General features: G+C 63.8%; 43 protein-coding genes (1 of these 43 only partly in view). 22 read left to right on the plus strand and 21 right to left on the minus strand.

Features of this window, described 5'->3' with window-relative positions:
• Positions 1-1,020, plus strand: the 3' end of a protein-coding gene (locus tag AC07SI_RS13825) for an FdhF/YdeP family oxidoreductase (protein ID WP_495005887.1). Its footprint begins 1,281 nt before the window's first position; only the last 1,020 of its 2,301 coding nucleotides appear in the window; the start codon falls outside the window, past its left edge; the stop codon is at positions 1,018-1,020.
• Here the strand turns inward: AC07SI_RS13825 and AC07SI_RS13830 are convergent, their stop codons facing one another.
• On the minus strand, positions 1,021-1,542 hold the full coding sequence (locus AC07SI_RS13830) for an ANTAR domain-containing protein (RefSeq protein ID WP_065904195.1): 522 nt from the start codon (positions 1,540-1,542) through the stop codon (positions 1,021-1,023).
• Positions 1,543-1,745: 203 nt separating this feature from the next.
• On the opposite strand from AC07SI_RS13830, the gene AC07SI_RS13835 reads away from it, so the two are divergent.
• From AC07SI_RS13835 to AC07SI_RS13875, 9 genes are all read left to right on the plus strand, one after another.
• A complete protein-coding gene (locus tag AC07SI_RS13835; protein ID WP_495005888.1) occupies positions 1,746-2,432 on the plus strand; it encodes a fimbrial biogenesis chaperone in 687 nt (228 codons plus the stop codon).
• A 23-nt stretch (positions 2,433-2,455) separates the two neighbouring features.
• On the plus strand, positions 2,456-3,439 hold the full coding sequence (locus tag AC07SI_RS13840) for a fimbrial protein (protein ID WP_106803271.1): 984 nt from the start codon (positions 2,456-2,458) through the stop codon (positions 3,437-3,439).
• A gap of 57 nt (positions 3,440-3,496) precedes the next feature.
• Positions 3,497-6,295, plus strand: a complete 2,799-nt coding sequence (locus AC07SI_RS13845; protein ID WP_495005952.1) for an ATP-binding protein — start codon at positions 3,497-3,499, stop codon at positions 6,293-6,295.
• Positions 6,282-7,475, plus strand: coding sequence for a response regulator cyclic di-GMP phosphodiesterase PvrR (gene pvrR, locus AC07SI_RS13850; protein WP_065904201.1), 1,194 nt, complete (start codon positions 6,282-6,284; stop codon positions 7,473-7,475). Before AC07SI_RS13845 ends, pvrR begins: the two co-directional genes overlap by 14 nt.
• An 83-nt stretch (positions 7,476-7,558) precedes the next feature.
• On the plus strand, positions 7,559-10,729 hold the full coding sequence (locus AC07SI_RS13855; protein WP_495005889.1) for a hybrid sensor histidine kinase/response regulator: 3,171 nt from the start codon (positions 7,559-7,561) through the stop codon (positions 10,727-10,729).
• A 23-nt stretch (positions 10,730-10,752) separates the two neighbouring features.
• A complete protein-coding gene (locus AC07SI_RS13860; protein WP_065904208.1) occupies positions 10,753-11,400 on the plus strand; it encodes a response regulator in 648 nt (215 codons plus the stop codon).
• Between the two features lie 191 nt (positions 11,401-11,591).
• Positions 11,592-12,194: a fimbrial protein gene (locus AC07SI_RS13865; protein WP_065904210.1), complete on the plus strand. Its 603-nt coding sequence runs from the start codon at positions 11,592-11,594 to the stop codon at positions 12,192-12,194.
• Between the two features lie 75 nt (positions 12,195-12,269).
• Positions 12,270-13,010 (plus strand): fimbrial biogenesis chaperone, encoded by a 741-nt coding sequence (locus tag AC07SI_RS13870; protein WP_495005890.1) that lies wholly within the window; start codon positions 12,270-12,272, stop codon positions 13,008-13,010.
• An 85-nt stretch (positions 13,011-13,095) separates the two neighbouring features.
• Positions 13,096-15,606: a fimbria/pilus outer membrane usher protein gene (locus AC07SI_RS13875; RefSeq protein ID WP_495005891.1), complete on the plus strand. Its 2,511-nt coding sequence runs from the start codon at positions 13,096-13,098 to the stop codon at positions 15,604-15,606.
• A gap of 214 nt (positions 15,607-15,820) precedes the next feature.
• On the opposite strand, the gene AC07SI_RS13880 is transcribed toward AC07SI_RS13875, so the two are convergent.
• The 5 genes from AC07SI_RS13880 to AC07SI_RS13900 form a co-directional block, all read right to left on the minus strand.
• Entirely contained in the window at positions 15,821-16,684 is an 864-nt protein-coding gene (locus AC07SI_RS13880) for an alpha/beta hydrolase (RefSeq protein ID WP_495005892.1), read from the minus strand.
• Positions 16,684-18,906 (minus strand): TonB-dependent siderophore receptor, encoded by a 2,223-nt coding sequence (locus AC07SI_RS13885; RefSeq protein ID WP_262133308.1) that lies wholly within the window; start codon positions 18,904-18,906, stop codon positions 16,684-16,686. The genes AC07SI_RS13880 and AC07SI_RS13885 overlap by 1 nt, the downstream gene beginning before the upstream one ends.
• A gap of 96 nt (positions 18,907-19,002) precedes the next feature.
• Positions 19,003-20,346 (minus strand): HAMP domain-containing sensor histidine kinase, encoded by a 1,344-nt coding sequence (locus AC07SI_RS13890; RefSeq protein ID WP_495005893.1) that lies wholly within the window; start codon positions 20,344-20,346, stop codon positions 19,003-19,005.
• Positions 20,346-21,077 (minus strand): response regulator transcription factor, encoded by a 732-nt coding sequence (locus AC07SI_RS13895; protein WP_495005894.1) that lies wholly within the window; start codon positions 21,075-21,077, stop codon positions 20,346-20,348. Before AC07SI_RS13895 ends, AC07SI_RS13890 begins: the two co-directional genes overlap by 1 nt.
• Before the next feature lie 41 nt (positions 21,078-21,118).
• Entirely contained in the window at positions 21,119-21,268 is a 150-nt protein-coding gene (locus AC07SI_RS13900) for a hypothetical protein (RefSeq protein WP_495005895.1), read from the minus strand.
• Between the two features lie 512 nt (positions 21,269-21,780).
• On the opposite strand from AC07SI_RS13900, the gene AC07SI_RS13905 reads away from it, so the two are divergent.
• The 12 genes from AC07SI_RS13905 (at position 21,781) to AC07SI_RS13960 (ending at position 36,536) form a co-directional block, all read left to right on the plus strand.
• Positions 21,781-22,701 carry an ABC transporter substrate-binding protein gene (locus tag AC07SI_RS13905; protein ID WP_495005896.1) on the plus strand — a complete coding sequence of 307 codons (921 nt, stop codon included), beginning with the start codon at positions 21,781-21,783 and terminating at the stop codon, positions 22,699-22,701.
• Positions 22,698-23,801 carry a phosphotransferase enzyme family protein gene (locus AC07SI_RS13910; protein WP_495005897.1) on the plus strand — a complete coding sequence of 368 codons (1,104 nt, stop codon included), beginning with the start codon at positions 22,698-22,700 and terminating at the stop codon, positions 23,799-23,801. The genes AC07SI_RS13905 and AC07SI_RS13910 overlap by 4 nt, the downstream gene beginning before the upstream one ends.
• Before the next feature lie 2 nt (positions 23,802-23,803).
• A complete protein-coding gene (locus AC07SI_RS13915) occupies positions 23,804-24,670 on the plus strand; it encodes a sulfurtransferase (protein ID WP_495005898.1) in 867 nt (288 codons plus the stop codon).
• 127 nt (positions 24,671-24,797) lie between these two features.
• A complete protein-coding gene (locus tag AC07SI_RS13920; RefSeq protein ID WP_106803239.1) occupies positions 24,798-26,945 on the plus strand; it encodes a TonB-dependent siderophore receptor in 2,148 nt (715 codons plus the stop codon).
• A gap of 12 nt (positions 26,946-26,957) precedes the next feature.
• A complete protein-coding gene (locus tag AC07SI_RS13925; RefSeq protein WP_120449135.1) occupies positions 26,958-27,794 on the plus strand; it encodes a 5'-nucleotidase, lipoprotein e(P4) family in 837 nt (278 codons plus the stop codon).
• A gap of 15 nt (positions 27,795-27,809) precedes the next feature.
• Positions 27,810-28,403, plus strand: a complete 594-nt coding sequence (pnuC, locus tag AC07SI_RS13930) for a nicotinamide riboside transporter PnuC (protein ID WP_065904251.1) — start codon at positions 27,810-27,812, stop codon at positions 28,401-28,403.
• Positions 28,404-28,465: 62 nt separating this feature from the next.
• On the plus strand, positions 28,466-29,284 hold the full coding sequence (locus tag AC07SI_RS13935) for a transporter substrate-binding domain-containing protein (RefSeq protein ID WP_495005899.1): 819 nt from the start codon (positions 28,466-28,468) through the stop codon (positions 29,282-29,284).
• A complete protein-coding gene (locus AC07SI_RS13940; RefSeq protein WP_495005900.1) occupies positions 29,281-30,111 on the plus strand; it encodes an amino acid ABC transporter permease in 831 nt (276 codons plus the stop codon). The genes AC07SI_RS13935 and AC07SI_RS13940 overlap by 4 nt, the downstream gene beginning before the upstream one ends.
• 36 nt (positions 30,112-30,147) lie before the next feature.
• A complete protein-coding gene (locus AC07SI_RS13945; RefSeq protein WP_495005901.1) occupies positions 30,148-31,521 on the plus strand; it encodes an LLM class flavin-dependent oxidoreductase in 1,374 nt (457 codons plus the stop codon).
• A gap of 81 nt (positions 31,522-31,602) precedes the next feature.
• Entirely contained in the window at positions 31,603-32,337 is a 735-nt protein-coding gene (locus AC07SI_RS13950; protein WP_495005902.1) for a UTRA domain-containing protein, read from the plus strand.
• 344 nt (positions 32,338-32,681) lie between these two features.
• A complete protein-coding gene (locus AC07SI_RS13955) occupies positions 32,682-34,952 on the plus strand; it encodes a TonB-dependent receptor (protein ID WP_213551079.1) in 2,271 nt (756 codons plus the stop codon).
• A 9-nt stretch (positions 34,953-34,961) separates the two neighbouring features.
• The gene (locus AC07SI_RS13960; protein ID WP_106803233.1) at positions 34,962-36,536 is read left to right on the plus strand and encodes an alkaline phosphatase D family protein; all 1,575 of its coding nucleotides are present in this window, start codon (positions 34,962-34,964) and stop codon (positions 36,534-36,536) included.
• On the opposite strand, the gene AC07SI_RS13965 is transcribed toward AC07SI_RS13960, so the two are convergent.
• From AC07SI_RS13965 to AC07SI_RS14035, 15 genes are all read right to left on the minus strand, one after another.
• Complete coding sequence (locus tag AC07SI_RS13965) at positions 36,533-38,239, minus strand: dipeptide ABC transporter ATP-binding protein (protein ID WP_495005903.1); 1,707 nt, start codon at positions 38,237-38,239, stop codon at positions 36,533-36,535. The two genes, AC07SI_RS13960 and AC07SI_RS13965, sit on opposite strands and share 4 nt — an antisense overlap.
• A complete protein-coding gene (locus AC07SI_RS13970; RefSeq protein WP_120449140.1) occupies positions 38,236-39,090 on the minus strand; it encodes an ABC transporter permease in 855 nt (284 codons plus the stop codon). The genes AC07SI_RS13965 and AC07SI_RS13970 overlap by 4 nt, the downstream gene beginning before the upstream one ends.
• The gene (locus tag AC07SI_RS13975) at positions 39,087-40,037 is read right to left on the minus strand and encodes an ABC transporter permease (RefSeq protein WP_495005904.1); all 951 of its coding nucleotides are present in this window, start codon (positions 40,035-40,037) and stop codon (positions 39,087-39,089) included. The genes AC07SI_RS13970 and AC07SI_RS13975 overlap by 4 nt, the downstream gene beginning before the upstream one ends.
• Complete coding sequence (locus AC07SI_RS13980; protein WP_495005905.1) at positions 40,034-41,608, minus strand: ABC transporter substrate-binding protein; 1,575 nt, start codon at positions 41,606-41,608, stop codon at positions 40,034-40,036. Before AC07SI_RS13980 ends, AC07SI_RS13975 begins: the two co-directional genes overlap by 4 nt.
• On the minus strand, positions 41,605-42,948 hold the full coding sequence (locus AC07SI_RS13985) for an LLM class flavin-dependent oxidoreductase (RefSeq protein ID WP_495005906.1): 1,344 nt from the start codon (positions 42,946-42,948) through the stop codon (positions 41,605-41,607). The genes AC07SI_RS13980 and AC07SI_RS13985 overlap by 4 nt, the downstream gene beginning before the upstream one ends.
• Before the next feature lie 13 nt (positions 42,949-42,961).
• Positions 42,962-45,406 (minus strand): TonB-dependent receptor plug domain-containing protein, encoded by a 2,445-nt coding sequence (locus tag AC07SI_RS13990; protein WP_120449141.1) that lies wholly within the window; start codon positions 45,404-45,406, stop codon positions 42,962-42,964.
• Positions 45,407-45,412: 6 nt separating this feature from the next.
• On the minus strand, positions 45,413-46,369 hold the full coding sequence (locus tag AC07SI_RS13995; RefSeq protein WP_065904267.1) for an ABC transporter substrate-binding protein: 957 nt from the start codon (positions 46,367-46,369) through the stop codon (positions 45,413-45,415).
• 10 nt (positions 46,370-46,379) lie between these two features.
• Positions 46,380-47,213: a class II aldolase/adducin family protein gene (locus AC07SI_RS14000; protein WP_495005907.1), complete on the minus strand. Its 834-nt coding sequence runs from the start codon at positions 47,211-47,213 to the stop codon at positions 46,380-46,382.
• A 1,432-nt stretch (positions 47,214-48,645) separates the two neighbouring features.
• Positions 48,646-50,001 carry an LLM class flavin-dependent oxidoreductase gene (locus tag AC07SI_RS14005; protein WP_495005908.1) on the minus strand — a complete coding sequence of 452 codons (1,356 nt, stop codon included), beginning with the start codon at positions 49,999-50,001 and terminating at the stop codon, positions 48,646-48,648.
• Between the two features lie 20 nt (positions 50,002-50,021).
• Positions 50,022-50,456: a RidA family protein gene (locus AC07SI_RS14010; protein WP_106803223.1), complete on the minus strand. Its 435-nt coding sequence runs from the start codon at positions 50,454-50,456 to the stop codon at positions 50,022-50,024.
• Positions 50,457-50,467: 11 nt separating this feature from the next.
• Positions 50,468-52,051, minus strand: a complete 1,584-nt coding sequence (locus AC07SI_RS14015) for a flavin monoamine oxidase family protein (RefSeq protein ID WP_065903546.1) — start codon at positions 52,049-52,051, stop codon at positions 50,468-50,470.
• A gap of 12 nt (positions 52,052-52,063) precedes the next feature.
• On the minus strand, positions 52,064-52,987 hold the full coding sequence (locus tag AC07SI_RS14020; RefSeq protein WP_065903548.1) for an ABC transporter substrate-binding protein: 924 nt from the start codon (positions 52,985-52,987) through the stop codon (positions 52,064-52,066).
• Between the two features lie 18 nt (positions 52,988-53,005).
• A complete protein-coding gene (locus AC07SI_RS14025; RefSeq protein WP_065903551.1) occupies positions 53,006-53,779 on the minus strand; it encodes an amino acid ABC transporter ATP-binding protein in 774 nt (257 codons plus the stop codon).
• On the minus strand, positions 53,772-54,743 hold the full coding sequence (locus AC07SI_RS14030; RefSeq protein ID WP_065903553.1) for an amino acid ABC transporter permease: 972 nt from the start codon (positions 54,741-54,743) through the stop codon (positions 53,772-53,774). Before AC07SI_RS14030 ends, AC07SI_RS14025 begins: the two co-directional genes overlap by 8 nt.
• A 16-nt stretch (positions 54,744-54,759) precedes the next feature.
• Complete coding sequence (locus AC07SI_RS14035; RefSeq protein WP_495005909.1) at positions 54,760-57,153, minus strand: TonB-dependent receptor plug domain-containing protein; 2,394 nt, start codon at positions 57,151-57,153, stop codon at positions 54,760-54,762.
• Positions 57,154-57,671: the final 518 nt, after the last annotated feature.

Here is a 57,671-nt window from a genome sequence, read left to right on the forward strand (position 1 = left end):
GTCGAATTGATCGAACAGCACTTCGGCTTCAAGGTGCCCGAGCAGATGGGCCTGTGCACCGTGGACGCCTGCGAAGGCATCCTCGCCGGGCGCGTGCGCGGTTTTATCGGGCTGGGCGGCAACTTCCTGCGCGCGATCCCGGACACCTCGCGCATGGAGCCGGCCTGGCAAACGCTGCAACTCAACGTGCAGATCGCGACCAAGCTCAACCGCACGCACTTGTTGCCTGCAGCCCACCAATGGCTGCTGCCGTGCCTGGGGCGCATCGAGATCGACCGGCAGAACGGCGTCGCCCAGACCTGGGCCACCGAGGACAGCACCGGTTGCATCCACGGCTGGCGCGGCAGCGCGGAACCGGTCGGCCCGCAGGTGCGAGCCGAGGCCAGCATCGTCGCCGGCCTGGCCCTGGCGACCTTGCCGGCCGGTAGCAAGATTGACTGGCAAGGCTGGAGCGCCGACTACTCGCAGGTGCGCACCGCCATTGGCGCAATCTACCCGCAGATCTTCCACGACATGGAAACCCGCATGGCCGAACCGGGTGGTTTCCACCGCCCCATCGCGGTCGCCCGGCGTGAGTGGCTGACCCACAGCGGCAAGGCACAATTCGTGCTGCCCAGCACCCTCAACGAAGATGACGACGTCAATCCCGAGGTGCTGCCACGCGATGTGCTGCAGTTGATGACGCTGCGCAGCAACGATCAATTCAACACCACCATTTATGGCTACGAGGATCGCTTTCGCGGTATCAGCGGCACGCGCGAGGTGATTTTCATGCACCGCAACGATATCGCGCGGCTGGGCTTCGAGAATGGCCAGGGCGTGATGCTGACTACCGCCATAGAGCCGCAGGTCAAGCGCCAGGTGGGGCCGCTGGAGATCGTCGCCTATGACATTCCCGAAGGCTGCGCCGCGGCGTATTACCCTGAATGCAACCCGCTGGTGCCGCTCTGGCACCATGCCGAACGCAGCAAGGTGCCGGCGGCCAAATCGGTGCCGATCCGCCTGAGCCTGGCGGGTTGATCAGCGCTTGGGCGACAGCCCGACCGCGCACGCCACCACCGCCGAATCCTGCGGATAGTGAGCGCGCGGGGTCATCGTGGGCGACAGCAGCCGACCGTCGACGGCGCGCAACATCGGCCGCTCGACGGCTGGCGCGCAATGCTGCGGGTCGATAATTTCCATGCAGCGGCGCAACGAGTTGAAGTCCGGCGACTGCGACAGCGACAAATGCAACGTCTGGCTCACCGACACCGACACCACCGACCCCTGCACGCATTGCCCGTCATAGATCAGCGCGTGGCGGATCAGCGGGTTGTCATGGCAGTACTTCAGCAGGTTGAATGGCCGCGCGCACACCAGCGCCGTGTTGATGATCAACAGGTCGAACGCCACCGTGCCCGAGCGCGTCAAGGCCTGCAGCTCGTCGAACGTGCTCAGCGGGGCGATGCGGTAATAGCCCAGCTGGTTGAGCATTTTCTCGATCTTGATCCGTTGCAGCAGGTCTGCATCGGCAATCAGAAGGCGTAACGCTTTATTGGACATAGGTAAACCTGACAGTTGGGCATCCGCGTCGATCATTCAACGCTGAATACGTTAACCGTCAGCCAGCAAACCTGACTTTAAGGCGATTCTGAAACGGTAGCCGCTCCACCCACGCACTTTTAAGAATCGCCTCAAAGCCCTCGCACTGCCCTGCCCCTACCATGGGCCGCGTCCCTCACGCTCCCCTGGATTCGCCCGTGCTCATGTTTCTACTCAGAATGGTGTTTTTAGCCTGCGCCTTGCTGGCCCTCGCATCACGTCCCGTCAATGCGGCGTTGAAGATCGAGGGCACGCGCCTGATCTATTTCGGCCAGGACAGGGAAGCCACCCTCGGCGTGGTCAACCAGGCGCCGCGTGAAGTAGTGGTGCAGACCTGGATCACCGGCGAGGACGACGCAAGCGGGCGCACCGTGCCGTTCGCCGCCACCGAGCCGCTGGTACAACTGGGCGCCGGCGAGCACCACCGGCTGCGCATCCTGTATGCCGGCGAAGGATTGCCGACCGATCGCGAGTCGCTGCTCTGGCTCAACGTCATGGAAATTCCGCTCAAGCCGCAGGACTCCAACAGCGTGCAGTTTGCAATCCGCCAACGGCTCAAGCTGTTGTATCGCCCGCCCGCGCTCAAGGGGGGATCGAGCGAGGCGGTGCAGCAGTTGGTCTGGAGCCGCAACGACGGGGGCAGCGTGACGGTCAGCAATCCCAGCGCATTTCACCTGTCGCTGGTGGACGTGCAGACCGACAGCCAGGCGCTCAGCGACTACCTGTTGCTCAAGCCCTACGAGCGCAAAAACCTGGACACGCCGAGCCCGCTGGCCGCCGGCACCACCCTCCACTTTACCGAAATCAACGATATCGGCCTGCAGGCGCGCCGTAGCGCGCTGCTCAAATGACCGATCGCGGGGTACTTGCACCTATGTCACCGACCAAACGTTTCCTGCCCCTGCTGCTGTGGGCCTGCGCCGTGTTGCCCGCCACCAGCCATGCGCTGGCCTGCCGCGAGGACGGCACCAACTCGATCATCACCGAGGAGGCGCTGGGCACCGCGCTGGCGGTGGCTGCCGATGCCCCCAACGGCAGCATCATCTGGGAATCCGGCCCGCGCTCGACCAATGTGATCTGCAAGGACGACTACAACCATGGCCGCGAGGAAGTGTATTTCTACGTCAACCCGGCCAACGTGAGCATCGGCACCGGTATCCGCGTGGGCATTCGTTACAACAACCAGCCGATTACCCAAAGCAGCGGCAAAGTCGGCACCGGGTTCTATTCCGACCGTGGCTGCAACCTGGCCAACTGCGTGGGCTGGGACAAGGCGCGCTTCACCCTCAACTTCAGCGTGTTCATCGAAAAATACGACCCTACCCCACCGAGTGGCCAGGCCAGTACCCTGACCTCTTACCGGGTGTTCCAGCTGGACGGCGTACGCGGTCTCAACTCGCGGCCCAACAGCAACTTCAACTATGTGGTCACCGGCATGAACGGCATCCGCTTCGTGCCCTGCACGCCCGAGCTGACCATCACCCCCAGCGTGGTCAACTTCCCGACACCGTCGCGCAAAGCCTCGATCGGCGAAGTCGCCAGCAGCGCCAACTTCAGCCTGAACCTGCGCAAGGGCTGCGACACGCCCTACACCGTCAGTGCGCGCTTCGCGACCACGGCGGGCGGCGGCAGCGTGAGCAACGGCTTGCTGGTGCCGGACAACAACAATTCGGTGGGCATTTCGTTGTCGCGCGCCGAGAGCCAGCAGCAACTGCCGTTCAACGCGTGGTTCACCCTGCAGGAACTGATGGGCCTGGGCCAGAGCCACGATGAATTTCGCGCCGACCTGAAATGGCGCACCCTGCCGCTCCCCGGCGCCTTCGACGCCGCCGTGGTGGTAGATATGTATTACAAGTAGGCGAATTTTAAGGATCGTCTTATGCCCTTGGCGCACGCGGGTCTCTACAGTGCGCCAATGCGATTGAAAAGTTACCTGCTGCAGATCAACCCCGTCCTCTCCCGACCCGAAGCAGCCAGAAGGCTGCTGCGTATTTTTGCGACCGTGCTGCTTATCGGCATCTTCAGCGGGGTGTATACCTTTCTGCTGTCGACCTTCAACAACGACATCTCCCAGCGCCGCGGCTACATGAGCAGCGCCATCGCCGAAGCCCACACTTTTTTCACCAACCGCGAGGCCTTGCTCGAAAGCCTCAGCCTCTCGGCAGTGCGCAAGCAGGCGCGGCTCTACCCCTCCTCCGAAGAAGAACAACACCTGCAACTGGGTGACACGCCGGGCAACCAGTGGAGCATCTGGCTGACCGCGCGGATGCGCGACTACCTCAAGGCCAAGCAGGTCAACCTGCTCTATGTGAACACCGGCCCCGAGCCGCAGGTGACGCGCCTGTACGACTCGACCGCGCAAGTGCTGCCGATTTCCAAGTGCCTGCTCAATCGCCTCAAGGCCCTGCAACGCAGCGACCCGTCGACGCTCAAAGAGCTGTGGCTCAGCGACAAGACCGAGCACCACTCGCACCTCTATCTCTTCATCCGCCTGGACGAGCGCGACCCGCGCTCCGGCTGGCTGGGCCTGGAGATGGAAAGCCGCGAGGTGTCCCAGACCCTCAGCGAACAGAGCGCCGGCGAGTTCATGATGCTCAATTCCCAGGGCATGCTGGTGTTCACCAACAGCGACGATGCGCAGTGGAGCCAGCAACGCCTCAAGCCCCAGGAAGAGAGTTTTTTCGGCTTTGTCGGCAACGGCTGGCTGCCCGATCACCTGGTGATTCGCAAGCACCTGAAGTCTTCGGACTGGCAACTGATGTACTCCATCGACCTGCACGCCGTGGTCTCCGGGCTGTGGAAGCAGCTGCTCGGTTCGCTGCTGTTCTGCCTGCTCAGCGTGACGCTGATCTGGCTGGTGATGCGCCGTGTCGACCAGCGTTTCATCATCCCCTCGATCCACCGTATCCAGGCGCTGATCGAAAGCGAGGCGTTCGGCCGCGATGTGATCCAGACCGCGCCCGTCGCCCTCTGCGTGCTGCGCCGCACCGACGGCCAGGTGGTGCTGGAAAACACCCTGGCCCAGCAATGGCTGGGCCATGGCCCGGAGCGTGAGGCATTGCGCGCAGGCTGGATCGAGCAGGCGTTTGCCGATGACGCCCACGAACACTGCGATTACTTTGAAACCATCGACGGCCGCCACCTGTACCTGAGCAGCGCCCCCACCCGTTATCGCGGCGAAGACGTGTTGTTTTGTGCATTCAGCGATATCAGTGCGCGCAAGCAGGTCGAGGCGGCGCTGGAGGAAGCCCGCCAGTCAGCCGATGCCGCCAACGCTGCCAAGACCCTGTTCCTGGCGACCATGAGCCATGAAATCCGCACGCCGCTGTATGGCGTGCTCGGCACCCTCGAACTGCTGGCGCGCACGCAACTGGACGCCCAGCAGAAGGACTACCTGCACGCCATCGAAGGGTCGTCCTCGACCCTGCTGCAGTTGATCTGCGACGTGCTCGATGTGTCGAAGATCGAGGCCGGCCAACTGGCCCTGGAGTTGAGTGAGTTTTCGCCGCTGGAGCTGGTGCACGAAATCATCCAGGGCTACGCCGCAGCCGCGCAGGGCAAGGGCCTGCAACTGTATGCCTGCTTCGACCCGAAGTTGCCGGAACGGCTGATCGGTGACGTGACGCGCATCCGCCAGATTCTCAACAACCTGCTCAACAACGCAGTGAAGTTCACCGACTACGGGCGCGTGGTGTTGCGGGTCAAGGTGCTGGGGCGCGACGGCGAGCGCTCGAGTCTGCTGTGGCAGGTGTCGGACACCGGCAAAGGCATTGCCCAGGAAGACCAGGCGATGATTTTCGAACCGTTCTACCAGAGCGAAGGCAATACCAACGTCGTCGCCGGCACGGGCCTGGGGCTGCCCATCTGCCAGCGCCTCACGGAGTTGATGAACGGCAATATCCGCATGGTCAGCGAAATGGGCCTGGGCAGCAGTTTCAGCCTGATCCTGCCGCTGGAAGAAGCGCCCACCCCGCCGATGACCCCGCTGCTGGCCGAGACCATCTACGTGGTCGCGCCGATCCCCGAGCTGGCGCACTCCATCAGCGGCTGGCTGCGGCGCTGGGGCGCCAGGGCGCAGACCGGCCTGCCGACGCTGGCGGACAGTCATCTGCTGCTGCAAGTGCATCCGGGCAGCGTCGACCCGTCGCTCGCGCCCGAGTGGCCGGGCCCGGTGATCCACGTGAGCAGCAACGCCTGCACCGCCGTGGAAGGCGACGCCGGCGCGTGGCACGTCAACCTCAATCACCTGGCGGCGATTCACCAGGCCGTCAGTCAGGCGCAAGGGCTGTGGGTGGCCCGTAGCGACGAGCAAATACGCCAGCGTGACTTGAGCAAACTCAACCTGCATCTGCTGGTGGCCGAGGACAACATCATCAACCAGCTGATATTGCGCGACCAACTCGAAGAACTCGGCTGCACCGTGGAGCTGGCGGCCGATGGCCAGGAAGCGTTGCAGCTGTACACCGCCGGCAACTTCGATGTGGTGTTGACGGACGTGAACATGCCCCACATCAACGGTTATGAACTGGCGCGCGAATTACGTCGCCAGGGCTGCCCGTTGCCGATCATCGGGGCCACCGCCAACGCCATGCGCGGCGAGGCCGACCTGTGCCTGGCCGCCGGCATGAACCATTGCCTGGTCAAACCCTTTGCGTTGCGGGCTCTATTCAACTCCCTGGCGCCTTATGCACGGAACACCCATGAAGCCCCTTAGTATTTTGATAGTCGAGGACCACCCCCTGCAGCACATCTACCTGCAGCACCTGCTCAGTGAGTTGGGGGATTTCAGGCTCGAAACCGCCGAGGACGGCAAAGAAGCGCTGGAGCGATTGCGCCAGCGCGATTTCGACCTGGTACTCACCGACCTGCTGATGCCCGGCATGGACGGCGTGCAGTTTATCCAGTGCCTGGCCAGCCTGCGCTGCAAGCCGGCGCTGGCGATCATGAGCGCGGCGTCGCGGCGCATGTTGATGGCGGCCAGCCTGGTGGCGAAAAACCTCGATGTGGAGGTAATCGGGCTGATCTCCAAACCGGTCGCCGCCGACGCCTTGCGCAGCCTGGTGGACCAGTTGCGCAACCGGGTACGCACGCCCTCCCCCGAACTGCCCGAGCACCTGGACATCGACCGCCACACGCTGGTCCAGGCCATGAGCGCGGGCCAGTTCCAGGCCTGGTTCCAACCGAAAAAATCCCTCGCCAACGGGCGTATCGTCGCCGCCGAGGCCTTGGTGCGTTGGATGCACCCCGAGCAAGGCGTGATGCTGCCCGCCGCGTTCCTGCCGGCGATCAAGGCCTTCGAGCTGGAGGAACGGCTGTTGTGGCTGGTGCTCAAGCAGGCAATCTACGCCCAGGAGCAGTGGCGTCAGCGCGGCTATGAAATCCCGGTGTCGATCAACCTGCCCACCCACCTGCTCAACAGCCACGACCTGGCCGACCGTTTGCTGGAATTCGTGCTGCACCACGACGGTATCCCGGGGATGATCTGCTTCGAGTTGATGGAATGCTCGGTGCCACAGGACATCAGCAACTTCTACGCCGGCGCCTGCCGCTTGCGCATCAAAGGCTTCGGCCTGTCCCAGGATGACTTCGGCAAGGGCTACAGCTCCTACCTCAACCTGGTGTCCACGCCGTTTACCGAACTCAAGATCGACCAGGCGCTGGTCCAGGGCAGCCATGACAACGAAGGCATCGCCCAGGCCTTGGCGAGCATCATTGCGCTGGGCCGCAAACTCGGCCTGACCGTGGTCGCCGAAGGCGTGGAGACGCCCCAACAACTGGCGTTACTGCGCAAGATCGACTGCAACCAGGTGCAGGGTTTCCTGATCTCCCACGCGGTGTCTTCGGATCAATTTCAACAACTTCTGAACAATGATGGCCCTGCGACATCTCACTAGCAGCCGGCCCTGGATTATTTGCTCTTTAATAAGGAGTAAGCTCCCTCCAGTGCCGATTTATCCTGCGCCTGCGGAACCCCCTGATGAAGCACAACAACGCGATACTCGAAGCCTTCACCCGCAGCTCCCTGCGCCTGAACAAAGGCCTGATGGTGCTGATTGGCATCGCGTTGTTGCTGATACTGACCAACTACTGGTCGTTGCAACGCGGAGTCGAAACCCGCTACGGCGCGACGCGCTTTCATTTCGCGCGGCTGATGGAAAACCTGACGGAGCAGGAGTCGTACCTCAGGAGCCTGACGCACCCCGGCATCCAGGCCGAACTGCTGCGTGCGACCAACGTGCAGGTGAGCCTGAAAAGCCGCATGGTCGACAACCACCGCACGCTGTACGAAGGCCAGAAGTACTCGTTTTCGGTGCCGTTCAGCGTCAAGTTCGATGAGCAGCAAGTCGGCCCCGCCGCGCGGCCGCAGATTTTCGCCCTCGGCGCGCACCTGACCAGCTACTACAGCGCGTTCTGGTCTTCTTCGCCGTACGAGGCGCCGCAAACCTTTCTATTCAATCGCCACACCCACTACACCATCACGGTGCCGTCGGTGGGCTACCAGCGTCGAGAGAACACTGAGGAAACCGGCAACCTCGTGGCGCTGGTCAACGCCGTGCAGCAAACCCTGGAAAACACCCCGCAGCCGCTCGAGCAGAACCGCGTGTATTGGCAGGCCGGCCCCGCGCCCGGGCACTTGCTGGCCTATATCGGACTGCCGCTGGACGGCCAGGAACAGGCGGTGGTCGGCACCTTGCTCGACCTCGCGCGGGTCGACGATGTACAGCGCGCGCTGGACCGCTCGGCCTTTGATCGCTTGACCCTGATCGCGCCCGACGGCACCCGGCTGGCAGGACCGGACGTCGGGCAGCTCAGCGATGGCGTGCACTTCAATGCCGATGGCTTTGAATTCAAGATGACCCAGCCAGGCGACCAGCCGTGGAGCGCGGTCTATGGCCTGAACTACTCGCACTTCTTCCACTCCGCGCTGTGGCCGCTGAGCAGCCTGGCGCTGTTCTTCGTCGGCCTGGTGACCCTGGGCTGGGGCGGCAGCCGCTGGTACCGGCGCCAGGTGATCAACCCGGCGCGCCTGGCCCACGAGCGCATTGCCGAAAGCGTGGCCTTCAGCCGGGTGATCATCGACACCGCGCCCACCGGCTTGTGCGTGGTGCGGCGCAGCGACAGCAAGGTCCTCATCGAGAACCAGCGCGCCCAGCAATGGCCCGGCACCGCGCGCCTGGTGGCCGCCATGGCCGGCACGCATGACAGCGCCGAGAGCGGCGAGACGCACCTGGAAATCGAAGGCCGGCACCTGCAGATCGGCTTTGTGTCGACCCGTTATCAGGCCGAAGACGTGCGCCTCTACGCCTTCAACGACATCACCCGCCACATCGACGACGCCCAGGCACTCGAAGATGCACGCCGCGCCGCCGATGCCGCCAACGAGGCCAAGACATTATTCCTGGCGACCATGAGCCATGAAATCCGCACGCCGCTGTATGGCGTGCTCGGCACCCTCGAACTGCTCGGGCTGACCGACCTCGACCCGCACCAGCAAACCTACCTGCACACCATCCAGCGCTCGTCCGGCACGCTGTTCCAGCTGATCAGCGATGTGCTGGACGTGTCGAAAATCGAGTCCGGGCAAATGGCGATAGAGGCCGTGGATTTCTGCCCGCTGGACATGCTCGAAGACACCCTGCACACCTACGCCGCGTCCGCCCAGCGCAAGGGCTTGCAGCTCTACAGTTGCATCGATGCGCAATTGCCCGATTGCGTGATGGGCGACCCGATGCGTATTCGCCAGATTCTCAACAACCTGGTGAGCAACGCCATCAAGTTCACCGACATCGGGCGCGTGGTGATTCGCGCCAGGGTCACGGCGCGCGACGCCGGCAACGTCGACCTGGAATGGCAGGTCACCGACTCCGGCGTCGGTATCCCCGAGGCCCAGCAGGCCAAGCTGTTCGATCTGTTCTACCAGGCACCGGACACCGCCAGCGAAGGCGGGGCCGGGCTGGGGCTGCCGATTTGCCGGTGGCTGGCGCAGATGATGGACGGTGAGATCCGCGTAGTCAGCGAGCCGGGCCTGGGCAGCAGCTTTACCCTGAAATTGCGCCTGCCACTGTGTGGCGGTGCGCTGACCCAGTTGCCGTTGATCGAGCCCAGCCCGACGCCGGTGTATGTGCAGGCGCCGGTGCGCGAACTGGCGCAGTCGATGAGTGACTGGCTCAATCGCCTGGGCATCGCGGCGGCGCTGGCGGCGACCACCCAGGAGCAGGACAGCCGCCATGCAGTGCTGGTCGACCTGCTGCCCGGCGACCCCGCCCAACCCTGGGCCGGCCAACGCGTGCGCTGCCTGCCAGGCGCTCACAGCCCGCCACTGCACACCGAGCAGGGCTGGGTCGTCGACCTGCACGACGTGCGCGCCATCGCTGCCACCGTGTCGCTGGCGCAGCACGGCAAGCACGAGCAACCGCCAGCGGCCCGGCCACACAGTGCCGGGCAACTGGGGCTGCGCATCCTGGTGGCCGAGGACAACCCGGTCAACCAGGCGATCATCAAGGAACAGCTGGAGGCGCTCGGTTGCTCGGTGACCCTGGCGGCCAACGGCGAGCAGGCGTTGCAGCTGTGGCTGCCGCAGGCCTTCGACCTGGTGCTCACCGACGTGAATATGCCGTTGATGAATGGCTATGAACTCGCCCGCGCCCTGCGCGAGCATGATCCGCAGTTGCCGATTATCGGCGTGACCGCCAACGCGATGCGCGAGGAAGGCGTGCGCTGCCTGGCGGTGGGCATGAACGCCTGGATCGTCAAGCCGTTGAGCCTGCAGACCCTGCGCGGCCAGTTGATCAGACTGTGCAAGGTCAAGCCGCCGGTCGAGCCCGACCTCGTGCCCTGCGACGACAGCGTGCAGTTGTCGGAGACCATGCGCCCGTTGTTCATCAGCAGCGTAGAGCAGGACCTGCAACGCATCGGCACGGCGCTCGAACGCCGCGATGCGCGTGCCCTCGGCCAACTGCTGCATTCGGCCGCCGGCGCATTGGGCGCCGTGCAGGCCCTCGACCTGGCCCAGGCCTGTATCGAACTGGAAGACCAACTTAACCGCGGCAGCCTCGACACTGCCCTTGCGCTCAAGGTGAAGGCGGTGATGCAGCGCCTGTCGGCCGTCCTGGACACGCTTCGGCCCGGGCACCCTTCACTCACCTGAACTGGCACTACGGACGGCCCTTTATGAAAAAATTCAACGTGGTAATCGCGGACGATCACCCGATCGTATTGCTGGGCGTTCGCGAGCTGGTGGAACGCGACACCCGCTTCCAAGTGGTCGGCGAGGCCGTGTGTTCAGCCGGGCTGATCGCGCTGTTGCAGCGCCAGGGCGTCGACATTGTGATCACCGACTACAACATGCCGGGCGACTCGCCCTACGGCGATGGCCTGAAACTGGTGGAGTACCTCAAGCGGCATTTCCCGCAGGTGCAGATCCTGATCCTGACGATGATTTCCAACCAGCTGATTCTCACCCGCCTGCAGGAGTTGGGCGTGGTCGGCATCATCCAGAAAAGCCAGTTGCACACCGAGATCCAACTGGCGCTCAAGGCGATTGCCCAGAAGAGCGCCTATCGCAGCCTGGAACCGCCGAAGACATCAGTGATCGAGACCCTCACGGACTTCGACGAGCGCTTCACCAGCCTGTCGCCCAAGGAGTTCGAGATCCTGCGTTTGTTTATCTCGGGCATGAGCGTGAGTGATATTGCGCGCAGCCAGAATCGAAGTTCCAAGACCATCAGTGCGCAAAAGATATCGGCCATGCGCAAACTTGAAGTGAGCAGCGACCAGGACCTGCTCGCTTATTGCCTGGCGCGTAATATCTTCAACTGACCTGCCCCTCCAGCAAGCCATTCAAGGCAATGGCTTCGCCCCGCCCCCGCCCCTGACCGCTCTAGACCGAAGCTCTCCCGCCTGCTCCAGGGTTTATAAGAATCGTCTTATGTCGTCCAAACCTTGGACTTTTTATTCTTGCCCCGCAGTTCAACAACCGCACTTTCCAACTCACACTAACGGACATCATCATGAAGAAGTTTTCCCTGGCTGTTATCGCCTCGGCCCTGGTTGCGGCCTCCGGCAGCGCATTTGCCGATGAAACGGCACCGACGCCGACCCTGGGCGGCAGCGGCAAAATTACCTTCACTGGCGTGATCAACAATGACGCGTGCTCGGTGGACGGCGCCAACTCCGACCGCACCATCTCCGTGGACATGGGCAACGTCTCGATCAAGGACATGGGCACCGCCGAAAACCCAACCGCAGGTCGCGTGACCGCCAAAGACTTCAACCTGAACGTCAACTGCAACCAGGGCACCAAAGTCGCGATGATCTTTGACGCCAACAACGGCGGTTCGGGCCTGGTCACCGGCAAGAAAGTCCTGGCCCTGAACCCGGGTTCGGCCACCGCGCAAAACGTCGGCATCGCCCTGCTCGACAGCAAAGGCAGCCTGATCGACCTCAGCTCGCCGAGCACCGCACGCATTGAAAGCACCATGCACGGTCAGGGCACTGAAGGCGGCGACGCCACCATGAGCTTCGCAGCCGCCTACGTCACCACCGGTGCCGCCGGTGCCTCCACCGCCGGTCGCGGTGACGCGACCCTGCCGTTCATCCTGCAATACGAGTAACTCGGCGCGCCTGAGCACCGAACGCGCGAGGCCCTGCGGCCTCGCCATTTATTTTTGATGACACCGGACACCCTCATGCAGCCTCGTATTATCACCGCGAGCCTGGTGCTGCTGGGCATGCTTATGGCTACCCAGGCCACCGCCAGCATTTCACTCAACGCCACGCGTATCGTGTTCGATGGCAGCCACAAGGAAGCCAATATCACCGTGCGCAACGGCAACCAGGACGTGTTGATTCAGTCCTGGGTCGACATGAACGACGCCAGTGGCAGCCGTGCACCGTTTGCCGTCACCCCGCCCCTGGCACGGGTGTTTGCCAAGGAGCAGCAACTGCTGCGCATCCTCTATCAAGGCGCCGGCATGCCGACCGACCGCGAGTCGGTGGTGTGGCTCAATGTGCAGGAAATCCCCAAGGCTAGTGAGGCCGAGAACACGTTGCAGTTGGCCATCCGCCAACGCATCAAGATCTTCTACCGCCCTGCCGGCTTGCCCGGCAATGCGTTGCAAGCCCCGGCGCAGCTGGAGTGGCGCCTGGCCAAACAGGGCACGCAAACCCTGCTGCTGGTGAAGAACCCGACGCTGTACCACGTGTCGATGGCCGACATCAAAGTGCAGGCGCAACTGGCCAGCGACTCCACCATGATTGCGCCCGGCGAGGCGAAACAGTTCCCGCTCAGCGCGACGCCCGCCAGCGGTCCGGTGCAGTTGTCGTTTTCCAGCATCAATGACTACGGCGCGCAAAACAACTACACCGCGCCCCTGTCCATCGGCGCTGCGGCAGCCGCGTACGCGACTGAATCGCGCCTCAAACCCTAAGCACTTCGTCTAACCCACAGGCTCACTTCGCGTGCGTGTTTGCGTGCCCGGCTGTTCGCCAACCAGGGATGTCACAGGTCTTCGCATGTCTTTTATTTCCAGCAACAGGCCCGTCCGTGGCGCACTGAAGTTGAAGACGCTGTCGCTCGCGATTGCCGCCAGCCTGCCCGCCTGGGCACTGGCCGCCGAGCCTGCGGAAACCTTCAACACCACCTTCCTGCAAGGCGCGCAGTCCGCCGTCGACCTGCAGCAATTGCTGTCGGCCAACAGCGTGCTGCCGGGCACTTACCGCGTCGACCTGTACAGCAACGAGGTGCTGGTGGGTCGCCGTGACATCGACTTCAAGCGCAACCCCGGGAACGGTCGCGTCGAAGCCTGCCTGACCCTCGACCTGCTCAAGCAACTGGGCATCGACATGGCCCGCTTGCAGGCCCAGGGCAAGCTGGATCCGCAGCACCCGCAGGACTGCTACGCGCTCGCCGAGATGATTGAGGAGGCCAGCGTGCGCTACGACAGCAGCCGCCTGCGCCTGCTGGCGAGCATTCCGCAGGTGGCCATGCAGCGCGGTTTGCGCGGGTATGTCGACCCGCAGTTGTGGGACGACGGCGTGCCTGCCGCGTTCATCAACTACCAGCTCAACAGCAACCGCAGCGCTGGCGACGCCGACACACGCATCAACAACAACCTTGGCCTGCGCAACGGCATCAACCTGGGTGCCTGGCGCCTGCGCAACGAGTCGAACATGAATGGCGGCACCGGGCGCTCAAACACGTTCACCAGCAATCGCACCTACCTGCAGCATGACGTCACGCCGATCAAGGGCCAGTTCAGCGCCGGTGAGATTTTCTCCGACGCCGACCTGTTTGACAGCGTGCGCTATCGCGGCTTGAAACTGGCCTCGGATGACGGCATGCGCGCCGACAGCGAGCGCGGTTATGCGCCGGTAATTCGGGGGGTGGCGCAGACCAACGCGACCGTCGAAATCCGCCAGAACGACTACATCCTCTACACCGCCAACGTCGCACCGGGGCCGTTCGAAATCAACGACATCTACCCCAGCGGCTCCAACGGTGACCTGGAAATCACCGTGATCGAGTCCGACGGCAGCCGCCGCGTGACGATGCAGGCGTTCTCCAGCCTGCCGATCATGGTGCGTGAGGGGCAAGTCAAATACAGCCTCTCGGCGGGTACCTTCAAGAGCAATGCCGACGGTTTGGCGACGCCGCGTTTTATCAGCAGCACCCTGGCGTACGGCTTGACCAGCAACCTCAGCGGCATCGTCGGTGTGCAAGCCAGCGAGGACTACAGCGCGCTGTCGATCGGCGCCGGCAAGAACACCGCGCTGGGTGCGTTTTCCCTGGATGCCACGCATTCATCCAGCAAGGCCCGTGGGCAAACCACCCAGGGCAGTAGCGTGCGCGCGCTGTATGCCAAGACGTTTGCCGGCACCGACACCAACTTCACCCTGGCCGCCTACCGCTACTCCACCGAGGGCTACCGCACCCTCACCGACCACGTCGAAGACATGAGCGAAGACGTGCGCGTGCGCACCGGCCATTCGAAAACCCGCACCGACCTGACCATCAACCAGAGCCTGGGCCGCAACAATGCGTTCGGCAGCCTGTATGTGAACGCCAGTGACCAGCGCTACTGGAATCGCGGTGGGTCGCAGAGCTTTTCGGCCGGCTACACCAGCAACTGGGGTGACTTGAGCTACAACCTCGGCGTGACGCGCACCAAGCAAATCGTGACCTGGGGCGCGCCGAGCAGCGACACGCAATTGAACCTGTCCATCTCGTTCCCGCTGGGCAGCCAGGCGCGCGCACCGCGGGCGTTTGTCACCACCAGCCGCCAGCACGGCGACACCACCACCCAGGCGGGTATCAATGGCTACGTCGCCGACACCAGCGACACCTTTTATTCGGTGCAAGCGGGCCACAGCGACACCAGCGGCAGTTCCGGTTCGGTGAACCTCAACAGCCGCACCTCCATGGCAGACGTGAGCCTCGGCTACAGCCAGGGCCAGGGCTACAACTCGCAGAACCTCAACATCGCCGGCTCCGTGGTGGCCCATGCAGGCGGCATCAACCTGGGTCAAACCGTCAGCGAAACTTTCGCGCTGGCTGAAGTACCGGGCATCTCCGGGGCGAAGATCAGCAGCTACAGCGGCGTGGAGACCGGCTACAACGGCTATGCGGTGATCCCGACGGCGCAACCTTACCGGGTCAACTGGATCAGTCTGGACACCCGTGACCTGGGCGGCAATGTGGAAGTCACCAACGCCACCCAACAACTGGTGCCACGCCGAGGCGCCGTGGTCGTCGCGCATTACAGCGGCACCACCGGGCGGCGGGTACTGTTCGAGTTGTTTGATGCACAGCACAAACCGCTGTCGTTCGGCGCTTCGCTGGAAGATGGCAACGGCAAGCAACTGGCAATTGCCGACCCGAATGGGAATGCGCTGGCGTTGGTCGAGCAGGATCAAGGTACGTTAGTGATCAAGTGGGGCGACCAGCAATGCAATGCCCACTATGCGCTGGCACCTCAGAACAAGGCGCTGAACTATGAACGCCAGGCGTTGGTGTGTGCGCCTTGAAGCTGGGGTAGAAGGCCAACAGGTGGGATTGAGGTAGGGCCCAGGCACCCGGGCATATGGAGATCAAATGTGGGAGCTGGCTTGCCTGCGAAAGCGGTGGGTCAGCCACCAAATGCATCAGCTGACAGGCCGCCTTCGCGGGCAAGCCAGCTCCCACAGGGGATTGGGGTGGGGCCTGAGACCCCGGGTGTATGAAGATCAAAGGTGGGAGCAGTTATTGGCTCATCTGCTCCAACGTGTAGCGCAATGAAGCCGCCAACATCGGCCCGTGCCCCAGGCCCGGGAATGCCTGGTAGCGCACGGTCAGCCCCTCGACACTTTGCAGCGAGGCCAACAGGCGCTTGACCGCGCCATCGTCCTGCGGCTTGGCGGCCCTGGCCGGGCTGGCCGGTTCTGCATCACCGCGCATCAGCAGCAAGGTCGGCCGCTTTGCGCGCAGGCGCTGCGCGAGTCCGTCGGTATGAATCACGCCACTGTTCCACCACAGCGACGGGCTCGCCGCGGCGTAGTCGTCAAACGCCTGCGGACGCGTCGTCAAGGCATGCAACACCAACAACCCACCATAGGAATGCCCCCACAGCAATTGCCGCCTGGGTTGTATCTCCAGACACTGGTTGACCAGCGGCCGGATCTGCTCCGTCAGCAAATCCAGGAACTGATCGGCGCCTCCGCTGGGCACATCCGTCAAGGGATCACGTTGCGCGCCCTCGCCCACTCTCGGGGTGTAGTCGAACGTCCGCGCATTGCGCTCGATGCGCAGCGGCGTCGCATACCCCACCGCCACCAGTACCGGTGGCGCCGGGCGATGGGACAGGTGGTTGAGCAGCTCGGTATCCAGCGCCGCCATCGCCGCATTGCCATCGAGCAGATAGGCCACGGGGCTGGCCGCGCTGACCTTGAGCGGGCGCCCCAGCCACACCCGGTAGTGCCGCGCGCCGTCAGCCGAGTCCAGCTCCAGCGTGCTGAACTGGTAGTCGCTGGCCTCGCGCAATACCGGTGCATCCATCAGTTGGTCAGGTGCCGGCTGGGCACAGGCACATTGCACAAAAAACAACGCCAACCAGCATGCGCGCCCCATCAGAACGACGCCGTCAGGCTGGTGTACAAGGTGCGCCCGGACTGGTTGTAGGTCGCGGCGCCGGCGCCTTCGATGTTGTTCACGCCCTGGGCATTGCCCTCGCGCCACAGGCGTTTGTCGAACACGTTGTCCACGCCGGCGGTGAGGCTGAGGTTTTTTGTCAGGGCGTAGGTACCGCTCACACCGGCAATCGCATACGGCGAGAGTTGGTTGTTGCTGGTGCCGGTCACGCGGTTGCCGTGGTAGTCGTATTTCTTCGGAGTCTGCTTGCCGTACCAGGCCACGCTCGCCTGCAGGGACAGGTCCTGGGTGGCCTGCCAATCGAGCATCGAATTGAGGGTGTACTTGGGCGTGACCGAGAGTACATCACCGGTCTGTTTGTTTTTCGATTGGAGCATGTAGGTGAAGTTGTTGGTCCAGTTGACCTGCTCGCCCAGCGGCAGCGCAACGGTACCTTCCAGGCCTTCGACCAGCGCCTTGGGCACGTTCTCCCACTTGAAGATGCTCGCGCGGGCGGTGCTGCCGGTGCCGCCGGACGCCGTGCCGACCGGGGTCAGGCCGGACTCGATCTTGTTTTTGTAGTCGTTGCGAAAATACGTCAGGCCGGCGACCACACCGTCATTGCGGTACTCCAGGCCCAGTTCCTTGTTGACGCTGGTTTCCGCGTCGAGGTCGGCATTGCCTTGCAGGTAGCAACTGGTGGTCTGGCCGTAGCAACCCTGGCCGTTGCTGTACAGCAGATAGTTGGGGTTGAGCTGGTAGAGGTTCGGCGCCTTGTATGAACGGGCGATGCCGGCCTTCAAGGTCAACGTGTCGGTGAGCACCTGGGACAGGTTGAGCGACGGGCTCCAGTTGTCGCCGACGACGTTGTGGTGGTCCAGGCGCAGGCCCGGGGTCAGGCGGGTGCCGGGGCGCAGCTCGATGTTGTCTTCGGCGAACAGCGAAAAAATGCGCGACGCCGACGAGTCACTGCGAGAGGTGCTCGACAAGCCAGGCACGCTGCCGCCGGCCGTGGTGGTTTGCAGGTTGGCATTCGGATCGCCAAGCTTCTGTTCGACCCACTCGCTGCCGAGCGTCAGCACCTGGTCGACACCTGCGTGCAGCGGCAGGTTGACTTCACCGTGGGCGGTCAGGTCGCGCAGTTCGTTGGTGCTGAAACTGTTGGCGGAAAAGATCCCTTCCAGGCCACCGGCCAGGCCTTCATTGAGACGGCGGTTGCGAGTCTTTTCATACTGCACGTAGGCCAGGGTGCTGCCGAAATCCCATTCGCCGCGATGGGTCACGGCGTAGGTTTCACGGTAGAGAATATTGGTCTCATGCCCCAGCATGTTCTTCACGGTGGCGTTGCTGTTGGTGTTCTGGGTATCGCCGGTATAGATATTGCCCTGGCGGCTGAAACCGGCCTCCAGGTCGAGGGTTTGCTCGGGAGTGAAGTTCCAGCTGAGCAGGCCGTTGACGTCTTTGTTGCGCACCCCCTCGCGCCCCGCCGGCAGCGTGCCGACCTGGTTGCCGGTGCGCAGGGATTCATGCCCGCTGTTGATGTCGGCATCGTCGGCGTTGGTCTTGGCCACGTTGCCGTACACGCGGTAGCTGAGGGTGTCGGTGAGCGGGCCATTGAGGCCGAAGTTCATGCGCTCGGTCTCACCTTCGGCCGAGTGTTGGGCGAAGTTGTGGTAGATCGTTGCCGAGCCGTGCGTTTGCGTGCCCGGCTGCTTGGTGATGATATTCACCACGCCACCCGCCGCACCATTGCCATAACGCGCTGCCGCGGGGCCGCGAATGACTTCGATGCGCTCGACCTGATCGGCCGGTACCCAGTTGCTGTCGCCGCGGCTGTCACGCTCGCCACGCCAGCCATAGCGCACCGAATTGCGGCTGCCGACCGGCTTGCCGTCCACCAGGATCAGGGTGTTTTCCGGGCCCATGCCGCGAATGTCGATCTGGCGGTTGTTGCCGCGCTGGCCGCTGCTGGAGTTGCCGGTGAGGTTGACGCCGGGCATGGTGCGGATGATGTCCGACAGGTCGTTGGCCGGTGGGCGTTTCTTGATGTCTTCAGCGGTGATGATCGACACACCGGGCATCTGCTTGATCTCTTCCTGAGCGGTGCCCAATACGGTCTGGGTCGGCAGTTCCATCTGCGCAGGGGTTTCGGCCTCGGCGGCGAAACTGCTGACGGGCAACAGGCTGCAAATACTCACGGCAAGCAGGGACAAGCGGAACATGCGGGGATCTCCAAGCGCAGCCCGACCGATAGCGGTGGGCCATCAAAGATCGCAGATGATAATCAGATGCAATTGCGAGTAAAGAACATTAACTTTCTAAACATTTGCCGTGGGCAGGCGCAGATTCATGCGCAATCCCGAGGCACCCTGGGTCGCCCACAGCTCGCCGCCCTGCAGTTCGATGGCACGCCGCGCGATGCTCAATCCCAGGCCAAAACCCGTGCCCACCGTGCCGTCCAGCCGCAGGTAGGCTTCAAAGATGCGCTGCAGATCGCCCTCGGCAACGCCCGGCCCCTGGTCTTCGATCACCAGCCACCAGCGGTCGCCTTGCCGCTGGCCGCTCAGGCGAATCACGCCGTGGGGCGGTGAGTGGCGGATGGCGTTGCGCAGGATATTTTCCACGGCCTGGGCAAAGCTGTTGAGGTGCACGTGCACCTGGCACGTACTGTCCAGCTCGCACACCAGCGCTTCGAGCGGCCAGCCGGTTTCGAAATGCGCGTCCTGCACCAGCGCTTCCCAGACGGAGGCCACCACCACCGCTTCGGCTTCCAGGCGAGGTTTTTCGGTGTCGAGCCAGGCCAGGTTGAGTGAGTCGTCCACCAGCCGGCGCATCTCCTCCACTTCCCGCGACAGGCGTTGCTGCAACTGCTCGGGCGGCAGGCCGCTGTCACTGGCGATTTTCAAACGTGCCAGTGGCGTGCGGATTTCATGCGACAAGGTGCGCAGCAATTGCCGCTGCTGATTAAGGCTCTGGCGCAGGCGCTCGGCCATGTGTTCATAGGCCCGGGCCAGTTCGCCGAGTTCATCCGGCCGGCGCGTCACGCTGCTGCTGGCCAGCGGTGCGAGGTCGCCGGCACTCAACGCGTTGGCGCGTTCGCGCAGTTCATTCAACGGCTGCACCAGATGGCGGTACAGCACCAGCCCCAGTGCCAGCGCCAACAACGCCGGCACCAGGCCGTGGGTGAACACATGGGTCCACGGCGTGAGCCCTGGCGGCAACAGGCGTTCAGGCAATTGCATCACCAATCGCCCACGCTCGGGGTGCTCCGGGAAAGCCATGCTCACGTACGGCAATTCGTCTTCGAGGCGCTTGCTCATTGGCCAACTGAGCTTGCGCATGAACGTCAGGTGGCTGACCTGTTCGGCGCTCAACGGCGTGGTGCCCAGGCTTTGCAGGTAGTCATCCAGCACCGCCACCCAGGTGTGTTCGCGCTGCTGCAATGCCAGGCGCCAGCGCTCTACCGCCGCGGCGTCGCCAGTGGCCGCCACGTGCTCGGCCTCGGCCGCATAGGCAGCCAGGGCGATGCGGTCGGACGTCTCCAGGAAGTAGGTGTTGCGCTCCACCCGCAAGCCCCAACTCCACACCAGCCATACCAGCAGCAAACAGGCACACACTTGCAGCAGCGCCATTTTCCACAGCAAGGGATGACGACGTTGCATCAGGCGCCGTCGCACAACAGCACATAACCCTGATGGCGCACCGCGTCGATGCGAATGCCCTGTACCTCGAGGGCAGCCAGCTTGCGCCGCAGGTTGCACACATGTACATCGAGGCCACGATCCAGGCGGGTGTATGGCCGGTGCAGCACATGCTGGTAGAGGAAGGCCTTGGTCAGTGCCTCGCCTGTGTGCTCATGCAGCGTGCACAACAGACGAAATTCCGATGAGGTCAGGCCGGCGGCGCGGCCGTCGAAGCTGACGTCCCGCGCCTGCGCGTCGAACGCTAGGGCGGAATGCCGCGAAGGCATCGACGGCGCCCGCGTGCCGCAATCGATCGCCACGCGCCGCAGCAACGCGTCGATGCGCACATCCAGTTCGGCCAGGCTGAAGGGCTTGGGCAGGTAGTCATCGGCGCCTTGGCTGAAGCCGGTGATGCGATCCTGCTCGGCGCCCAGGGCCGACATCAGGATCACCGGCGTACCGCGCTCCTGGCGCAGCCGCGCCAGGATATTCAAGCCACTTTCACTCGGCAGCATGATGTCCAGCAGGATCAATTCCACCGGTGCCTGCAGCGCCAGGTCCAGGCCCTGGCCACCGCAATGGGCGCTGTTCAAGGCAAAGCCGCGCCGGCTGAGATGGTTGCTCAGGTGCGTGCACAGCTCTACGTCATCCTCGATGATCAGGATGCGCGGGCTGGGGGATAAAGATGGGGCCAGATGATAAGTATTCACAATTACGTCAGTTTCGCATTCGACGAAACATTTCGCAATGTTCACTCACCCCGGCACTGTCCCTCAGCCTGCAATTGACGCCCCTGAGCTTGCGCCCGGCCCACCAGGTGCAGCAGGTTGCCGCTCCAGATGTTGCCGATATCCGCCTCGCTGTACCCGGCCTGCAGCAACGCTTCGGTGATCTTCGGCAACTGGCTGACATCCTCCAGACCCTGTTGTCACGCTGGGGATTGGGCGACTGCGCGATCAGGTAGAGCTGTATGGGATCAATGAAGAGAAGGTGTATGGCGACGTATTGGCGCAACTGAACATCAGGTTGCAAGTGCGCTCGACAAATGGACATCCAAATGTGGGAGCGGGCTTGCTCGCGAATGCAGTGTGTCAGTCAACAAATTCATTGGCTGATCCACCGCATTCGCGAGCAAGCCCGCTCCCACATTTTTGACCGTGTCCGGCTTCCTTCCCTAGGCGAGGTGCCGAGTGTTGGGGCGAGAGCCCTTTTGGTCAGGCCGGCATTCTGGGCTCTTTTCCAAAAGCGACTTGCCGTAACGGCGGAACCATCAGCAGCCGTTACCCAAAAAACGGATATGCCCCCAAAAGCCCTACCCAGTTATATCCATAGCAATAAACGATATTGGTATATACCAGATTGCTCCCTTATAAATCGCCCCCATCACAGGACGTTGGGCTGGAGTAACACGCGATGGTGTCGGTAAAGGTAATGCTGGAGTACTTTCATCCCTGGCCGAATTCGGCGGGGTTGTACCTGGCACGGGAACGCGGCTGGTATGAAGAACTGGGCCTGGATGTAGAGCTGGTGGTGCACGACCCCTACCGTGGCGACACCCTGCAGCACCTGCTCACCGGTGCTGCGGATTTTGGCGTGTTCCCCAGCAACCGTCTGCTGGTGCGCCGTGGCCTCGGCCAGGCGCTGCAAGGCATCGCGGCGATCAACCATGCGGGGCTGGAGTCGATCCAGACCCTCACCGACTCCGGCATCCGTCGCCCCCGCGACCTGGTAGGCAAGCGCCTGGCCCTCAACCCGACCCCGCGCGGCCTGGCCATGGTGCGTCACCTGGTCAGCCGCGATGGCGGCGATCCCGATGGCGTGATCCTGGTGGACAGCGGCGTGCGCGAGCTGCGCCCCGAGCAGTTGGCCGAGGGTGTCGCCGATGCCAGTTTCGGTGGCTACTGGGCCTGGGAAGCGCTGATGCACAGCCCTATCGAAGACGCGCGCCGGGTGGTGCTACCGGTCGACGAGATCGGCGCGCCGGCGTATCACAGCTACCTGCTCGGCGCCCACGAGCGCACCCTGGCAGACCGGGCCGAGGTGGTGCGCGATTTCCTCGCAGCCACTGCCCGCGGTTATCTGGCCGTGGCACAGGAGCCGTCGATTGCCCTCGCCGCCTACGAGCACACCACGCCGTATTTTCCGGCGGAATTGCTCAGCGCCTCGCTGCATAAAATCGCCCCGACCTGGCTGCATCAAGGCCGCTGGGGCGAGCAACGCCAGGCGCTGCTCGCCCCCTACGCCGAATGGCTGCACGCGCATGCGGTGCTCGACAATCCGCAGGTGTGGGAAGGGGCAACCAGCAACGCCTACCTGCCCGAGGTGCACGCATGAATCCGCAACGCACCGCCCACGGCCTGGGGCTGGAGCCCGTCGCAGCCGACTGGCCGGCCCTGCACGAAACCGATATCGAACAGCTGCTGCACGACTACCCGCAACTGGGCTCGCTGCAGAGCCTGCACTGGCACAGCCCGCGACCGTTTTCCGCCGCCGGCCTGATCACCACTGACGAGGCGACGGTGTTCGTCAAACGTCATCACCAGCACGTGCGCCAAGCCGCCTGGCTGGAGGAAGAACACCGCCTGATCGCCCACCTGCACCGCCACGGCGCGCCAGTGGCCGCGGTGCTGCCGAACCGACACGGGGCGACGGCAACCGCGCAAGGCGTGTGGACGTATGAAGTGCACCACGTCGCCGAGGGACTGGACCTGTACCGCGACGCGCTGTCGTGGTCGCCGTTTCAAAACACCCGGCACGCTCTCGCCGCAGGCCAGGCATTGGCCCGTCTGCACCTGGCCGCCGAAGCCTACGACGCCCCTCAACGCCAGACCCAGGTGCTGCTGGCCAACGCACGGTTGATAGAACAATCAAACCCGCTGGAAGGCATCAGCAGCCCCTACCTCGCCGACAAGGAGTGGCGCACTCAACTCGGCGAGTTGCTGTTGCCGTGGCACGCAGAACTGCATCCGCTGTTGCGTGAGCAACCGCCACTGTGGACCCACAACGACTGGCACGCCTCCAACCTGCTGTGGAACGCCGACGGCAGCGTTTCCAGCGTGCTGGATTTCGGCCTGGCCGACCGCACTTTCGCCCTCTTCGACCTCGCCACTGCCATCGAACGCAACGCCGTGCCCTGGCTGGACCTTGATACGGGTGGCGTAGCGCGCGCCGATCTCGACAGCGTGGATGCCCTGCTCGCCGGGTATCACCAAGTACGCCCATTGAGCACCCGCGACCTGCTCACCCTCAGCGCCCTGTTGCCGCTGGTGCACGTGGATTTCGCCCTGTCCGAGGTGGCGTATTACCAGGACGTGGTGGGCTCCACCGCCAGCGCCGATATCGCCTATTACGCCTACCTGCTCGGTCATCTGCGCTGGTTCGCCGGTGCCGAGGGGCAACGGTTGCTTGGCCATATCCGGCGTAAAAGCGTATGAGCATGCTGGTCGATACTCAGTGGCTGCACGCGCATCGGGCTGATCCCACGCTGGTGATACTGGATGCCACGGTGGTATTGCCGTCGCCGGCGTTCGATGGCGATTACCGCGTCCAAAGCGGCGAAGACGGCTGGTTGCAGGCGCATATTCCAGGCGCTAGACATGCAGATCTATTGACTGACTTGGCCGACACCCACGCCAGTTTCAGCTTCGCCCTGCCAACGCCTGAAGCGCTGGTAAACAGTTTGGCCAAGCTCGGCGCCGGCCAAGGGAAAACCCTGGTTATCTACGACCGTGCCGATGGTTTCTGGGCCGCTCGCCTGTGGTGGATGCTGCGCGGCGCAGGCATCGACGCCCAGGTACTCGATGGCGGGTTCAACGCCTGGCGTGCCGCCGGTTTGCCGGAACACAACGGCCCAGCCGAGCCGGTCATGCCGGTGCAACCCTGGGCAATCAACCCGCGTGCCGGGCTGTGGATCGACCGCCGCGGCGTCGAAGCCATCGTCGCCGGGCAAGCACCCGGCGTGTTGATCTGTGCCCTTGGCGCGGCGCTGTTCGAAGGCACCGCGCCCACCCGCTACGCCCGGCGCGGGCACATCCCCGGCAGCCAAAACCTGCCGGCGCGCAACCTGTTCGACGCCCACGGCCGCTACCTGCCCAAGGATGCCCTGGCCCTGGCCATCGGCCCCACGCTGCTGCACAGCGAAGGCCCACTGGTGCTGTATTGCGGCGGCGGCATCTCGGCCGCCGCCAACGCCCTGGCCCTGACCCTGCTGGGTCGCCAGGACATCGCCCTCTACGACGGTTCCCTGCAGGAATGGGCCGCCGACGCACGTTTACCAATGACTACCGGAGCAGCTCCGGCCTGACGCCACTTTCGGCGAACTCGGCTTTTTCATTTCGTACTGGCAACCCGTTCGTTGCGCAGCGCTGGGCAGCCTTTTGCCCGATAAAAGCGTACGGCAGCGGCGGTCCGGCCCTTGGAGCGCTCCTTACATGGCTACACCTTATCGCCACACCCTGCTCGCCTTGAGCATCACCCTCGCCGCAACTGCGGCGCATGCCCAGGAGGCGACCCTGGACACCGTCACCGTGGTCGGCCAGGAGGCCAGCGATTACCAGGCCAAAAAAGCCGCCGTGGCCGGCTTTGACAACGCGCCGTTGCTGGACACCCCAGCCTCGGTCGCGGTGATCACCGAAGCCCGCCTGAAAGACCAGCAGGCGCGCCTGCTCAGCGAGGTGTTGAAGAATGACGCCTCGGTGGGCGACAGCTACGCCCCGGTCGGCTACTACGAGAATTTCGTGGTGCGCGGCTTCGCCCTGAACCCGGCCAGCAGCTACAAGATCAACGGCCGCACCATCACCGGCGAGCAGAACGTGGCGCTGGAAAACAAGCAGCAAGTGGAAGTGCTCAAGGGCCTGGCCGGCCTGCAGAGCGGTGTGTCCGAACCCGGCGGGCTGGTCAACTACGTGAGCAAGCGCCCGGAGAATGTGCGCTCGGTGACGGTGTCCACCAACGAGCAGGGCGAGCGCTACCTGGCCACCGATATCGGCGGCTGGCTCGGCACCGAGCAACAGGTGGGCGTGCGCATCAACCTGGCCCACGAAGACATCCGCTCCTATGTCGAGCACGCCGACGGCAAGCGCGATTTCGCCTCCCTGGCGCTGGACTGGAACATCAGCCCCAACGCCTTGCTGCAACTCAACGCCGAGTACCAGAACCGCGAGCAGCGCTCGGTGCCGGGTTATCAATTGCTCGGCGGCACCGAGGTGCCGCACCATGTGTCGCCCAAGGACCTGCTGGCGTACCAGAGCTGGTCGAACCCGGTGGGCATCCAGTCGCTGAACCTCGACGGGCTGTTTGAATACCGCTTCAACGAAGCCTGGAAAGCCAGCTTCAGCGCGTCGCGCAGCCGCGTGGTGATCGACGACTACAGCACCTTCGCCTGGGGCTGCTACGGCGCCGCCAGTTGCGCGAACACCGCCGTGCCGAACCACTTCAGCGCCGAGGGCGACTACGACATCTCCGACTATCGCAGCCCCGACGACACCCGCAGCAACGAGGAAGCCCAGGCGGCCCTCAACGGCCAGTTCGACACCGGCTTTCTCAAGCACGACCTGACCTTCGGCACCACCGCCTTCCGCCGCCTGGTGGACCGGCGCAAGTCGGTCAACGAGTACATCGGCGAGGGTAATATCTACCAGCCGTCACCGGTACTGGAACCCTACGACGGCCCGTTGGGGCACACCTACCGACGCCTCGACAGCCGCCAGTACGGCCTGTTCGCCAGCGATCGCATCAGCTTCAACGAACAATGGCAAACCCTCCTCGGCGGGCGCCAGGTCCGCCTCGACGAAGAGACCTACAACCAGGCCGGCGCCACCACGCGTCATACCCAGCGCAGCGTGTTCCTGCCCCAAGTGGCGCTGATCTACAAACCGCGCCCGGACACCTCGCTGTACGCCAGCTACAGCAAAGGCCTGTCGCTGGGTGGCGAGGCCGCGTGGTTCAGCAGCAACGCCGACGAGGTATTGCCGCCGACCACCTCGCGCCAGCTGGAGGTCGGGATCAAGCGTGACTTCCAGCGCCTGAGCCTGACCGCTGCGCTGTTCCAGATCACCCAGGACCTGCAATACAACCGCCCCAACGACGACGGCAGCATCACCTTCGTGCAGCAAGGCAAGCAGAAGAACGTGGGGATCGAACTGTCGGCCAACGGCCGCGTGACTTCCGATCTGCAAGTGTCGGCCAGCATCGCGGCGATCCGCGCCGAAGTCGACGGCAGCGGCACCGATGACTACGACGGCCACCAGGCGATCAACGTGCCCAAGCTGCGTGCCAGCCTGCACGGTGACTACAACATCCAGGCGGTACCGGGCCTGGCCCTGCTCGGCGGGGTGCAATACAGCGCGAGCAAATACGCCAACCGCGAGGCCACGGTGAAAGTCGACGACTATGCGGTGTTCGATGTGGGCGGTCGCTACACCACCAAAGTCGGCGATTACGCTACTGTGCTGCGCCTGACCGTCGACAACCTGTTCGACAAACGCTACTGGCGAGACGTGGGTGAGTCCGCAGGCGACGGCTACCTGTTCCTGGGGGCGCCGCGTACCGCACGGCTGTCCGCCACCGTCAATTTCTGAGGCTGAGTGTTTATGCGTAATCTGATGTTTGCCAGTGTCTGCCTGCTCTCCACCGCCCTGGTCGGCTGCCAGCAGCAACCGCCCGCCAACGACCAACTGGACGCGGTGCTGTGGACCCAGACCTCCATCGAACACGAGCTGATTTATCGCCAGGTATTCGCCAGCGCCACGCGCCAGCTGGACGCCGCGCTGGCCGATCCGACCTGGGACGCCCTGCCCTTGCCGCCGCGCAACCTCGCCGGGCTGCCACCGGCAGTGGTAGTGGATATCGATGAAACCGTGCTCGACAACGTGCCGCTCAACGCGCGGGACATCATCAACAACCAGGTGTATTCCTATGACCGCTGGAACACCTGGGTCGACCAGGCCAAGGCCCAGGCGCTGCCCGGCGCCGTAGCGTTCCTGCAAGCGGCCGATAAAAAAGGCATCACCGTCTACTACATCACCAACCGTGAACACAGCCAGGTCCAGGCCACGGTCGACAACCTGCGCCTGCGCGGTTTCCCGGTGCAGCGCAACGAACAGGTACTGGCCGCCAGCACCCCGACCGGCCACTGCGAACAGGCCGGCTATGGCAAAAACTGCCGCCGCCAGTGGGTGGCCGCGCATGCCCGTGTGCTGATGCTCGCCGGCGACTCGCTGGGCGATTTCGTGCAGGCCGAGCACAACACCCTGGCCGACCAGCGCAAGGCAGCCGAACCGTACCTGGCCTGGCTCGGCCAACGCTGGTTCCTGCTGCCCAACCCTACGTATGGCAACTGGTACAGCGCGCCCTATGGCGATCAGGAAAAACTGCCCTTTGAACGCAAGCGCCAGCTCAAGCAACAGGCGCTGCCTCTAGAAAACTAGCCGTGTGAGAACCCTATGTCGCCACTGGAAATCGTCGCCGTGTTCTTCAACATCGCCGGGGTCTGGCTCACCGCACAGCGAGTGCGCTGGTGCTGGCCGGTCAGCGTGGTCGCGGTGTTGCTGTATGCCTGGATCTTCTTCGACGTGAAGCTGTATTCGGACATGCTCCTGCAGTTGGTCTTCGCCGTGCTGCAAGGTTATGGCTGGTGGCGCTGGAGCACCGGGCGCATCGAGGCGGGCAAGGTCCGCGTAGAGCGCCTGCCACTTCGCGAGGCGTGGCGCCACCTGCTCGCGGGGCTGATCGGCGCCGTGGCCCTGGGCGCCGTGATGCACCACTTTACCGATGCCGCGCTGCCCTGGCTGGATTCGCTGCTCACCGCCTTCAGCCTGGTGGCGAGCCTGTGGGCGGCGCGCAAATACGTGGTCAGCTGGTGGCTGTGGATCCTGCTGGACGCGGCCTATGTGGGGTTGTTCCTGTACAAGGACCTGCAACTCACCGCCGCGCTCTACGCCGGCTTTGTAGGGCTGGCGGCCTATGGTCTGCGGGCATGGCAGCGTGACCTGCACCAACAGGAACATATAACCAAAGCTTCGGTTTACAGCGTTTAATATCATTAAACACAAGTGCATCTATCGCGTTTAAATATAAAAAATCTCGCTTGGATGCTTTTATGAACTTACGCACTGCCGCCGCGCTCAGCGTCACTCTCCTCTTGGCCAGCGCGGCGGTCTTCGCCGGGCAGACCCTGGACCGCATCACCCAATCCAAGCAATTGGTCGGCGTGCTGATGGAGAATTACCCACCCTTCTCATTCCTCAACGAACAAAACCAGCTGGATGGTTTTGACGTCGACGTGACCAAGGCCGTCGCCGACAAACTCGGGGTGAAACTGAAACTCGAAACGCCGTCCTGGGAAGTCATCGCCGCTGGCCGCTGGAATGGCCGCTACGACGTGTGCATCTGCTCCATGACCCCCAGCGCCGCGCGCGGCCAGGTCTTCAACTTCCCATTCGAGTACTACGCCTCGCCGGCCGTGGTCGTGGTAAACAGCAACGACGACACGATCAAGTCGGCAGCCGACCTCAGCGGTAAAAAAGTCGGCGTGGGCAGTGCGTCGACCTACGAGGCGTACCTGGCCAAGGACCTGGTGATCGAAGGCGCCAGCACACCGATCGACTACCCGTTCAAGGCCGTGCAGGCAGTGCCCTACGACAACGAGACCATCGCTTTCCAGGACCTCGCGCTGGGCACCGGCAAGCGCCTGGATGCCATGGTCACCAACCTGGTCACCGCCAAGGAACGCATCGACCACGACCCACGCTTCAAGATCACCGGCGCGGTGCTGTACGCCGAGCCGAACGTGGTCGCCACCGAGAAAGGTGATCCACAATGGGATGCCAGATTGACGCAGATTCTCGCCGAGCTGAAAAGCGACGGCACGCTGGCGAAGATCTCGCAGAAATGGATCGGCTCAGACATCACCCAATGAGTGTTTTCCCTACCCCTCCGACCACGATCAAGCCACCCGTGGCCAAGCGCGCACGGCTGTCGTTCCGTGTGCGGCTATGGCTGACCTGGGGCGTGATGCTGGGCCTGTTCACCGCGATGTTCATGAGCTTTGACCTGCAGTTCGCCATCGTCGCCGCGAAGTGGCAGAACCTGGTGGGATTGCACCTCTCGCCCCAGGGCTTTCTGCAAGGCGCGGCGCTGACGCTGTTCTTGTGTTTCTGCTCGATCTGGCTGTCGGTGGCCCTGGGTTTCGCCACCGCCCTGGCGCGCCTGTCGAGCAGCGCCGTGGCGTTCGGGATCGCCAGTTTCTATGCCTCGTTCTTTCGCGGCACGCCCTTGCTGATCCAGATTCTGCTGATCTACCTCGGCCTGCCTCAATTGGGCGTGGTGCCCGGCGCGATCAGTGCCGGGATCATTGCGCTGTCGTTGAACTACGGGGCGTACCTCAGCGAGATCTTCCGCGCCGGCATTCTTGGCGTGTCCCAGGGCCAACGCAATGCCGCCGCTGCACTGGGCATGGGCCGGGCCGTGACGTTCTGGCAGATCGTGCTGCCCCAGGCCATGCGCACCATTATTCCGCCGACCACCAGCCAGTTCATCTCGATGCTCAAGGACTCGTCCCTGGTCTCGGTGATGGGCGTGTGGGAGGTGATGTTCCTCGCGCAATCCTATGGCCGCTCGTCTTACCGCTATATCGAAATGCTCACCACGGCCGCCGTCATCTACTGGCTGTTGTCGATCGGCCTGGAGCTGATCCAGGCCCGGCTGGAACGGCACTACGGCAAGGCTTATCTCCACGGGCGATAGTCTGTCGCCGCACTTTTTTTACACGCAGGAAGCACCATGTCCGATCCTACCCCGCTGTTATTCGGTCTCTATGAACAAGCCAGTGTCGGCTGCGGCGGCGCGCCCAGCCTGTGGACCCACCCCAGCGATGAAAGGCTGGGCATCAATACCCTCAAATACTGGTCGAACCTGGCCCGCACGGCGGATGAAGCCAACCTCGACCTGATGTTTTTCGGCGACGTGCTGGGCTTTTACGATGTGTTCGGTGGTTCCGAAGCCATGGCGTTGAAATGGGCAGTGGAAGCCCCGGCCAACGATCCTTTAAGCATTATTCCGGCGCTGGTGGCCCTCACCGAAAAGCTCGCCTTCGGCGTCACCGTGACCACCACCTACGAACACCCGTTCACCCATGCGCGGCGCTTCAGCACCCTCGATCACCTGTCTGAAGGGCGGATCGGCTGGAACATCGTCACCTCGTACCTGTCCAGCGCAGCGCGCAATTTCGGCCTGGAGCAGATGATCAAGCACGACGACCGCTATGAGCGCGCCGAGGAGTTTCTCGACGTGGTGTACAAGCTCTGGGAAGGCAGCTGGGCCGATGACGCGGTGCGCGCCGACAAACAGGCGCACACCTACGCCGATGGCGCCCGCGTGCGGCCGATCGCGCATGCCGGCGAGCATTACCGCGTGGCCGGGCCGCATCTGACCTCGCCATCGCCGCAACGCACGCCGCTGCTGATCCAGGCCGGCTGGTCGGCGCGCGGTCGGCAGTTTGCGGCCAAGCACGCGGAGCTGGTGTTTATCGCCAAGTCCAATCCACTGGAAATCCGCCAGGGCCTCGAAGACATCTGGCGTCAGGCCGAAGCCCGTGGCCGCCGCGCCGCCGACGTGAAGTCACTGACCGTGCTGCGCATCGTCACGGCGCCCACCGCTATCGAGGCGCAGAAAAAATACGACACCTTGCAAAGCAACTATCACCTGCAAGCGCAGTTGGTGAGCTATGCCGGCGACACCGGCATCGACATCAGCCGCTACGCCGACAATGAAGCGCTGTCGACCCACACCGAAGGCATGACCTCCTACGTGATGAAACCCGATGGCAGCGGCAAGCCGCTGACTGCCGGCGAGGTGCGCCAGCGTTTTGCGAATGTCACCCGTGGCAGCGACCTGATCCTGGTCGGCACCCCGGAGCAGATCGCGCAAAAGATCGAGGAGCACGCCCGCATCTCGGGCACCAGCGGCTATATGCTCAACCCGCTGATCAGCCCCGGCTCGCTGAATGATTTTGTCGAACTGGTGATCCCGGCCCTGCAAAAGCGCGGCCTGTACCGCACCACCGCGCAAACCGGCACGCTGCGCTCGCGGCTCAGCGTCGACGGCAGTGATCGCCTGCCCACCTCGGCGCATGGCGCCTCGTTCCGCTTTGCATAAAGCCTGCGTGGGACCAGGTGACCTGCGCCAACAGGAACGGTAGAGTCTGCCCCACGTCATGCCTGCACACGGAACCCCAGGATGCCTTTCGACCCCATCTCGCCGCACTACCAGCGCATCCGCGAACAGATCGCCCACGACATCGCCGCCGGTGTACCCCAGGCCGACGAGAAATTTCCCTCCGAGCGGGAAATGATCGAACGCTTCGGCTGCACCCGCGTCACCTTGCGCCAGGCCTTGCAGCAACTCGAGGCCGAGGGCCTGGTGTACCGCGAAAACCGCCGGGGCTGGTTCGTCAGCCCGCAGCGCATCCGCTACGACCCGACGCGTATCAGCGGCTTCATGGATTACGTCAGCGCCCAGGGCCGCACACCCCGTACCGAATGCCTGCACGCCGAACTGCGTCCGGCCGGCGCCTGGCTGGCCAAGCGCATGGGCCTGGGCTCGACCCAGGAGCCGGTGTTTTTCCTGCAGCGCCGCCGCTGGATCGACCGCCGCCCGGTGCTGCTGGAATTCAATGCACTGCTCGCCAGCTGGTGCCCCGGCCTGCTGGAAGCCGACCTCAATACCTCGCTGACCCAACTGCTGCGCGACCGTTTTGCGCGGGTGCAATCACGCTGTGAACTGCAGATGCACATCGGCACGGTGAATGAAGAACAGGCCGAGTTGCTGCAATTGTCGCCAGGCTCCACCAGTGTGTACCTGGAGCGCTTGAACTTCGGCGAGGACAACCAGGCGGTGGAATTCGACCAGGAATACTGGCGCCCGGATGCGCTGTCGATCGTGATGGAGACGCGGTATCCGGGTACGCGCTGACCCTGTGGGAGCCGGCTTGCAGGCGAAAATCTTTCGGGCACCGCGTTGCGCCTGGGTTGCCGCGTCATTGTTGAAGATCTTCGCTGGCAAGCCGGCTCCTGCAAGGGGGTGACTGCCGCTGTTGCTTGCGTAACAACCTGCCGCCCGCGTGTTGCATAAGCAACGCTCCAACCGTGCCCATTGAAAAATCCCCAATAAATTCATCGACTTAATTATGACAAAATGATGGCATATAGCTTGCTATCGATGTCAGCAGCTTACTCTTCAAAGAGCGGCCCCTGCGCGATGGGACGGCATTCCGCCTGCCCCGCGCTCAAGAATCGGATTTCTTAAGGGACCTTGCCATGCACTCGCTGCTTCGCAACCATCGCTACACCAAACCCGCCCGCCCATTTGTCCTTGCCAGTGCGCCCTTCATGGCGTTGCTGGCCGGCGATGCGCTGGGGGCCGACAACCAGACCACGACTGCCCTGCCGCAGGTCACGGTGACCGCCCAGCGGCATGAAGAATCCGCCCAGGACGTGGGTATCGCCCTGACCGCGCTCAGCGGCCAGGACCTGCAGAACAAGGGTGTGACCAACGTCAACGAGCTGCAGAACTACGTGCCCAACCTCGACATCGCGCCGCAGTACGGCGGCGGCAACCCGTTGTTCCGCATTCGCGGCGTCGGGCTCAAGGATTACGGCAGCAATAACACCTCCACCGTCGGCGTGTACCTGGATCAGGTCGCCTTGCCCTACCCGATCCAGACCCAGGGCCAGCTCTTCGACCTGGAACGCGTCGAGGTGCTGCGTGGCCCGCAGGGCACGCTGTACGGGCGCAACAGCACAGCCGGCGCGATCAACTTCATCACCAACAAACCCACGCGTGAATTCCACGGTGGGCTGACCACCAGCTACGGCTCCTACAACGCCAGCAACGTCGAGGGTTTTCTCTCCGGGCCGCTCAGCGACACCCTGCGCGCACGCCTGGCGTTCATCACCGAACAAGGCGGCGCCTGGCAGGAGAACCGGGTGACCGGGCAAAGCCTGGGCGACAAGGACAACACCTCGGTGCGCGGCCAGTTCGATTGGGACGCCACGCCGGACATCAACTTCAACCTCACCGTGCATGCCGGCGAGGACAAGTCCGACAGCCGCGGCTCGTACCTGTACCAGGGGCTGAAACCCAACGCCAACGGCGCCGCCTACTCGAGCATCAGCCCGGAAAACGACGGCAAGAAAACCGGCTGGGGCCTCACCCCGGGCTTTGCCAAGCTCACCGGGCTGTCGGTGGGTGACAAGCCGCATCGCGATAACGACAACACCGGTTTCGCGCTCACGGGTACGTTCGACCTGAATGACCATTTGAGCGTGACCAGCATCACCGCATCCGACCGCTTCCGGCGCCGCGAATACATCGACTGGGACGCGTCGGTGATCCCGCAATCGGATGAATACTTCGACTCCAAGATCGAAGTGTTCTCCCAGGAACTGCGCCTGGCCTCCCACGACAACGAGCGCTTCAACTGGCAGACCGGCCTGTATTTCGCCCAGGACCGCCTGGACGAAAACTTCTACTCGGACTTCAGCGCCAACCTCGGCTACGGCACCTACACCTCCTACACGCAGAAATCCAACACCTACAGCGCCTTCGCCCAGGGCGACTACCAGCTGACCGATGACTGGAAATTGATCGTCGGCGTGCGCCAGGAAAAAGAACACCGCGAACTCGAGGATTTCTCCACCCAGCGCATCCTCGTCAACAACGGCGTGTACCGTCTCGGGCAGTTGAGTTTCCCGGCCGCCGACAGCGACCTGGACAGCAACTCCACCTCCTGGAAGCTCGGCCTCGAGTACCAGCTCACCCCGTCGACCCTGCTGTATTCGACGGTCAGCCGTGGGATCAAGTCCGGTGGTTTTACCGCCTACAACTCCAGCTATGCCGAGCAGATCGCACCGGTCAAACCGGAAAAACTGCTGGCCTATGAAGTGGGCTTCAAGAGTGACTTGAGCGATACGCTGCGCTTCAACGGCTCGGCGTTCTACTACGACTATCGCGACCAGCAATACCAGTCGCAGGTGTGGATCAGCCAGGCGGTGGGCAATGTCGGCCGGCTGGTGAATATTCCCAAGTCGAAGATCTACGGCTATGAGCTGGAACTGCAATGGGAGCCGGTGTCGGGCCTGACCCTCGGCCAGTACTTCGGCACCAAGAAAGGCAAGTACGTCGACTACCAGGGCCTGAACAGCACCGCGACCCGCGCGGTGGGGTTTGCCTACCCGGTGTACACCGACTTCTCCGGTTCCAGCCTGACCAACTTCCCGAAAATCAGCTACGGCGGCCAGCTGCAATATGTGTGGGACGTCGGCGGTTTTACCTTCAGCGCCGAGAGCGACTACTCGTTCCACGACCGCATTACCGGCAGCAACGGCACCACCACCCAGGCCTACTGGCTGGCGAATGCGCGCCTGGGTGTGACGCCCAAGGGCAGCAACTGGTCGGGGGCACTGTGGGCCCGCAACGTGTTCGACAAGAAATACGACCTGTACCACGGCTCGTTCCTGTCCAACGCCCAAATCGCCACGCCGGGCGACCCACGCACCGTGGGTGTCCAGGCCAGCTACAAATTCTAGGGACCTGTCATGACTTTTGATCTGAACCGCCGCCAGGCCCTGCGCCTGCTGGCCGGGGCGGCGGCTGCGCCCCTGGTGTTGCGTTACGGCAGCGCGCTGGCGAATGTCGCCACGCCATTCACGCTGGGGGTCGCCAGTGGCGATCCCTGGCCCGATGGTTTTGTGATCTGGACTCGATTGAGCACGCTGCCGCTGTTTCCCGGCAATGAATACGCGCTGCCGGCGAGCATCCCGGTGGACTGGGAAGTCGGCCTGGATGAACACTTCCAGCGCATTGCCCAGCGCGGACGGACCCAGGCCCTGGCGATCAACGGCCACGCCGTGCACGTGCAATTGCACGGGTTGCAACCGGGCCGCGAGTACTGGTATCGCTTCATCGCCCTGGGCGAGCGCGGGCCGACCGGCCGCGCCCTGACCCTGCCGGCACTGAACGCCAAAGTCGATCACCTGCGCCTGGGCGTCGCTTCCTGCGCCCATTACGAGCGTGGGCTGTTCAGTGCGTATCGGCACATGGCCGACGAGCGTCCCGACCTGGTGCTGTTTCTCGGCGACTACATCTACGAATACACCAACGCCCCCGGCACACAGGGCCTGGCCCGTTCATACGGTGCCCCCGAAGCCACCGACCTGGCCGGCTACCGGTACCGCTACGCACTGCACAAGACCGACCCGGACCTGCAACAGCTGCACGCCGCTGCACCGTGGATCGCGACCTGGGACGACCATGAGGTGCAGGACGACTACTCCGGCGTGTCCTCCAAGGATCCGGGCGTGACCCTCGCGGCCTTCCAGCAACGCCGCGCGGCGGCGTACCAGGCCTTCCTGGAGAACATGCCGTTGCGGCGCCCGCCGCTGGGCAGCAATGGCAGCCCGCAGATTTACCGGCGTTTCACCTATGGCGATCTCGCCGCGATCCCGGTGCTCGATGGCCGCCAGTACCGCTCGCGCCAGCCGTGCTACCAGGCGCCGAATTTCGGCAAAGGCCATATGGAACTGAGCAGTTGCGTGGACCTCTCCGATCCCAAGCGCACGCTGCTGGGGTTTGAGCAGGAACGCTGGCTGTACGACGGTTTGCGCCGCAGCGACAGCCGCTGGAACCTGCTCGCCCAGGACCTGCTGGTGGCGCCGTTGCGGGCGGAACGGCCGGGCACCGATGGCGCGCGGTACTGGACCGACAGCTGGGACGGTTTCCAGGCGGCGCGCGGGCGGCTGATCGACAACCTGCGTGACAGCCGTGTGGCGAACCCGGTGGTATTGAGCGGGGACTATCACTCGTTCTGGGCCAACCATTTGTATGAGCGGCCGGAGGATCCGGAGTCGAAGCTGGTGGCGGCGGAGTTTGTCGGCACCTCGATCACCTCCAATGGGCCGAGCTACGAGGCGGTGCAGTCCATATTGCCGGCCAATCCGCAGATCCGCTTTTACGACAGTCGGCCCCGTGGGTATTTGTCGCTGGACCTGACGCCGGAGCGCCTGGCGGTGAAGATGCAGGCGATCTCCGACCGCCTGGACCCCAACGCCACGGTGTCGACGCTCAAGCACTTTGTCGTGGAGAGTGGCAGCCCGCAGCTTATCGAGGCCTAAAGCTGCACCACCCTCCTGGCAGGAGCCGGCTTGCCGGCGATGGCGGTCGCCGAATTGACGCTCAAAGAAGACGCCTCATCGCCGGCCAGCCGGCGCCTGCAGGGGGTGTGCTGGCCGGGAATATCGGCCAGCAGGCTACGGGTGTAGTCATGGGCAGGCGCGGTGAAGATCTGTTCACAAGCGCCCTGCTCCACCACCCTGCCCGCCTGCATCACCACCACATGATCGGAAATCTGCCGCACCACCGCCAGATCATGGGAGATAAACAGGTAGCTCAAGCCCAGCCGTTCTTGCAGGTCCGCGAGCAACGTCAGAATCTGTCCCTGAATCGACGCATCCAGCGCCGACAACGCCTCATCCAGCACCAGCAACTGCGGCTCCAATGCCAACGCCCGTGCAATCGCCACCCGCTGCCGCTGCCCGCCCGACAACTCCACCGGCCGACTCCCCAGCAACCGCGCCGGCAACTCGACCTGTTCCAGCAAGGTCGCCGCGCGCTGGCGGCGCCAGGCGCTGTCGCCCAACGCAAAGGCCTGCAACGGCTCACTGATGATCTGCTCCAGGCTCAACCGTGGGTTCAGCGACGCATAGGGATTCTGGTAAACCACCTGGATCTGCCGCCGCAACGCCAGCCACTCGCGGCGCGACACGTGGCTGATGTCCTGCCCATCGAACACCACGCTGCCGCTGTCCAGACGCTCCAACCCGAGAATCAGGCGCGCAGTGGTCGACTTGCCCGAACCCGACTCCCCCACCAGGCTGGTGGTGCCGTGACGCGGCAGATGGAACGACACCCCGTCCACCGCCAGCGGTGTCGGGTGGCGCCAGCTCGAGAAATCCTTGCGCAGCTCCTGCACCGTCAACAGCGGCGTGGCCTCCACACGCTGCGCACTCACCTGCCGGCGTTGCTGCACCAACAGGCTCGGTGCCGCCTGCAGCAACTGCCGGGTGTAGGCATGCTGCGGCGCCTCGAAGACGCGACGGGCGTCGCCGGTTTCGACGATGCGCCCCTGGTGCATCACCAATAGCCGGTCGGCGCGGTCGAGGGCCACGCCCAGATCATGGGTGATCAGCAACACCGCCGTGCCACGTTCACGTGCCAGGGTTTGCAGGCGGTCGAGAATCTGCCGCTGCACGCCCACATCCAGCGCGCTGGTCGGCTCATCGGCGATCACCAGCGGCGGGTCATTGGCCAGGGCGATGGCGATCAGCACGCGCTGGCGCATGCCGCCGGAGAGTTGATGCGGATAACCGCGAGCAACACGCTCGGCGTCCACCAGCCCGACTTCGCGCAACAGTGCCAGGCTGCGCTGGCGCGCCAGCGGCTTGGGCACGCCGTGCAGGGTCAGGGCCTCGACCAGTTGGTGGCCGATGCGCTTGACCGGGTCGAGGGACAAGCCCGGATCCTGCGGCACAAAGCCCACGCTGCGCCCGCGAATGCTTTGCCACTGGCGTTCGCTGGCAGTGGTCAACTCCTCGCCTGCCAGGCGAATGCTGCCGGATTCGATCTGCGCGTTGCCCGCCAGCAAGCCCACCAAGGCCGCCGCCGTGGTCGATTTACCCGAGCCGGACTCGCCGACAATCGCCAGAATCTCGCCGGCCTTGAGCTGGAAATCAATGCCCGCCACGCCTTCGGTGCGCCCATCGCGGCCGTGATAGGCGATACGCAGGTCGCGTACGTCGAGCAAAAGGTGGTCTGTCATCGTGTGCCTCCTTGATCCTGTTGCAACGCCCGCGCCAGTTGGTTGGCCGACACCACGACCGCAGCCACGACCAGGCCCGGCAGGCTGGTGTACCACCAGGCGGCAATCATGAAGTTGCGCCCTTCGGCCACCAGCAGACCCCATTCGGGTTGCGGCGGTGGCGCGCCGAAGCCAAGAAAACTCAAGGCCGAGACCGACAGCACCGCACTGCCGAATTCCAGCGCGGCCAACGCGAGCACCGGCGCGCTGGCGTGGGGCAGGATGTGCCGCGCGATAATGGTCCACGGCCCGACGCCACAGGCCGAGGCGGCCTCGACAAACGTACTTGCACGCCAACGCAACACTTCGCCGCGCACCAGGCGCGCGAAGGTCGCGACCGACGACAGGCCCACCGCCAGGGCGATGTTCAGCGTGCCAAACCCCAGCACCGTGATCACCGCCATGGCCAACAGCAATGCCGGGATCGCCATCAAGACTTCCACCAGGCGCATCAGCACCGCGTCCACCCAGCCGCCGAAAAACCCCGCCAACACCCCGAGGAGGATGCCGCTGACCAACGCAATCAGCACCGCCAGCAAGGTCGCGCGCAACGACAGTCCGGCGCCGTACACCGTACGGCTATAGAGGTCGCGGCCGAGGTGGTCGGTGCCAAACCAGTGCGCCAGGGACGGGCTCTGCAAGGCATTGGCCGGCACCCCGAGCAGCGGGTCGAAATGCGTGAACAGCTGCGGCCACAACGCCCAGCCCAACACCAGCAGCAGGACGATCACGCCCAGCGGCAGCAACGGGCGGCGGCGCAACGCGCGCAAGTGGCGCGGACGCGGCAAAACAGCGGTCAAGGCAAGGCTCATCGTGCGGCTCCGCGAATACGTGGGTCGAGCAACGGATACAACAGGTCGACCAGCAGGTTGACCGCGATAAAGATCAATGCCGCCAACACCACCACACCCTGTACCACCGGAATGTCCTGGGTGCTGACCGCACCCTGGGCCAGGCGTCCGACGCCCTCACGGGAGAACACGGTCTCGGTGACCACCGAGCCGGCCAGCAGCGAGCCGACAATCACCCCGCTCAAGCTGAGGATCGGGATCACCGCGTTGTGCAGCACATGGGTCAACAGCACCCGCAGCGGGCTCAGGCCCTTGGCGCGCAGTGCATCCACGAATGGCAGGCGCGCGGTGGCGGCCAACGAGCGCGCCAGCACCTGGGCGATCACCGCGCTGGTCGGAATCGCGAGTGTCAGGGTCGGCAGGACCAGTGAGGCAACCCCCTGGTTCCCCATCGCCGGAAACCAGTGCCAGCCGAAGGAAAACCACTGCAACAGCAGCAGCCCCACCCAGAAGGTCGGCAACGACACGGCCACCGCCGGCAACCCGAGCAACAGGTCGCGCAGCCAGCGCCGGCGGGTCAGGCTGGCGATCAGCGCGAGGCTCACGCCCAGCACCAGCGCCACCGCCAGCGACACCAGCGCCAGGGCCGCCGTCTTCGGCAACGCCTCGGCCAACGACGCCGATACCGGCTGGCCACTCTGGATCGAGTTGCCGAAATCCAGCTGCACGGCATGCCACAGGGCAATGCCGTACTGCACCGCCAGCGGCTCGTCGAGGTGGTACTGCGCGCGTAGCGCCGCGACTTGCTGCTGGTTGACGGTGCTCTGCTCGCCGCTCTGGTTAAGCATGATGCTCACCGGGTCGCTGGGCAGTGCGTACAGAATCACGAATGACAGGCTGAACGCCGCCCACAGCACCAGCAACGCCTGGCCGCCACGGCCCAACAGGTACAGCGCGGTGCCCCTCATGGCTGCAACCAGGTGTCGAAGAACTGCAGCCGCGAGGACGCTTCGTAATGGAGGCCCTGGACCTTCTTGCCGTGGGCCAGCACCGTCGCCAACTCCACCAGGGCAATCGCATGACCGTCACGCAGCAGCAACTCGCTGGCCTGGTCGATCAGCCCCTGGCGCTTGGCGCTGTCGAGGGTCTTGGACGACTCGCTCAACAGCCGGTCCACCTCCCCCGGTTCGCGTTTGTTGATGTTGTAGCCCCGGGCGTCATACACGGTACGCAGCACGTCCGGGTCGGCGCGGGTCAGGTTGAGAAAGCGCACGCTGAAATCCCCACCGGCCTGGATCGCCGTGACCTGGCTGATGGTGGATTTATTCAGTTGGAAGTCAATGCCCACGCCCTTCAATTGCTGCTGTACCAGCTCCAGGATGGGCGTCTGCTGCCAGTAGTCCAGGCGAAACGCCAGGCGCTTGCCGTCCTTGACCCGCACGCCATCCGCGCCCACTTGCCAGCCGGCCTCGTCCAACAGCCGGCGCGCGCCGTCCGGGTCATAGGCCAACAGGCTGGAAAAGTCGCGGTACAGCGGCGTGCTGGTGGCGAGCAAGGCGGTGGCGGGTTTCTGGTAGCGGGAAATGATGCGCTGCAACTCAGCCCGGTCGATCGCCTTGTTCAGCGCCTGGCGCACCTTGATATCGGCGAACAGCGGCGTCGATTCATTCAGCGCCAGGTTGAACACCACGCCGGGATTGGCCCGGGTCAACAGCACCAGGTCCTGGCCTTCGATGCCCGGTTCATCCTGTGGCGCGACGCTGGTGTTCACCTCGATCTGCGCGGACGCCAGGCTGCCCAGGCGCACGCCGGATTCGGGAATGATCAGGAACTCGATGCCGTCGAGCCAGGCCTTGCCCGTGTGGGCCGCCAAGGAAGAACCCCAGGCGTAGTCCTCGCGCCGGCTCAGCGACACTTTCTGGTTATGCACGAATGACTTCAGTACAAACGGCCCCGAGCCGACCAACTGGCCCTGGCAGCGCTCGCCTGACGACAACGCCAGGTTGGCGGGCGACAACAGTCCCAGGGTCATGGTCGAGGTGGCTTGCAGGAATTGCGCGTTGGACTGCTCGAACTCGACCACCACCGTGTGGCTGTCCGGGGTGTCGATGCGCTTGAGCCCGGCCAGGTAGGTCGAGCCGAGGATCGAGCGCGCGCCCAGGGCCAGGATGCCTTCCAGGTTGGCCTTGACCGCCGCAGCGTCCACCGCCGCGCCGTCGCTGAAGGTCGCGCCCTGGCGCAGCACAAAGGTGAAGCGCCGCGAATCCGCATCCACCTCCCAGCGCTCGGCCAGCCACGGCACGATGGCGCCGGTGACCGGGTCCTGGTCGGTGAGGGAGTCCACCAATTGCCGTCCGACGTTCAACGCGGTGTTATTGCCCGCCTGCTGCGGGTCGACGCACTGCGGATCGCCGTCCAGGGCCACGCGCAGAGTGCCGCCGCTGTGGGGCTTGGACGGGTCGGCCTGGCTGACCTCGCCGGACGGGCCGCCACAGCCGGCCAGCAGCAGCGCCAACAGTGCGACTGAATACGGCTTCATGAACGCGCTCCCTGACGACGGTTGGCGATGTACGGCAAGCCGAGGTTTTCGCGCAGGGTCTGGCCCTGGTATTCCTGGCGGAACAAACCGCGGCGCTGCAACTGCGGCACCACGCCATCGGCAAAATCGGCGATGCCCTGGTGCAGCCCGGAGAACATCACGTTGAAGCCATCGGCAGCACCACTTTCGAACCATTCCTGGAAGTCATCCGCCACACTTTCGGGCGTGCCGATCAGGATCCGATGCCCACCGGCGGTGAGCTTGTTGAACAGCTCACGCACGGTCGGGCGCTCGCGGCGGATCAAGTCAAACACCAGCTTCTGCCGGCTCTTGTGGGTGTTGGTGTCGAACTGCTCGGGCGGCAGCGGCACCAATGAATCGAACGGCAGCTCCGACAAATCGAAACCCAAGCTGGTAAAGCGCGAGATCGAACTGAGGAACGCCTTCGGGTCCTGCAGCTCCTGCAGTTGATCGTATTTGGCCTGGGCTTCGGCCTGGGTACGGCCGATCACGGTGGAGACGCCCGGCAGTACTTTCAGGTGCTCGGGGTTGCGCCCCAACCCGGCAGCGGTGTGTTTGATTTCACGGTAGAACGCCTGGCCCTGCTCCACGGTGTGCTGGGCGGTAAAGATCAACTCCCCGGCCCGCGCCGCCAAGCGCCGGCCGGCATCGGAGGAGCCGGCCTGGGCAATCACCGGGTAGCCCTGCACCGGGCGAGCAGCGTTGAGCGGGCCCTGCACCTGGAAGTATTTGCCGTGGTGGCTGAGCACGTGCAGCTTGTCGGTATCCAGCCATTGCCCGGACGCCTTGTCCTGGATAAATGCATCGTCGGCCCAGCTGTCCCACAAGCCGGTGACCACGTCGTAGAACTCTTCGGCGCGCTCATAGCGGTCGGCGTGCTTGATGTGGTCGTCGCGGTTGAAATTCTCGCCGCCGCCCAGTGAGGTCACCAGGTTCCAGCCGACCCGGCCACCGCTGAGGTGATCGATGTTGGCGAACTTGCGCGCAATGTTGTACGGCTCGTTGTAGGTGGTGCTGGCGGTGGCGATCAAGCCGATATGCCGCGTCGCCAGGGCCAGCGCCGGCAACAGCACCAGCGGGTCCCAGCGCACGCTGTTGGGGCCGCGCGCCAGGGCCAGGGGGTCGAGGTCGACGTTCACCGTGTCGTTGAAAAACAACGCATGAAAACGCGCCGCTTCAAGCTTTTCGGCGATCCAGCGAAAGTGCTCGAAATCGCGGAACGAGTCGGCGGCGGCACTCGGGTGGCGCCAGGCCGACCCCATGATCCCGGCACTCGGAATGAAGGCGCCGAGCAGTATCTGTCGTTCTTGTTGGCTCATGTCGCAGTCCTCATCAGAAGGTGTAGGTCGCGCGGGTGTACCAGAACGCACCGTAGGGATCGAATGGCGAGATGCTGCCGAACTTGGGGAACCCGTTGATATCGCCTTGGGGGAACGCGTTGTTGTCGGCCTTGACGTTGAGCAGGTTGTTGGCGCCCACCGCCAGGTTCAGGTCCTTGGTGAGGTTGTAGGCCACCTCCAGGTCGGTGAGCCACTTGGCGCCGTAGGTCACGTCATAAGCCGGGTTGGTGTCACGGGCGATGACCTTGTCGTAGCGGGTCAGGCCGGCGTTGATGTCAAACTTGTCGACCTTCCAGTTGGCGCTGAGGATCAGCTTGGTCTTGGGGTTGGCCACGGTCAGGTATCCCTGGGCCACGCGGTCGAACAGCGCCAGGTTGCTGCCCACGGCGGTGAGTGCAGCGGGCGTCGACTTGATGCTGTCGATCGTGGTCTTGTTGTAGTTGGCCGCCACGCCATATTTGACGGTGCCGAAGGCGCCGTAATCGACGCGGTAGTCGGTGACCAGGTCGATGCCGCGCGTGGTGGTGTCGGCGGCGTTGGTGAAGTACTTGACCCGGTAGCCAGGGCGGAAGCCGTTGGCCTGCAGGATCTGGTCGACGCCGCTGCCGTAGAGGAAACCCGTCTGGGCGATGCGGTCGCTGATCTCGATCTGATAGGCGTCCACAGTGATATTCGCTTCGGGCACCGGCTTATAGGCGAAGCCGAGGCTGATATTGCGCGACTTCTCCGGCTTCAGATCCTCTGCGCCAAGCGCCTGGGCCAGCGGCGAATCGACCCGCACCGACTTGGCCTCGACGAACTGCGCCACGCCATTGACGGTGGTGTATTGGTTGGCGGTCTGCGCATACACCGATTGCGACAGCGACGGCGCGCGAAAGCCGTTGCTGAGGGTGCCGCGCAAGGCGAATTCAGGGGTGAAGTCATAGCGCAACGAGAGCTTGCCGCTGCTGGTGTTGCCGGAGCTGTCGTCGTAATGCTCGAAGCGCCCGGCTACGCCCACATAGAGTTTCTCGGTGGGGTTGAGGCCCACATCCAGGTAGCTGGCGTAGCTGTTGCGACTGGCCTGGCCTTCGTCATCCGGGGTCAGGGTGATTGCGCCCTGGGCGCCCACCGCGCCGGGTTGCCCGGCCAGCGGACCGCTGGGGTAGACATAGCCGCCGTTGATGTACGACAGCGGGTTGCCCGACTCGGTCTTGTAGCGCTCATGCCGATGCTCGAGGCCGGCCGAGACTTGCAGCGGCTTGCTCAGGCCGATGTCGAAGGCGCGGGTCAGGTCGAGGTTGTTGGTCCACTGGTCGAAATAGTTGGTGTAGGTGGTGAAGTGCGTGGGGCTCGACGGGCCGAGCGAGGCGTTGAGGGTCTCGTCGGCGCCGGCCACGCCCTTGTCGCGGCCAAAGGTCGAACTCAAGTCCCAGTTCCACTCGGCGATCTTGCCCTTGCCGCCGGCCGCGACCTGGTAGTCGGTTTCGCGCAGGGTGTAGAACGGCGCCGTACCGTCGGGGTAAATCGACGGGATGATGTTGGTGGAGTTGGGCCGCCGGTAGTTTTGCCCGCCCCGCGCGTCGCGCTGGCTGAGGGTCGAGAACGAGTACAGGGTCACGTCGTCCAGGGGCAGTTCGGCGTTGTAGGCGACGTTGATCGCCTTGATTTTCGGCAGGCCGTTTTTCTGCACGTCCTTGTCGTTGGCCTCGCGCGGGTCCGGTGAGCCGTTGGCCTGCGGGTAGTAGAACGCGCCCGTCGCATCGCGGGCACGCACGGCGGTCTGCTGGGACTTGGCGTCCAGCGACAGGTTGAAAAAGCCGTCGTTGGGCAGCGCGAAACCGTTGTTGAGGGTCTGGCGAATCGTGCCGCCGTCGCCCTTGGTGTACTCGCCATAGGAGGTGCTGACCGAGCCACCGTTGTCGTTCTGCTTGAGGATGATGTTGATCACCCCGGCAATCGCGTCCGAGCCGTACTGCGCCGAGGCGCCGTCGCGCAGCACCTCGATATGGTCGATGGCGCTGACCGGGATCATGTCCAGGTCCACCGGGTTGGTGCCGTAGGCCGCCGTGGAGTCGAGGTTGATCACCGCGCTGTTGTGGCGGCGCTTGCCGTTGACCAGCACCAGCACGTTGGAACCGTTGAGGCCGCGCAGGCTGTAGGGCCGCGCGATGCTGTCGTTGGACGTGCCCGAAGGCCGCTGGGAAAACGACGGCAGGGTTTTCTGCAAGGCGGTCCGCAGGCTGCTGGAACCGGTTTTCTCCAGTTGCTGGGCGCTGATCACATCGATCGGCGACGGACTGCTGGTGACGGTGCGCGCCTCGCTGCCGCGCGAGCCGGTGACGATCACCGTGTCGAGCGTGTCATCGCTGGTGGCGGCGTAGGCTGGCAGCATGGAAAAGCCGGCGAATATCAAGGGAGCGAGTTGCAGGGTGGAACGGTAGGCAATGGGTTTCATGGCAGGTCAACTGTTCAGAATAGGGTTGAAGTCGTCACGCCACAGCGGTCGTGCATCGACGCTCTGGCTGATCAAATGGTTGGCATAAAACAGGTCGGCCACCTGCTGCTGGGAGGCCATGGCGTCGGCATCGATGCCTTGCAGGCGGCCCGGCCGGCTGCGCTGCTGGAACTGGCGCAGGTACAGGGCACGATCGATGCCGGTCAGCGCTTCACTGCGCTCGGCCCAGCGTTCGGGATGGGCGTTGACCCAGGCCCAGGTGGCTTGCTCACGCCGCAAGAAATCGCCTACCTGGCTACGGCGTTGAGGGTTGGCCAATACCTGTTGCGTGGTCGCAATCACATAGTTGCCGGAGTAGTAGCGGCTGACGTCCGCCAGCAGTTCGCCGTCCATCTGGCTGGTGGCTTGCAGCGCGCTGATGCCGCCGGTGGCGATGGCATCCACATGGCCGTTGCGAAACGCGGTGAGCGCGTCCTGCATCGGCAGCGGTACCGCCGTCACATCGGCCAGGGACAGGCCGTTCTGCGCGAGCATGTTCAGCACAAAGTAGTGAGTGTTGGTGGCCCGTACGTAGCTGATGGTCTTGCCCTTGAGGTCCTGGACCGTGCGGATGCCAGCGCCTTTTTTCACCACCAGACTCGTGTCGTTGCGGTCGCCTGCGTACTGGGCCACCAGTGCAATCGGCACCTTGGCGATCGAGGCGAAGATCGGCGGGATCTCGCTCATGAACGCGTAGTCCAGGTGGCCGCTGCTCAGGGCTTCGAGTACCAGGTTGCCGCCGCTGACATCCACCCATTCCACCGGGTACGGCGTGTCGGCCTGGCCGGCGTCAGCCAGAAACGACGCGGCGGTGCCCTTGTAGCGCCACACGCGCAAGGGTTCGGCGGCCTGGGCGCCCAGCAGCGCGCCAGCCGCGAGGGTGCCGCCAGCCAACAGTAATTGCCGACGAGTCAGGGTGTGCATGGCAGGTGCCTCAGTCGAGCAGGTCGGGTTCTTCGGTGCGGATCTGGTCCCACAGCGGCAGGAAGTTGAGCCAGGCGAAGAACTCGTGGCGGGCCTTGTCGATGCCGCCCTCCAAGGCGTCCGCCGGCGGCACCAGCGGCTGCCCGGCCGACCGCGCGGCGAGGTGCACGCGGGCGGTGTCTTCGGCGAGGATGAACCGCCAGGCGGCGCTTTCCACCGTCGCGCCGGTGACCCACAGGCCATGGTTCTGCCACACCAACAGGTTGTTCTCGGCGAAGGTCTCGACGAACGCCTGGCTGACGATGTTGCGGTCCTGCTCCAGCGCGCCACTGGCGGTGCGCAGGGCGTGACGCGGGAAGATCACCTGGTCATTGAGGAAGGCGCCGGACTCGGCGGTGATCGGCTCGAACAGCTGGCCCAACGACGACCAGACGCGGCCATGAAAACCATGAAAGTGCGCAATGCCGACCACGTCCGGGCGCGCCTGTTGCAGGTCGTGGTGCAGTTCCAGGGCGCTGGTATTCAGCAGGCCCTCGCCTTCCACCACTTGGCCATTGCCATCGACGCGCAACAAGTGCGACACGGTGATCTGCGAGAACGGCACGCCCAGCGGGTTGATCCAGTACTGCTCGGGATGGACCGGGTCGCGGGCGGTGAAATGTCCCGCCACGCCTACCTCGAAACCCAGGCGGCCGAACAGGCGGTAGGCGGCGGCCAGGCGTTGCTTGCGGTGCAGGCGCTCTTGCAGCGGGTCGTCATGGGTGGGTACGGCGCCCAGCGCCAGGCGATTATTGTCGTAGGGCAAGGTGTAGATGGTTTGTGGGAACAGTGTGGAATGACTCATACAGGCAACCCCTGATCAGGCAGTTTTTATAGGCGAGCGAATTCGTGGCTCGGCAGGGCCGGCTGTGAAAACGCAAGGACGGTGTGGCGGCGGGAAGTGTGGTCAGGTCGTCATGATCAGGGGCGCCCTCGCAGGTGGGTATAGTCGGTGCTCACCTCCACCATGCGAGGGGTCGGGTCGAGTGTGTTGTCGCTGGGTTGAAAGGTATTCGTCTAAGAAACGTCTGTAAAAGGCTTTGTAGTCATATGCTAATAATCAGCTTTTTTTAATATGCTTGCGGTGGATGATCAGTTAATTGCATTTTTTGGGGTTTGGGGGGATGGGGGGCATATCCGTTATTTGGGTGATGGTCGACTATGGTTCCGCTCTTACAGCGGGTCACTTTTGGAAAAGCCCCAAAAGTAACCAAAAGGGCTCTTGCCCCAACACTCGGCACCTCGCCTAGGCTCGGTGTGCCCGTAATCCGACATTGATTTGGGGGGCCGCCGCCACGCGCCATCCATGGCGCGGGGCGGCTAAACCGGCATCCCTGCCGGTTTACCCCCCAAATCAATATCGAATTCCGGCCAGCGTGTTTAATGGGGCGCCCAGATCAAGATCAAGATCAAGATCAAAAGCAAAAGCACCGCGGCCTGGCAGCCGGCCTGAGTGGTTAGATCAAGAGCGGATATGTGTAGGAGCTGGCTTGCCTGCTCCCACAGGAATTGAGGTATGGCTTAGGCATCTGGGCATATGGAGATCAAATGTGGGAGCTGGCTTGCCTGCGAAAGCAGTGTGTCAGGCACCTGATGCATCAACTGACACACCGCCTTCGCGAGCAAGCCCGCTCCCACAGGAATTTAAGTTTGACTCAGGCCCCCCGGCATATGGAGATCAAATGTGTGGGCTTGCCTGCGAAAGCAGTGGGTCAGGCACCTGATGCATCAACTGACACACCGCCTTCGCGGGCAAGCCCGCTCCCACAGGGGGCTCAAGGTATGGCTCAGGCAACCGGGCATATGGAGATCAAATGTGGGAGCTGGCTTGCCTGCGATGGTCGTTAACGATGACGCGGAAATATCAGAATGTACGCAGCGCCATCACATTTTTTCGCCGGCAAACCGGCTCCCGCAGAGATCAAAAAGCGCATCCACGATGCGAAGCGAGCCGCTTTTGATCTTGATCCTAGGCGCCCCATTAAACACGCTGGCCGCACGCAGGTTTGAATCCGTGGGTAACCCGGCAGGACGCCGGGTTAGCCGCACTGGGCCAGGGATGGCCCATTGCGGCGGCCCACGGATTCAAGCCTGCGTGCGGGCACACCGAGCCTAGGCGAGGTGCCGAGTGTTGGGGCAAGAGCCCTTTTGGTTACTTTTGGGGCTTTTCCAAAAGTGACCCGCCGTAAGGGCGGAACCCATTGCAGCCGTTACCCAACAACGGATCCCCACACAATCTAAGCCCCTACAACCTTCAAAACCTCATCCGTCACCCGCGCCGCCGTGTGGCGATTCACCGGCACCGGCAAGCCCAGGTGCCCACGCAAAGTGTCGTGGCTGTACTCATGGCGAAACAACCCACGCTCACGCAACAGCGGCAACACTTGGTCGGTAAACCGCGCAAAGTCATCCGGCGCGCCCACGTGGATGTTGAAACCATCCACCGCGCCCTCGACGAACCAGCGCTCGATCTCGTCCGCCACGGTCTTCGGCGAGCCGACGAAACTCGAAAACGGCTTGGCAAAACGCAGCGCCGCCTGGCGCAGGGTCAGCTTCTGGTCACGGGCCACCTGCTTGATGTTCTCGGCATGCCCGCGATAACCGTTGCTGCCCAGGTCGCCCAGTTCCGGAAAAGGTTCGTCGAGCGGGTACTGGCTGAAGTCGTGGTAGTTGAACGGCCGCCCCAGTTGTACCAGCGCCTTGTCCAGGTCCAGCTCGCCATTGCGCGCGCGGTCGATGGCCTGGGCCTCTTCGTCGGTGTCGGCAATGATCGGCGAAATGCCCGGCAGGATGGTCACGTGGTCAGGGTTGCGCCCCGCCGCTGCGGTGCGTCGCTTGATGTCGCTGTAGTAGGCCTGGGCATCCTCGAAGTTACCCACGCCGGCAAAAATCCCCTCGGCATAATTGGCCGCCAGGCTGCGCCCGGACTCGGAGATGCCCGCCTGGAAAATCACCGGCTGCCCCTGCGCCGAACGCTGGATATTCAGCGGCCCGGTCACCGAGAAAAACTCGCCATGGTGGTCAAGACGATGTTGGCGCTGCGGGTCGAGAAAGACCTTGCTGGCTTTGTCGCGCACGAAGGCGTCGTCCTCGTAGGAATCCCACAGGCCTTGCACCACCTCCAGGTGTTCGGCCGCGCGGCGGTAGCGCTCGGTATGGTCGATATGCTGTTCACGGCCAAAGTTGCCAGCCGCGCCCTCCAGGCCCGTGGTGACCACGTTCCAGCCGGCACGCCCGCCGCTGATCAGGTCCAGCGAGGCGAACTGCCGCGCGACGTTGAAAGGTTCGGTATAGGAGGTGGTCAACGTCGCCACCAGGCCGATCTTCGAGGTCGCCCCGGCGATGGCCGAGAGCAGGGTCAGCGGCTCCAGGCGGTTGAGAAAATGCGGCGCCGAATCCGCAGTGATGTAGGGGCTGTCGACGATGAAGACCAGGTCGAACTTGGCCGCTTCCGCCTGCCGCGCCTGGGCACGGTACCAGTCGATATCGACACTGGCATCGCCTGGGATCTGCGGGTGCAGCCATTCGTTTTGCGCGGTGCCGACACCGGTGAGGATGGCGCCGAATTTGAGTTGCCGTAGTGCTGTGGACATGGGAGGTCTCCTGGTTGGCATCAAGCGGTGCGGGCAGCGATGGCTTCGACTTCCACCAGTGCACCGGGCAGTGGCAACGCCACCACTTGCAACGCCGTGCGCGCGGGTTTGTGCGGCTGCTCGGGCGTGCCGAAGAACTGCGTATAGCCACGCTGCAAGCCGGCAAAATCGAGCTTGCCGGCCGTCTCTTCGGCGCCGACCAGGAACACGCGCAATTGCACGATATCGCCCAGGTCGAGGTCGTGTTGCTGAAGGATCCTGCGGATCTTGTTGAACACCGACACGGTCTGCACTTCGGTATCGCCATAAGCCGCCGGCGTGCCCGCCTGGGCATTGGCGTCGTGCAGGTCCGGCAAGGTGCCGCTGACGAAGATCAGGCTGGCGGAGGCCGGCACGGTGACGGTCTGCGAGATCGGGAAATCGCCGACGCTGGTACGTTGAATGCTGTCGCTCATGGTGTTGATCCTCAGGAGGCGGCCAGGGCCGCAAGGTGGGTTTGTTGGGTCACGCGCTCAGCCAATTGCGCGACCACATGCCGTGCGGAGTTGGCCGCCGATTCCTGCCAGATGCCCACGCCGCTTTGCACCAGGCCATCGCCGGCGAAGTACACGCGCCCATGCGCCTGTTCGAGCAAGGCACTGGCGTCGGCGGGGAAGTGTTCGCGTTGCAGCCACGGGCCTTCGCTGTAGGGAATCTGTTCCCAGGACACGGCCAGCGGGTTGCGCAGGTGTTTCGAGTAGCCCGGGTGCAACAGCTCCACGGCTTCCTTGGAGGTGGCGTACTGCTTGTCGAACGGCTGGGCGCCAAAGGCAGCGGCGCCCTCCCCGGTCACGTAGCCCGCCACCAGCAGGCCTTCGCGGGTATTGAGGTCGTTGCTCGGGTACCACAGCAGGCGCGCCGGGTGCTCGATCCAGGACAGGCCGCCGTAGGTGCGATAGTCGGTCTCCCAGAAGCGCGGCGATTGCCAGGCGACTTTGGTGGCCTGGTCGCTGCGGGTGCTGAGCAAGGCGGCCTTGATCGGGTCGCTGAAGTCCGTATCGAGCCTGGCCAGCAGCGGCAACGGCAGGGTCGAGACCAGGTAATCGGCGCGAACCACCTGTTCACGGCCACTCGGGGTGTCGTGGTAGGTGACAGCCACGCCGTCTTCCAGCTGGCGGATCTGGCGCACCTGCGCGCCCAGTTGCACCTGTCCACGGACCCGCTCGTAGAACGCATCGGTGATGCGGTCCATGCCGCCGACCGGCTGGAACATGGTCGCCGAGAATTCCGGAAACTCGGTATGCAACAAAGCGCCCCAGAGTTCCGGGTGCAGCAGTTGATCCAGCGCCAGCGGACCACGGCTGGCCGGCAAGGCACCAGGATGCGCGGGCGATTCCAGGTGCCCGGAACGAATCGTGCCCTCGAAGGCCAGCTCCTGGGACAGGTCGCCATACACCTGCAGGAACGCCAGCAACCGCGTGCGTTCTTCACTGCTCAACACATCATCGAGGGCATCGCGCTGCACCGCCTTGGCCAGCAACCCGGACAGGTGCCCGCGCGCATCGTTGATCGCCTGGCCGACAGTGAACGCCGGCTTGCTCACATCCGGCCGCACCTGGGCGCCATGGCTGCTGTTGACCAGCACTTCGAGGGGCACGCCCAGCTCGCTGCAGTAGTCGAGAATCGTGCGGTGCTGGCTGGGGATGCGCGCAGGGCCGGCGTTGAAATACAGGCCCTGATCGAATGCCACGGTCTGCGTGCGACCGTCCTTGTAGTCGACGCGGTCGCCGTTGCGCAGGGTCCAGGTGCGTCCGCCGACCCGCTCACGCGCCTCCAGCACTTGCACACTGAAGCCGGCGCGGGTCAATTCCAGGGCGGTGACCAGCCCGGCAATCCCGGCACCGAGCACCAGCACGCGGGTGCCCTGCCCCAGGCCTTCCTTGAGTTTCAGCGGTTGCGGGCGGCGGTGGGATGAAGGCCCCAGGCCCAATACCGCGAGCGCATCCTTGACGGCTTTTTCGCCGCCGACCGCAGCAATGCTGGACAGCGCTTCACGTCGTGTCAGTCCCATGTCAAATCCTCCTTAATCCGGCAGGCCCGGTGGGTTGATCAGCGACTTGTCGACCCGCTCCACGTCCAGGCCCCAGCGTTGCAGCACCTGCTCGTATTGGCCGCCGGCAATCGCGCCTTCCAGCGCGGTGTGGATCGGCTTGACCAGACCATTGTCCTTGCGCGTGGTCACGGCGATATCCGCCTGCAACGGCCAGCCACCGTTGACGGTGCCGACGCGCTTGATGCCGCCGGTGATCGCGGCGGAATAGGCGTACACCGAGTTCGGCCCGAACAGCGCATCACTGCGCCCGGACTGCACCGCCAGTTGCGCAGCGGCCTGGTCGTCGAAGTACTGCAACAGCGCAGGCTTGCGGCCGGCCTTTTCATTGGCGTCGTTCCAGGCCAGCAGGACTTTTTCCTGGTTGGTGCCGGAACCGACGATGATCTTCAGCCCGGCAATGTCCTCGGCCTGTTTGATCTCAGTGATCTTGCTGGTGCTCTTCACGTAGAAGCCCAGCACGTCCTGGCGATAGGTGGCGAAGTCAAAGCGCTTCTTGCGCGCCTCGGTCACGGTGACGTTGCTGATCACCGCGTCGTATTTGCCCGAACTGACACCCAGGGGCCAGTCTTCCCAACTGGTCTGCACCACGTTGAGTTGCAGGCCGAGGCTGTCGGCCACCAGTTGCGCGGTATCGGCTTCGCTGCCGATGGTGGTCTTGTCGTCACTGGCGAGCAGGGCAAGGGGCGGCCCGGCGACACCGGACACGGCGACGGTGAACTTGCCCGGCTGGGCGAACTTGAAACCTGGCGGGATCTGCGCGATCGCCGCTTCATTGCGCGGCACATGGATGCGCACGCGGTCAGGGCTGAGGTCAACCTGTTGCACGGCGAAGGCGCTTTGCGCGGTGCTGACGGCCAGCGCCAGCAGGGCCACGCGGGCTGTGGTGATAAACATGGGCAGTCACTCCTTGAACTAAAGCACCTTGCCGAGAAAGGCCACGGTGCGGGGATGTCGGGGTTGGCGGAAAATTTGTTCGGGCGGGCCTTCTTCAATCAGTTGCCCGTCACAGAGGAACACCACGTGGTCGGCCACTTCGCGGGCAAAGCCGATTTCGTGGGTGACGATCACCAGGGTCACGCCCAATTGGGTCAGGCCCTTGATCACGTCGAGCACCTCGCCCACCAGTTCCGGGTCGAGGGCCGAGGTCGGTTCATCGAACAGCAGCACCTTGGGGTCCAGCGCCAGGGCGCGGGCGATGGCGACGCGCTGTTGCTGGCCGCCGGAGAGCTGGCGCGGGTAGGCGTCGACCTTGTCGGCCAGGCCCACCTTGGCCAGCAGTTCACTGGCCTTGGCCTGCGCCTCGGCCTTGCTCCAGCGCTTGTGGGCCAGCGGCGCCTCGGCGATGTTTTCCCAGGCAGTGAGGTGCGGGAACAGGTTGAAGTTCTGGAACACGAAACCGACGTCGATACGCCGCTTGAGAATCTCGCGCTCCTTGAGTTCATAGAGCAGGTCGCCCTTGCGCCGGTAGCCGACGTATTCACCGTCGATGGTGATGTGCCCGCTGTCGATCTTCTCCAGGTGGTTGATGGTGCGCAGCAGGGTGGATTTGCCCGAGCCCGAAGGCCCGAGAATCACCGTGACCTTGCCCGGATCGATGGTCAGGTCGATGTCCTTGAGCACCTGCTGGTTGCCAAAGCGCTTGCCCACGCCCTGGATCTGGATACGCCCGGCGCGTGCTTCAGCCATGGGTTTTCTCCTTCAGCCAGCCGCGTATGCGTTGCAGCGGCGTGGGCGGCAACACGCGCGCGGTGCCCCGTGCAAAGTGGCGCTCGACGTAGTACTGCGCGCTGGTGAGCACGGTGGTGATGATCAGGTACCAGACGGTCGCGACGATCAGCAGCGGGATCACCGCCTGGGTGCGGTTGTAGATGACCTGCACGGTGTAGAACAGCTCCGGCAGGGCCAGCACGTAGACAATCGAGGTGCCCTTGACCAGGCCGATGATTTCGTTGAAACCCGACGGCAGGATCGAGCGCAGCGCCTGGGGCAGGATGATCCGGAAGATCCGCCGCGAAGCCGGCAGCCCCAGGGCCGCCGCGGCCTCATGCTGGCCGGCGTCGACGCCGATCAGGCCGCCGCGAATGATCTCGGCCGCATAGGCCGCCTGCATCAGGCTCAGGCCAAGCACCGCCACGGTGAATTGGCTGAGCACGTCCACCGTCGACCACTCGGCGAAGACCACGCTGGTGAATGGCACGCCGAGCACGATGTGGTCGTACAGGTAGGCGAAGTTGTAGAGGATGATCAGCACCAGTAATGCCGGCATCGAGCGGAAAAACCAGATATAGCCCCAGGCCAGGGCCGCCAGCAACGGCGACCCCGACAGCCGCGCCAGCGCCAGCGCGGTGCCGAGGATGATGCTGAACACGGTGCTCAGCAGGGTCAGCAACAGCGTCTGGCCGAGGCCGCGCAGCACCGACGGCGAGAAGAACCACTGCCCGAACACGCCCCACTCCCAGCGTGGGTTGGTGGCCAGGGAGTGCACGATGGCGAGCAGCACCAGCGCGGCAAAGATCGACCCTGCCCAGCGCCAGGGGTGCCGGGCCGGCACCACCTGCAAGGCCTTGATCGGCGTGGAGACACGGCTCTGGCGAACCGGCTGGTCGGTGACCTCATCAATCAGGTCATAGGATTTGGCGACAATGGGCATGGTTTATTCCTCGGCCTTAGAAGGCATAGGTCAAGCGGGTGTAGTAGTAGCCACCGGTAAAACCGAAGGGCGAATAGGTGCCGTAGCTGCTGACCATGGTGCTGCTGGGTACGCCTTGTTTCTTGGGGTAGACGTCGAACAGGTTCTTGGCCCCGATGGCCACGTTGAGGTCTTTGGTGAGGTTGTAGCCAAGGTCGAGGTCGGTGATCCATTTGGCGCTGTAGACCCGGTCGAGGCTGCGGTCATCGGAGACGTTGACCTCCTTGTAGGAGCCGTAGCGGGTCAGGGCCAGGTTGAGGTTGAAGCGGTCGATGCTCCAGTCGCCGCCCAGGATCAGCTTGGTGCTGGGCTGCACACCGGTGATCAGGTTGCGCGCCTGGCGGTCCATCAGGTCATAGGCGGTGCCCAGGATCGTGGTCGACTCCTTGTAGTTGAGGATCTTGGTCTGGTTCCAGTTGAACGCCGCCGTCCACTTCAGCGCGCCGTATTGGCCCAGGTCCTGGCTGTAGTTGCCGACCAGGTCCAGGCCTTTGGTGCGGGTGTCGGCACCGTTGATGAAGTACTGCCCGCCGGACGTGGAGGTGATGCCGTTGCCTTGCAGTACCTGGGTGATTTCCGGGCCGAGCAAGGTACCGGTGAGGGTGATGCGGTCACGCAGGTTGATCACGTAGGCGTCGGCGGTGAAGTTCAGGCGATCGGTGGGCGTCAGGGTGAAACCGAGGCTGAAGTTGGTCGAGCGCTCGGGCTTGAGTTCCTCGGCACCGAGGGCCTTGGCCGCCGCCGAACCGACCGGCAGCACGCCGTAGTTGATCGACTGGTACACCCCGTTCACCACGCCATACGTGGTCGAGCGCGCACTGAACAGGCTGTTGGCCAGGGACGGTGCACGGAAGCCATTGCTCACGGTGGCGCGCACGGCGAACTGCGGGGTGAAGTCATAGCGGGTGGTCAGCTTGCCGCTGCGGGTCGCACCCACGCCCTGGTTGTAGTGTTCGTAGCGAAAGGCAGTGCCCACGTACCAGTCCGGCACGGGGTTGAAGCCGACGTCGACATAGCTGGCCAGGCTGTTGCGCGAGGCGCTGCTTTCTTCATCCGGCGAAATGCCGTTGGTGACCTGCGCCCCGGACGATGCACAGTTGCCCGGCGCCACGCAGTAGCCGCCGTTGGCGTAGGACGCGTAATCACCGGCCTGGACCTCATAGGTGTCACGTCGATGCTCGAAGCCGTAACTCAGGTCCAGGGGCTTTTGCAGGCCGATGTCGAAGCCGCGCTTGAAGTCGAGGTTGGTGGTGAGCTCGGTGGAAATCCAGGTGCCGGAGGTGAAGTGGTTCGGCGTGGCCTCGCCCAGCGACGGGTTCTGGTTATGCGTGGTGCCCTGCTCTGCGTCGTTGCGCCCGTAGGTGGTGGACAAGTCCCAGTCCCACTCGCCGACCGTGCCTTTGCCACCCAACGCGGCCTGGAAATCGTCCTCGTCGATAAACCAGGTCGGCGTGTAGCCGCCAGGGTAACCGTTGGGTCCGGTGGTGATGGTGTTGGTGATGGTCGGCAGGCGGAAGTTCTGGCCCTGCTCGGCCTTGCGTCGCGAATAGGTGGTGAAAGAGTAGAGGCTGAAGCTGTCGCCGATCGGCAACTCGGCGTTGTAGCCCAGGGTCAGCAGGTTGGTCTTGGGGGGGCCGTAGCCGCCGTAGGTCGAGCGCCCGGCCTGCTCATAGGCCTGGGCGTAGGTGTAGCCGTTGGCGCTGGCCTTGTTGTCATCGTTCTGGCTGCGCGCATCCAGCGCCAGTTGCACGATGCCGCCGTTGCCGATTTCAAAGCCCTTGTTGAGGCTTTGCTGCACAGTCTGCTTCTTGCCGTCATAACCCTGGCCGACATTGGTCACCGAGGTGCCGCTGGTGTCGGCCTTGAGGATCACGTTGATCACCCCGGCGATGGCATCCGAACCGTACTGGGCAGCGGCACCGTCGCGCAGCACTTCCACATGGTCGATGGCGCTGATGGGGATCAGGTCGAGGTCGGCCGGCGCCGCGCCGGTGTTGATGCCGTTGATATTCAAGGTCGCGGCCGTGTGGCGGCGCTTGCCATTGACCAGCACCAGCACTTCGGCGGCGCTCATGCCACGCAGGTTGGGTGCGCGGGCAATGCCGCTGGCGTCCCAGCCGGTCTTTTCCGGCAGGGTCAGCGACGGGATCACTGCGCTCAGCGCTTCCATCAGACCGGGCTTGCCGGTGCTCTGCAATTGCTTGGCGCTGACCACATCGATCGGCACCGGGCTGCTGGTGACCGTGCGCTGTTCGGCGCCACGGTTACCGGTGACCACCACGGTAGACAGGGTGCTGTCGTCCTGGGCCTGGGCCGCAGCGGCCAGGATTGCCAGGGCCACTACGGCGGTCGGTTGTAAAACGTGCTTCATAGCCACTCCAGACTTTCCAAATCGCGAGGTCGGGCAATCACGCGGTCGTGCGCGGTGCTCGATGTTTTTCAAGGGGTGTCGCGGCGATTGGAACTAGGTGTGGGGCAGGTGTGGGGATTGAATTGGCAACATACGTTGAACTCCCTTCCAACGATTCTGCCGCAGGGCGCGTGACCCGGTTGTGGCGGGCAGAATCTGAATTACGCTGGGTACCATCCGAGGTCAGGGGTAGGCTGTTGGATTCAACATAAAGGAATGGATATCAAAAATATAATGCTATTTGGGTATAAGCTAATATTCTCTAAATTCATTATTTGTTATTTGTTTTATTCTTGTTGGTAATGTCTTTTTGAGATTATGTTTGGTGCGGGGCGAGGGTGCATATCCGTTATCTGGGTGACGGCGGCTATGGGTTCCGCCCTTACGGCGGCTCACTTTTGAAAAGCGCAAAAGTAAGCAAAACGCTCTTGCCCCACCACTCGGCACCTCGCCTAGGCTCGGCGTGCCCGTAATCCGAC

Source organism: Pseudomonas sp. GW821-FHT05D12, from assembly GCF_059419825.1.

What these genes read in the sequence shown, in the direction of transcription:
- AC07SI_RS14030 (WP_065903553.1), bottom strand. Translation starts at nt 54,743, where the DNA reads ATGCCCATTGTCGCCAAATCCTATGACCTGATTGATGAGGTCACCGAC.
- AC07SI_RS13890 (WP_495005893.1), bottom strand. Translation starts at nt 20,346, where the DNA reads ATGCAACGTCGTCATCCCTTGCTGTGGAAAATGGCGCTGCTGCAAGTG.
- AC07SI_RS13855 (WP_495005889.1), top strand. Translation starts at nt 7,559, where the DNA reads ATGAAGCACAACAACGCGATACTCGAAGCCTTCACCCGCAGCTCCCTG.
- AC07SI_RS14020 (WP_065903548.1), bottom strand. Translation starts at nt 52,987, where the DNA reads ATGTTTATCACCACAGCCCGCGTGGCCCTGCTGGCGCTGGCCGTCAGC.
- AC07SI_RS13995 (WP_065904267.1), bottom strand. Translation starts at nt 46,369, where the DNA reads ATGCACACCCTGACTCGTCGGCAATTACTGTTGGCTGGCGGCACCCTC.
- AC07SI_RS14010 (WP_106803223.1), bottom strand. Translation starts at nt 50,456, where the DNA reads ATGAGCGACAGCATTCAACGTACCAGCGTCGGCGATTTCCCGATCTCG.
- AC07SI_RS13835 (WP_495005888.1), top strand. Translation starts at nt 1,746, where the DNA reads ATGTTTCTACTCAGAATGGTGTTTTTAGCCTGCGCCTTGCTGGCCCTC.
- AC07SI_RS13975 (WP_495005904.1), bottom strand. Translation starts at nt 40,037, where the DNA reads ATGAGGGGCACCGCGCTGTACCTGTTGGGCCGTGGCGGCCAGGCGTTG.
- AC07SI_RS14035 (WP_495005909.1), bottom strand. Translation starts at nt 57,153, where the DNA reads ATGAAGCACGTTTTACAACCGACCGCCGTAGTGGCCCTGGCAATCCTG.
- AC07SI_RS13860 (WP_065904208.1), top strand. Translation starts at nt 10,753, where the DNA reads ATGAAAAAATTCAACGTGGTAATCGCGGACGATCACCCGATCGTATTG.
- AC07SI_RS13905 (WP_495005896.1), top strand. Translation starts at nt 21,781, where the DNA reads ATGGTGTCGGTAAAGGTAATGCTGGAGTACTTTCATCCCTGGCCGAAT.
- AC07SI_RS13960 (WP_106803233.1), top strand. Translation starts at nt 34,962, where the DNA reads ATGACTTTTGATCTGAACCGCCGCCAGGCCCTGCGCCTGCTGGCCGGG.
- AC07SI_RS13940 (WP_495005900.1), top strand. Translation starts at nt 29,281, where the DNA reads ATGAGTGTTTTCCCTACCCCTCCGACCACGATCAAGCCACCCGTGGCC.
- AC07SI_RS13910 (WP_495005897.1), top strand. Translation starts at nt 22,698, where the DNA reads ATGAATCCGCAACGCACCGCCCACGGCCTGGGGCTGGAGCCCGTCGCA.
- AC07SI_RS14015 (WP_065903546.1), bottom strand. Translation starts at nt 52,051, where the DNA reads ATGGGACTGACACGACGTGAAGCGCTGTCCAGCATTGCTGCGGTCGGC.
- AC07SI_RS13845 (WP_495005952.1), top strand. Translation starts at nt 3,497, where the DNA reads ATGCGATTGAAAAGTTACCTGCTGCAGATCAACCCCGTCCTCTCCCGA.
- AC07SI_RS13875 (WP_495005891.1), top strand. Translation starts at nt 13,096, where the DNA reads ATGTCTTTTATTTCCAGCAACAGGCCCGTCCGTGGCGCACTGAAGTTG.
- pnuC (WP_065904251.1), top strand. Translation starts at nt 27,810, where the DNA reads ATGTCGCCACTGGAAATCGTCGCCGTGTTCTTCAACATCGCCGGGGTC.
- AC07SI_RS13985 (WP_495005906.1), bottom strand. Translation starts at nt 42,948, where the DNA reads ATGAGCCAACAAGAACGACAGATACTGCTCGGCGCCTTCATTCCGAGT.
- pvrR (WP_065904201.1), top strand. Translation starts at nt 6,282, where the DNA reads ATGAAGCCCCTTAGTATTTTGATAGTCGAGGACCACCCCCTGCAGCAC.
- AC07SI_RS14000 (WP_495005907.1), bottom strand. Translation starts at nt 47,213, where the DNA reads ATGAGTCATTCCACACTGTTCCCACAAACCATCTACACCTTGCCCTAC.
- AC07SI_RS13915 (WP_495005898.1), top strand. Translation starts at nt 23,804, where the DNA reads ATGCTGGTCGATACTCAGTGGCTGCACGCGCATCGGGCTGATCCCACG.
- AC07SI_RS14005 (WP_495005908.1), bottom strand. Translation starts at nt 50,001, where the DNA reads ATGTCCACAGCACTACGGCAACTCAAATTCGGCGCCATCCTCACCGGT.
- AC07SI_RS13935 (WP_495005899.1), top strand. Translation starts at nt 28,466, where the DNA reads ATGAACTTACGCACTGCCGCCGCGCTCAGCGTCACTCTCCTCTTGGCC.
- AC07SI_RS13955 (WP_213551079.1), top strand. Translation starts at nt 32,682, where the DNA reads ATGCACTCGCTGCTTCGCAACCATCGCTACACCAAACCCGCCCGCCCA.
- AC07SI_RS13870 (WP_495005890.1), top strand. Translation starts at nt 12,270, where the DNA reads ATGCAGCCTCGTATTATCACCGCGAGCCTGGTGCTGCTGGGCATGCTT.
- AC07SI_RS13990 (WP_120449141.1), bottom strand. Translation starts at nt 45,406, where the DNA reads ATGAAACCCATTGCCTACCGTTCCACCCTGCAACTCGCTCCCTTGATA.
- AC07SI_RS13945 (WP_495005901.1), top strand. Translation starts at nt 30,148, where the DNA reads ATGTCCGATCCTACCCCGCTGTTATTCGGTCTCTATGAACAAGCCAGT.
- AC07SI_RS13920 (WP_106803239.1), top strand. Translation starts at nt 24,798, where the DNA reads ATGGCTACACCTTATCGCCACACCCTGCTCGCCTTGAGCATCACCCTC.
- AC07SI_RS14025 (WP_065903551.1), bottom strand. Translation starts at nt 53,779, where the DNA reads ATGGCTGAAGCACGCGCCGGGCGTATCCAGATCCAGGGCGTGGGCAAG.
- AC07SI_RS13885 (WP_262133308.1), bottom strand. Translation starts at nt 18,906, where the DNA reads ATGTTCCGCTTGTCCCTGCTTGCCGTGAGTATTTGCAGCCTGTTGCCC.
- AC07SI_RS13980 (WP_495005905.1), bottom strand. Translation starts at nt 41,608, where the DNA reads ATGAAGCCGTATTCAGTCGCACTGTTGGCGCTGCTGCTGGCCGGCTGT.
- AC07SI_RS13925 (WP_120449135.1), top strand. Translation starts at nt 26,958, where the DNA reads ATGCGTAATCTGATGTTTGCCAGTGTCTGCCTGCTCTCCACCGCCCTG.
- AC07SI_RS13830 (WP_065904195.1), bottom strand. Translation starts at nt 1,542, where the DNA reads ATGTCCAATAAAGCGTTACGCCTTCTGATTGCCGATGCAGACCTGCTG.
- AC07SI_RS13970 (WP_120449140.1), bottom strand. Translation starts at nt 39,090, where the DNA reads ATGAGCCTTGCCTTGACCGCTGTTTTGCCGCGTCCGCGCCACTTGCGC.
- AC07SI_RS13840 (WP_106803271.1), top strand. Translation starts at nt 2,456, where the DNA reads ATGTCACCGACCAAACGTTTCCTGCCCCTGCTGCTGTGGGCCTGCGCC.
- AC07SI_RS13880 (WP_495005892.1), bottom strand. Translation starts at nt 16,684, where the DNA reads ATGGGGCGCGCATGCTGGTTGGCGTTGTTTTTTGTGCAATGTGCCTGT.
- AC07SI_RS13950 (WP_495005902.1), top strand. Translation starts at nt 31,603, where the DNA reads ATGCCTTTCGACCCCATCTCGCCGCACTACCAGCGCATCCGCGAACAG.
- AC07SI_RS13865 (WP_065904210.1), top strand. Translation starts at nt 11,592, where the DNA reads ATGAAGAAGTTTTCCCTGGCTGTTATCGCCTCGGCCCTGGTTGCGGCC.
- AC07SI_RS13965 (WP_495005903.1), bottom strand. Translation starts at nt 38,239, where the DNA reads ATGACAGACCACCTTTTGCTCGACGTACGCGACCTGCGTATCGCCTAT.